Below are 46896 nucleotides of genomic sequence, written 5' to 3' on the forward strand. Positions count from 1 at the left end.
ACGCTTTTGCCTTCGTGCCAAGATTTTTAAAGTATCCCTGGTTTGGAACAAGAGTATTTCCATTCCTAAATTAAGAAAATTACGGAATTATTGAAGGGGTATTGACCGCCTCGTTCATATCAGCTTAATAAATGGTGGCAATTGCGGGGACATCACGGACACAGCCCTACTCAATAAAGAGCAGGGCTGTGTATAGGTTAGCGCAGAGTCTATTTTACAGCCATCTTCCACTTCAACCATAGCTGCAAGCTGGGCGTGGGATGTGATATTGTAAAGCCCTCTGATATCAATTTGTTCATCACCTATCATCATGTATCCCATGGTTGAAACCGTCAGCTTTTCTGTACCACTGCCCTGTGGATAGCTCGAAAAGTGTTCGGTGCTTATTTTTCTTTCTATTTCCCATTTTGTAAGGGGGATATGTTCACGGCCGCTACCTCCAATAACAAGAACGGAAGATACGCCAACAGCCTCATGAAGCTCCCTGACACGTTCCGTAAAAGGTGTAATGGGTTCACGCTTGATTAATGAATGCATTTTGACATCTTGAATCATAAAATTCGTCGCACTTCTGTCTTCATCAATAAGAAGAAGCCGTTTAAGTGTGTCTTTATAACTTTTGTTAAATGCAAACTTTTAGCGCGCCAATAAAAAAGCCGCGATATTTACGCGGCAAACAATATTTTCAACTTCTTATGTTCTTCATGTTTTTAGCTAGCAGGAACCATCATTGTCCTGAGTATCACAACCACCACCTTGAGATTGCGACCGGTTGTTATTCTTACCTCTTACATTTTGTTTGTTAGCCTGTCCCTGATTAGTTTTAGTGCTATGCGCTTGTACGTGTTGCTCCTTCATTCCATTCACCCCTTCGCGATTAATGGTCACTTTTTGCAACCATTATAGTTTGTCACTTCCATTCGTTTTTACTTAACCAGTTTATACATAAACAAGGGTATCTCGTCAGCCCCTCCATTCTACTTTAAGAACCAGCGAATAAGATACGAAACAAGAGACAGAACGACGCTAATCACAATGCATGTCACAATCGGAAAGTAAAATTTAAAGTTTCCTTTCGTAACAGCAATATCGCCTGGTAGCCGCCCAAGATTGATAAACCGGCCAAGGACAGCCCAGATCAACCCAATACCAATTAAGATAACACCGAGTCCAATCAACATTTTGGGAATTGGATTCATGTTGGAGTTCTCCTAACCATTCAAATAATATCCACCGTTTACGCGAATTGTCTGACCCGACGTTGGCTGTTGTTGTTTTAGATAGACATTTCTCCATATTCGATTTCAGTGTATGCCATTACTCAATTGGTGAAAGCTTTCTTATCTTCTTCTTATCTACTGGTCCTATTTCGCCACCTGACAAACCATCGTATGACGAAATACAGAATGATTCCCCAAAAAAGCAATCCAAAGAACGACATGCCTATGCCTGGTGCAGTGTAATATCCTCCCCCGCCAAACCAGCCATATGGATTAAACAAGCTACCCAACAAACTTCCAGCCGCCAAGCCGCCGAGGAAGCTGCCGAAACCGTTTCGAGTAGGGTATCCCGTTCTGTAGCCGGGCTGTGTCGTCACTGGGGTTTTGGGAACAGTATTGTAGGTGCCACCCGTACGTGTTCCTGGTGAATAACCAGCCCGTCCACCAGTGTAAGAGCCGCGACCGGAGCGATAGGCCGACTCACGAAGGGTGGCATCGTCGCTTTGCTGCTGAATTTCCGGAGTTGGGGAATCTAATGGAAGTAGCTCCGCATGAACCGAGCCTCCGAAGATAAGCCAAATTAAGAAAAAAACTGCAAACAAAATACGTTTCACGGAAAACCTCCGTTAACTCATAGAATTCAAACCCTAGTTATATTATGGTTCGAACTCCCGTAATTATCCTACGCTATATCTCTGTTACGTGGCATTGGGAAGCGTTGATCAGTAACCTTCCAATTTAGTTTTTTGATACCCTAGTCGAAAATGGGGTATCTATCATAGCCAACAAAAAAATCCTACTTCTCGCAGGATTTTGAGGAGGTTACTTTGATTTTGATATGGGGTCAGTAGGCTGTGGGTTGATCCCCTGCTCTTTTTTAGTTTTATGGCCTTACTTTCTCAATTCCCAATCGTACATACTGCTCTTCCGGTGCGTCATTCTCTCTCATCAAGCGCGCGATATGCTTCAGCATCCGTTCCTCCACGACCGCGTCTTGAATGGGATTCGTCTGTTGCGGGTCCTGCTGCAGGTCAAATAACATCGTATCCAGCAGACGGGTGCCATGCGCCCCTGTACCTTCAACCTTCAACGTTTTTAACCCTTTGGTAAAGTCAAAAGGCTCAGCAAGCTCCACCTGCAGCAGTTCACTTGGGCTGAATCTGCTCCGCATATGGGTCGGCATCAAGGTGTAATTGTAAAGCGGTCGGTTCTCCTTGCTTGCCGGCCCTCTCATATAAACGTATCGTCCATCCGTGCAATTGATATGCCCCCCATGGATGCCGAAGATCGCCGCTTCCCGCACCGGATGATCCGAGGCGATCGTTTCCTTAAGAGGACTTCCCTTCATATCCTTGGGAACCGGCACCCCGAAAAACTCCAGCAGGGTGGGAGCTATATCGATGGTCTGAACGAGGCTAGCCCGACGCTCACCTTTTTTCCCGCTTCTTGGGTCCCAGATAAATAGAGGGGTGTGAGCAACCTCGTTATAAAAAGGCTGTACGCATTTGGCCCACCAATCATGCTCCCCGAGCAGGAAGCCATGGTCCGTATTGACGATCAGCATCGTATCCTTCCATAAATCGAGCTCGTCCATAAGATCAAGCACTTGACCCAAATATTCATCGCACATGCTCAGTAAGGCAGCGTATTCCAGGCGGAGATGTTTTACCTCTTCCGGCGTCTGCTCCACCTTCGTATAAGGAGGCCAGTCAAAATGCTTGCCCTCGTAGCTATGCGGATACAAATCTTTATATTTCTGCGGCGTATGGAAAGGCTCGTGCGGATCAAACGTCTCTATCTGTAGAAACCAATGGTCCTCCGAATAGTTCCTTTTTATAAATTCAATGCCTCGTGAAAAGGTCTGCGCTTGCGGAAAATCTTCCTCCGATTTCAGCACGCTCCGGTTGATCCAATCTTGGCGGACAAGCCTCCCGCGGCTGTGACCACCTACAGACGGGGGAGCGCTCGGCTCTCTCACTTGGCCGATCCAAGGGTCTCCTTCCTGACCGCGAATCAGCTCAAACGTGTTGAATCGCGTATGATAGGTCGCCCCTCCGTCTTCCCAATAATGCTGATGATCGGTGACCAAATGGGTATAGACCTCATGCTCTTTCAGCAGCTCCGGCATCGCGTCATCGAATGGCTCTAGGGGCCCCCAGCTGCGATGCAGAAAATTGTAGCGTCCGGTCATCAGCTCTCTTCGAGCTGGCATACACGGCATGCTTCCCACATAGCTGTTATCAAAAACAACGGTCTTTTCGGCGAGCCGCGCAAAATTCGGAGCATGGGTCCAATCACAGCCGTAAGGCGGCAGCATGTGCCGGTTTAAAGTATCAAACATGACCATAATCGCCTTCATCTCATTTTCTCCCTTCGATTACCCTGTTTACCCTTTCACGCTGCTGGAAATCAGGCTTTTAATAAATTGCTTCTGAAAAACAAAGAACATGATCGCCAGTGGCAGGGAGACGACTACCGTCGCTGCCATCAGCAGGTTGTACTGAATGTGGTATTGCCCGTTAAAGACCTGCAGGCCAAGCTGTATGGTACGCATCGATTCGCTATTGGTATAGATGAGCGGGTGAAAGAAATCATTCCATATATAGACGGTCTTGAAAATGCCCAGCGTTGCGAGCAAGGGACCGCTCTGAGGCAAATAAATCCGCAGAAAACTGCGAAATGCACCAGCACCGTCAATGGATGCCGCGTCATCCAGCGCTTTGGGAAACTGTAGATAAAATTGCCTGGCAAGAAAGATCCCGAAGGACCCGGACAGCTCCGGAATGATCAGTGCGTAATACGAGTCCAGCCAGCCATTACCGCCATTGCCAAACAGATCGTTGCCGCCGAACAGCGGGATGGATTTTAAAATGAGAAATTGTGGAATGATCGTCACTTGCGACGGTACCATGAGTCCTACCAGCAACAGAATAAAAATGATATCCCTTCCGCGGAACGTCATCCGGGCAAAGGTGTACCCCGCCATCATATTAAAAAATAAGCTTCCCGCAACGGTAACGACGGTGACAATGATCGAATTTTTGAAATAGATGCCCCATTCGGTGACCTGCAGAGCACGAACATAATTTTCCGGATGCCACACCAGCGGCAGCAATGCATTGGTGCCTAAGTTGAATTCCTCGTCGCCCTTGAACGAAGTTAGAAGCATGACAACAAACGGTAACAGCATGATGACGGACGTTATGGCCAGAATCAAATGAACCGGGATATGCCGGTTAATCAAATTCACTTTCATGTCGCCCCTCCTTTCAGTCGATATCGCTCGCTTTGGAGCCTACCGTATAATTGACTACGGTCACGATGAGCGTAATAAGCAGCAAAATAATGGCAATCGCTGAAGCATAGCCCATGCGATAATCCTGAAAGCTCGATTTAACAATTTCGTTTACAATCGTTGTACTGGTGTTGGCAGGTCCGCCATTGGTCAGGATGAAGACAAAATCGAAGACCTGGAAGGAACGGATCGTCATGGTGATAAACAGGAAAAACGTAATCGGACGCAAGAGCGGGATCGTGATGTGCACAAACTGCCTTAAGGTCGAAGCTCCATCGATCATCGCCGCCTCGTACAGATGCTCTGGAATCCCCTGCAGCCCGGCAAGAAAAATAATCATGGCATAGCCGACTCCTGTCCAGATCCCGATGATCATAACCGAGTACAGCGCCGTCTGAGGCTCATGCAGCCAATCACGCCCATGAAGCTTAAGGGATTCCAGCAGCATATTGATCGGTCCACGGCGCGGATCCAACAGCCAGAGCCAGGTCATGCATACCGCCACAGAGGAAATGACTCCCGGCAAATATATAAACGACCGATATGCGGCGAGCCCGCTAATTTTCGTGTTCAAAAAGGAGGCCAATACAAGCCCGATCGCCATCGTAGGAATGACGGTAAACAGCCAGTAAAGCAGAGTGTTTTTAAGTGCCATGTGAAACGTATCGTCACCCAGCAGCACCTTGTAGTTGCTAAGTCCGATCCAGCGCCCTGGATTCAAAATGGTGAAATTTGTGAAGCTCAGATAAAATACCCAGATCACAGGCACCAAAATAAACAAGGTATAAATAAATACATTTGGAAATATAAGCGCATAAGGCAATAACCGGTTCCAGCGGAATCGTATTTGCATGATTTCCTCCTGCCCTTCTTGTAGAAGCTCTTCCCGAAAGCGATGCGCTCTCGGAAAGAGCTTGGCCATCTGTAATCCAATATCACATTACTTGGTTTTCAGCTCTTCTCTCGCTTTCTGGGCATTTTCCTTCAACGCTTGATCCACCGGCTTTAATCCATTGTAGGCTTGCTCCAAAGCAAGGCGCAGGTACTTGACGTTGACGTCCCAATACTGGGATGGTCCGTATCCGCGTGCATCATCCATCGCCTGAAATATAACCGCATTCTCCGGCGCCGCCTTAACATACTGATCCTTAACCGATTTGAGCGGCGGCACAAAGCCTGTTTTTAAAGTGAAATCGTACAGGTTGTTCTTGTCGAACCAGAATTTAATAAATTTCCAAGCCTCATCCGGGCTTTTTGTCGTTTTTGCCATGGTCAAAAAGGTTCCCAGCATCAGCGCCGTTTGCTTGCCCGTCGGCCCTTTCGGAGGCAGCGCCCACCCTACCTTCTCCGCACCGACAGCCTTCTGCAGCACCGCGAGCGAAGGAGAGCTGCTGAAGCTAAGTGCCGCCAAGCTATTTTGGAACGGAGTGCCGTTCGGGTCCTGCTGATTGGCGGCGATAATAGCGCCGTTCTTGAACAGCTTCACCATTTTCTCCACCAGTTGAATCGATTCTGATGAGTCGAACGTCGGGTTGCCCTTGTCATCATATATGTCTTTGCCAAGTAGGAGCAGCAAAGAGAGATACGATTGCTCCCCGTTGCCGGTCTGCAGATCGATACCGGCTCTCACCGTTTTTCCGTCTTTGACCACCTTCAATTTCTCAGCATAGTCGAAAATTTCGTCCAAAGTAGTCGGTGGCTTCTCCGGGTCAAGTCCCGCTTCCTTAAAGAAATCCTTGCGCCATTCCATAGGCCTGATTTCAGGCATGAGGAGTCCATACTGTCCGCCGTTCCATTGACCTGCTTTTAAAATGCTGGGGAACATGTCGTCCTTGCCTTGCCATTTATCAGCTTGAATAAATTTATTCAGGTCCATGTACTTGTTTTGATCTACTGTAGAGATCAGCTGGCCGAATCCTAGACCGTGAATATCAGGAGCAATGCCGCCGGAATAAGCAACGGAGAGCTTTTGAAAATAATCTTTAAACGGAATGGTCGTTAGCTCGACCTTGATATTCGGATTCTCTTGTTCAAATTTGGCAACCACGTTTTTCACTTGGGTGATGACGAGCTCGTCGCTTGCCGGATACCAGAATTTAAGCGTGGTCTGCTTACCGCTGTCCGACTTGGCCGCCGGGGCAGAGCTGGACGGACTGCTTGAGCTAGGCGTACTGCCTGAAGAGCATCCGATCAGAACGGTTGTTAGAAAAACAATCATACTAAGCGCAAAAGTAAACGTACTTGACCATTTAAACGCTTTCAAATGTATTCTCCTCCTTCTCGGTTTTGACTACACCGTAAGTGTATTAACAACATACACCAAAAGAAACAGCCCATTATTGACTTTATTAACCGTTTCTGATGCCATTTACGATTAATCAGGCACAAGGGCTGCCAAAAATCCGAGCTTTATCCTGTTTTGACATGTTGTGCATCTTTTGCTTGAGTGTACGAAGCCTCCAAGCTTCAATAAATTTCATTGACGTCGAGCTGTTTCGGCTGATGAAGCGCTCTGAATTGGCCTGGAGACAAATTTTCTTCCTTCTTGAATGCGCGGCTGAAACTGGCCACATTATAATAGCCGACCATCGTTCCGATCGTCTGGATGCTGTGTTCGGTGGTGAGCAGCAGCATCTTGGCTCTTTTGATCCGCATCGAAACGAGGTAATCAATAAAGTTCATACCAACCGCTTGCTTGAACAACCGGCTTAAGTAAGAGGCATCCAGACGCAATTGCTCTGCAATTCCGTTCAATGAAATCTCCTTATCATGGTTAACCTGAATGTAGTCAAGGACATGATCTATGGTTGACCAGCTGGCAGGATCGGTGTCACCTTGGCGCCGGGACATCCATTTTTCAGAAATGGACTCCATCCAGAACATCATTTCCTCCAGCGTCTCAAAACGCTGAAGCTCATCCTGATATTGCTCGAGCTGGGGCAGTCTCTCTTGCCCCGAGGCTTCCTTGTGATAGAGCATGATGAGAATAAGCTCCCACAACGTATGGTGAATCAAGGAAAGCGGGCAGCCGTCCAGACTCTTGAAGGCTTGATCCAATTTTTTTAAACAGTTGGTCATCAAGGAACGGTTATTGTTCTTAATCGCCGTAATCCACTCTTGCTCGACCTCTCTTCGTTCGTTATACAGTAAGATGAGCATTTGATGATGAATTTTCTTCACATGCCAGACGGGAATAATGGCTTTGGCGCCTTTATAAATTCGGAACTCCAGGGCCTGCAATGCCTGCTGGTACGACTCGGATATTAATCCGATATCCGTATGAATGTCGCCAACCCCCACACTGACAGTCAGCTGCAAATAGTTATGGATTTGCTGGCAAACGGCGTTGACATCCTGCAGCGTCAAACTGCGGGCAGAAGCGACAGGCAGCTTTTGGAGAAGATTGGCAATGATGATTACTTCTCGTTCCATGACATCTGCGTGGATGGCCTGGAAGTGGTTGCACAATTGTTCCTCCGCCATTTTGGCTATAAAATACCGGAACAGCTTCTGATCCGCTTTGCTGTATTGGCTGACGAACTGCAAATAATCGTCTATTCTGAACACGATGACGAGATATCCATAGGCGGTGATCGTAATGCCGTATTCCTGAAGCTGAGTTAGCCGCTCTTCCGTATAAACGGATGCTTCGCTTAACAGATCACGGATAAAGATCTGCTTTTTCTGTAATTCGCTTTGCTTCAGCAGGACTGACAACTGCTCCGTTCGTTGAAGCAATCCGTTGACCTCGCCGATCAAATAGGAGAATTCGTCATCCCGCTCCGACGGCTCGTCCCGCTTAGCAAGAATCCCACGGAGTGTAGATAAAGACCTGTAAATTTGTCTGGAGATTAGCATCACCTTAACGGAAGAGCCGGCGGCGGCCAAGAGCACCATGAGTATCAACAGGGTTTGCTCCAAAGTTAATGATCGGGCAGCGGGAGAGGCGTAGACGTATTTCCAACCGGTCATGGACGAATCAATGACTCGAATGCTGAAGTGCGACTCTTCGAGGTCTGCCTGAAACGATGCTGTCCCCTTCCGAATCATGCGTTGAACTTGGTCCAAATCTTTCTTGGCAATCCGTGTTCCGTACCGCGAATCATACGCATACTGGCCCCCAGGCAGGAGGATCCATAGCAGCTGCTCCTCATGATGAGCGAATGGGCTTTGAAACAATGCCTCCGGATCAAGGACAACGACTAAGGCTCCTTCAACGGAGGTTCCGACCAAAGGAATTGGGCGAACGAGCTCCAAGAGTGTTCCCCCTGCTCTGATCTCTTCATCCCCGGTGCCATCGCCCCGTCTCCTTACGAACCAATGATCCTCTTTATTTTCACCCTGTAAAAGCGTTTGCAATTCGGCGGTATCCAACTTATAGTTTAGGGGATTATTGGTATACGGAACGAGGGGAACCTGGATCGTTCCCCCCTGCAAGCTGTATATGAAAAGCCCTCGTAAAGCATAGGATGAGGGAAAGCTCTGGCTTTGCTGTAGGCTGCTTCCAAAATCAACCGCTGCTTCATACAGCTTAGAGGCATTTTTCTCGGCCAGTCCGGCGCCGAAAGAAGACTGGTTGGCCAGCCGTACGGTCATCGTATCGATATTCCGCAGCAAAGCATCGGTAAAAAGTCGAGTGGCCTCACTACTCTCATAGCTTGTCCGGTCAATCTCGGCTTCCGCTTGCGAACGGTTGTACCGAATTTGAAAATAAAGCATGCTGAGCGAGGCAACCGTGATAAGCAGTATGATAACGTAGAAGATTAGCTTTAGAAACAAACTGCGGACTTGAAAGCTCCGTAATGCCCGCTTAAAGGACAGCATTCGTTACCCCTCCCATTGCTGCTCATTCCAAATCGCCCAGAGACGCATGTAAATTCAATATACAATAGGGATCACGTCGAATGCAGTCGATTCGTGCAGCCTCTTGCGGGAACGAGATAACTGATTAGAAAAAGGAGGTTACCCATAAAGGGCAGCCTCCTTCCAATTATAACGTAATCTCAAACTGCCCCTTTTGCTTCCGATCCAGACTAGAGATATAGGAACGCATCATCTTCATTGAAAATTGAAAGATCGGGCTTTGAATAAACGTATATACTAACGTCATAATAAACACCGGACCGCCAAGGATGAAGCCGATAATCAAGACGATACTCTCGACAACGATTCTTGCCCGGCTGACCGATAACCCGGTTTTTTCCGAAATGGAAAGCATGAAACCATCCCGAGGACCGGCCCCGATTCCCGCAGCCACATAGATGCCTCCGCCAATGCCAGTTATAATGATACCCGTCAACAAGATGAGCAGATTCAACCACCAATGAACCGTTTCATGGGGAAGAATGTTGAGATGCAAAAAGAAATCCATGATCGGGCCGATTGACAAGGCATTTAAAAACGTACCAATGTTAATATACTTCCTATCAACGACGAAGGCGATCAGCACAAGCACTAAGCCGCATATGACACTCCACGTCCCAATCGTGAACCCGAACCGATGGAACAGGGCAACGTTTAATACCTCCCATGGATGCAGCCCCAAAGATTGAACCTTCACCGCAATCGCATTCCCTAATCCAAAGAAAGTTAAACCAAGAAAAAAAATAAAATACCTTAATAGCCGGTATGCCATCTCTTCACCTCTAGATCATATATCAACTCTACTTTAGACGAAGAAGAATAAAAGTACAAGATTTATGAAATTAAAAGGTTGTGACCCGGTATTTCAAAAGCAATTTGTACTACTGTGCTAAATAGCTTTAACTCATCCCCCTCAATTTCGGGAATGCGTTAACTGGGCAGCAAACGGCGCTCGGCACAACCCGGGTCACGATCAATAAACTTTTTCAAAAAATGGAAGTTCCTCGGTGTCATCGGATTTTCGCGGCGCGGAATCGTTCATATACTGGGTATAGGTAGGTTGAAAGCGATAAGTAATGACATCGTGCAAGACTGATCATACAGGTTCGACAACTCATAATATGAGACATTCGAAATTGCCCGTGATGTAGTCGCATAAGCTCGTGGAAGGAGTTGCTTTTTGACCATGATTGATATTTCCCGCCGTTTGGAAAATGGGGTTCCGACTTGGCCCGGCGACACGGCTTTCTCGTATGAAGTCAGCTGGTCCAAAGAACAAAGCGGTTCAGTAAACGTAGGGAAGTTGACGATGAGCATTCATACAGGCACTCATATTGATTCGCCATTTCATTTTGACAATAACGGCCGCAAAGTGATGGACCTCGATTTGCAGCTGTATATCGGACCGGCACGCGTGATTGATGTATCCGGAAAATCGAGTGTCGGTGCAGAAGATTTAGCGGAGTATGATTTAGAGGGTGTCACCCGCCTGCTGCTGCGCACAAGCTCTTGGTCCAAACCCGATGAATTTCCTTCGGAGATTACTTATTTGAGGGCGGATCTAGCGCCATTTTTAGAGGAAAAGGGTATACGATTGATTGGTGTGGATGTCCCCTCTGTTGATCCATTGGACAGTAAGGAGCTTGTGGCTCACCATGGCCTGCATGCTTGTGACATTCACATCTTGGAAGGGCTCTCCTTAGATCACGCCCAGCCGGGTGATTATGAACTGATCGCTCTTCCTCTCCCTTTGGCAGAGGCGGACGGTAGTCCAGTTAGAGCAGTACTTCGACCATATACACCATGGAAAAGGAGCTAAGATTATGGCCGACTTGCCGAATAATGAAAAGATCGTTTCAGATTTTTCCAAAACAATGTCTTACGGCGACTACCTTCACCTGGATCAAATATTGTCCAGCCAGATTAGATTGTCTGACCACCACGATGAAATGTTATTCATCATTATCCACCAAGCCAGTGAGCTTTGGATGAAGTTGATCCTGCACGAGCTCAGTGCCGCGCGGAGCTGTATACAGCAAAACAATCTGGAGCCGGCCTTCAAAATGCTGGCACGAGTCTCCAGAATTCAACAGCAGTTGATCCAGTCTTGGGACGTATTATCCACGCTAACTCCTGCGGAGTACATGCAATTTCGCCATAAACTGGGCAGCTCTTCAGGCTTCCAATCGTATCAGAACCGTTTGATCGAATTTACGCTAGGATTGAAAAAGCCGAGTGCTCTTGCCGTTTATGCGCACCAGCCTGAGCTTCATCAACAATTAACTGTTGCACTGAACGAGCCGAGCATCTACGATGCTGCTATCAACGCGCTTTCCATGCGTGGCCTGAAGATCGACCCTGCTTATTTGCAACGCGACTGGTCGCAAGAGTATAAGGAAAACGACAGCGTTAGAGAAGCTTGGCTAATCGTGTATCGGGACGTTGAGCAATATTGGGATCTATATGAGCTCGCAGAAAAGCTCGTCGATATCGACAGTCGTCAGCAACAATGGCGTTTCAATCATATGGGTACAGTAGAGCGCGTTATTGGATTCAAACGTGGTACCGGAGGATCCTCCGGTGTCGATTACTTGAAACGTATAGTCAGCCAACGCTATTTCCCTGAATTATGGAGCCTTAGAACTGTACTGTAATAGTTATGAACTCCCACGTTAATTAGATGTAAACTATCAAAATGATCATGCCGGTTGTAAAATAAGGGGAAGAAGCACTGTACAAGGAGGAGCCGATACGTTTGAGCACACATGCCGCATTAATCCACAAGCAAACCACCTACTTCCGGTCGCGGGAGACGCTGCCTCTTGCCTTTCGCAAACAGGCTCTGAAACGGCTCGCCGACGCAATCCGCGCCTACGAGAGCGATATTATCCAGGCGTTGAAGCAAGATTTAAATAAATCAGAGTTTGAAGCGTACTCCTCCGAAGTAGGTATCGTGCTGAAGGAAATCCGCTTCATGCTCCAGCATTTGTCCAAATGGGCGCGACCCCGCAAGGTGAGAACACCGATGACACACATCGGTTCCAGCGGCAAGCTGTTGTATGAGCCATATGGGGTTGCGCTCATCATCGCCCCCTGGAATTTCCCTTTCCAGCTGGCCGTACTGCCGCTCATCGGCGCCATCGCAGCGGGCAACTGTGCGATCGTCAAGCCGTCGGAGCTTACTCCGAACACGGCCGAGGTGCTCGCCTGGCTGATTGGAGAGACGTTCCTCGAAGAATACATCACCGTGGTGCTGGGTGGAGTGGAGACGAGCCAATCGCTGTTGGCGGAGAAAGTAGACAAGATCTTCTACACCGGCGGTACGGAGGTCGGCAAAGTCGTTATGAAAGCTGCGGCGATGCACCTGACGCCGGTTACGCTCGAGCTGGGGGGCAAAAGCCCTTGCATCGTGCACAAGGATGCGCGCCTGAAGCTTGCGGCCAAGCGCATCGCTTGGGGCAAGTTCATGAATGCGGGCCAAACATGCGTAGCGCCGGACTATGTCTACGTGCATGAGGACGTGAAAGAGGAGTTTCTGACTGAGCTAATGCAAGCGACCGCGCTGCTATACGGGGCCGATCCATTAGCGGACGACACCTATACACGGGTCATAAGCGCTAAGCATTTTGACCGGTTGCAGCGGCTCATGCCGGGTGGAGAAGTCGTCTTCGGCGGGAAGAGCGACCGCGACAGCTTGCGAATGGAGCCTACGGTGCTCGTCCATGCCGATATGGGCCATTCCTTAATGCAGGAAGAGATTTTCGGCCCGCTGCTGCCCGTACTGACTTACACGGACATCGAGCAGGTGCTGCAATTCGTAAACAGCCGTCCGAAGCCGCTAGCCCTCTACCTCTTCTCCGAATCGGAGCGGTTGCAGCGGCATGTGCTGGAGCACGCATCGTTCGGCGGGGGTTGTGTGAACGACACCGTCTATCACTACACATCTCCTTATTTGCCGTTTGGTGGAGTAGGCAGCAGCGGTATGGGCGCCTACCACGGCGAGAGCAGCTTCCAATGCTTCTCCCACCGGAAGAGCGTGCTAAAGCAGACGACCCTACTCGATATTCCGTTCCGTTATCCGCATTTGAAGAATGGGTTGAAGCGGATCAAGATGTTTTTGAAATAACTCGGCGGTGGCTCCAGTTGGACCGCGTCGAATAAATAGCGTTATGGCATCATCTTATTTGCTTCAAATTCGAAAAAGGAGGCGCCGCCGCCATGAAACGATACGGATTGCCCGCGCTCATCACGCTGCTCGGCCTGCTATACATCTTCGCCATCCCTACGGATCCCGAGTGGCTCAAGCTGCTGTTCAAGCTGCTCCCGATGTGGCTCATCATAGCTTACGCCTACATGCAAATCCCGTCCGGCAGTCGGACGCGCACGCACACGATGGTGCTCGTCGGCCTGTTCTTCTGCATGCTTGGCGACGGGCTGTTGAGGTGGTTCGTGATCGGCTTGTCCGCTTTCCTGATCGGGCACCTGTTCTACACGGTCGGCTTCTGGAGCCGGCGGCAACTCACAACAGGACGACTCCTAACGCTGCTCCCGATTGTCATCTATGGCTCCTACATGGGCAGCCAGCTCGTGCAATCGCTTGTACAGCACGGCGAACAGGGGCTGATTGCCCCGGTGCTCGGGTACATCGTTGTCATCTCTCTGATGGTCTGGTCGGCGATCTTGACCGGCCGTCCGCTCGCGATCGTGGGCAGCCTGCTGTTCCTAACGTCGGACTCGATTTTGTCCTGGAACATGTTCGTATCCAATGTCGCTTACTCCGGACCGCTGATCATGCTGACATATTACGCTGCTCAGTTCTGTATCGCAGCCAGTCTACACACCCTAGGCCATGAGATCGCATCAGGCGTATGATACTGTCTCTTCTATGTACACAATTGAGACCATTCCCATTCCCCGTAAATCATCCAAGCTACTGGACTCTGTGCAGTCTAAACTCAGGGTATTGAGATTTAGTAAAAGAAAATGATTTAATATTGAACATTGACTAGTACATATCCAGATAAATTCTCGGTCACTGACTAGTTCAAAAAGTTAGCCATTGCAAGACAATTCCGTCAGCCCACAGCCTGCCGGGATTGTCTTGCGGCTAAGAAATCAGTGTTTAATCTCCCTCACTAAATTTTTTTCAAGCATAATATCGTACACTTGCTCAAAATAATTGAGGGCCCACTCACTCTCACCATCACCTTGTGGAAGCAGCGTAAACATGTACTCGACTTCGTTCCTGATCTCATCCGCTTTGAGCTTGCGGATATCAACCGGCGGCGTAGTGAAGGCGTTGTACAGATACGTCACATCATTGATTACGTTGTCCCAGGTTTTGCTCCATTCCGCAAGGTAATCGTCAGGATCCTCGTGATTTGTTCCTCCCAATTCATTACTTACTCTTTTATGAGACCATAAGGTAGCGGAGGAAACGCCAAGCTCACGTTTAAACAGTAGATAGGCGAGAAGCCATACGTAGCGATTGTATGATTCAGTAAATCTGGCGGACGCTTCTGGTGATCCGTCATTTCTGACTTGGCATAGCTCGATGTGCAGGAATCGGGGGTTCGCTTTGGGACCAGCCCCGTAAGCCTTGTAATCCGTGCTGGCTGTTTGTAGGATCATGTTCCAGTCTACGAAGAAATGGACGAAGGCATCTTCATAATTCTGCGCCATCCAAGCTCGCTCGTTCGGAGCGCCTACGGGCTGATAATTGGATGTGGCGTGCGCGACCACACCCTCGTAGGCGCCGACTCCGTTTCGAAACGGGATCTGCGGCAGACCCGGGACTAAATCGACCGTTATGTCATACATGAGAGTTATCACTCCTTTCATTTTGGATGAAATAGTATATTCATAGATTTAGCAGAATGCTTGGACAACATAGTGCGGAACCTTTTGTGGAATGTTGAAAATCTTGAATAACACAAAAAACATCGCCAGCGCTATGGCGATGTTAGTAACAAGTTAATCTTATCACTCTATTAAATGTAATTCAACCCACCCGTATATGGAAAAGGCAGCGGGAATAGCTTTTTCAAATCAGCAATGAGTACAGGATCGACATCGTGCAGCTTCGGTGTTTCATCAAATAGAAGCGATACCAGCTCACTGTCCGTTACCATGACCCGACGCTCTTTGAAGGTGACAATTGTATGTTTATGGTCGTCAGTCCGATTTATGCGGAGGCTTTCGAAATCTGCTTCACTCTTGCTCCGTAAGTAAGGTGAGGCTTGCTCAAGCAGTCGCTTGGCATCGACAATGCGTATGGTACCGCTATTGCCCATCTCACTCCATTTCGCTCCGCTCCTTTCCAACCCCGCACCGAGCTTCCTTTCTATTTGCACAGGCAACACTACCTTCAAAGTGACAAGACTGTGTTCCTCGATCACATGGGCGAACAGCTGTGCACAGCCTTCCGGGGAACCGCCATACTCGACGACGAACGGCTCGTGCTCAGTATCCAGACTTTTGAGCGCAACAACCGCGAATGCATCAACCTTCCCCTGTTGCTCAGTCACATATACACAATGCGAGTAACCGCGAGCGGTGGCAACTGGCACGGTCAGCGACAGAAATGCGGTATCCCATACACTGCTTACGAACCGGACAACTCGCTCCTCGAATAATCGATGCACAGCGAACAAGTCCGTTTCATTCATCAGACGAATTCGCGTATCGTTCCCTCGCTCTACTGCAATTGCTGCAGCAGATTCACTGTCGATCCTGTACTGAGCGAATACACCGAATGGGTAGCAGCCGGCGCGAGTATATATCTGCCGATTGCCGGAAACGAGAATAAGCGAGGCGCCTGCTTGCTCGGCATGATAAATGGCACTTTGCAGAACTTTGGAGGCGAAGCCTTGCCCAACGTAATCCGGGTGCGTGCAAACGGAACCGACCGAATATATGTTCAGACGCGCATCTCCTATTGCAACGATGGTCGGAACGAAGCCGACAAACGATACTAGCCTATCATCAATAAACAGTCCGTATGAATGACTCGTCACATCGGAATAAATGTGCGGAAATGCTGCCTCCATCGGCAGTCGGCCTTCCCTTTTAAACATCAAATTAGCCAGACTCATTGCTTCTTTGAACTCAAGGCCTTTCAGCAAACGAACGGTCATTGCTACACTCCTTCTTCATTTAGATTTTCTAATGCTGTATGAACAGTCGCTACTCCCTCATTTTACCACACGAACTTAACCGTTACTTTAACGAAAAAGGGAACAGCTGCCGTCGCGACAAGCTGCTCCCTAGATCTTTGTACTATCTCGTACCCGTTAGCGGAACACCTTGTACGGCTATTTCTCCAACTCATAGCGGGCCGCGATAATGCCCGACTTGAGCGTTCGGCTGGACAGCAGCTTGAGCCTGATTTTCTCGCCGTCGCCGTCGAATACCGATTTTCCGCCACCCAGAACGACCGGACAAATTGTAAGCAGAAATTCGTCGATCAGGCCGAGCTTAAGCAGCGTCTTCGCCGCTCCCGGGCTACCGAAGATAACGAGATTTTTGCCGGGCTGCTCCTTGAGTACCTTGATTTCCTCTGCGATATTGTCCTTGATCAGCATCGTATTGTTCCATTCCACCTTGTCCATCGTGCCGGAAATGACGATCTTCTTAACATCCTGCAGCCATTTGGCATGCTCCATATCATGCCTCGACGCATTTGGGTCGTCCAGCACCGTGGGCCAGTAGCTCTCCATCATGCGATACGTCGTGCGTCCGTAAACGGGAACTCCGACTTCGGCGACGATCTCCTCGGCGTATTTCTCAAATTCCTCATTGTACGGAATCCAACCGAGTCCTCCGTTCGAATCCGACGCATACCCGTCCAGCGACACATGCATGAACAATACGAGTTTTCTCATGTTCGTTTCTCCTCCGATTTCGAATTTATTTTATTCGATTTTTTTGGCCGTTTGCCCGCGTTTCATCCTGCTGCTACGTTCATTATAAATCATTACGTTACGTAAGGCACAAGTGGAAATCTGAATTTTTTTGATGACGACAAAGTTTCTCAAAACTGCCGGTTAGCTTAACTTAGCAAGATTGTGCCTACCTCCTCCCTGCCATCTGTCAGGAATGAGATCGAGTTGCTAGTTAATCGCCATACGTAGCACACTGCAAATAACCGACTGCTATCCCTGGATTTAATTAAGGTTGAGTGAAGCATAAAAGCCATTACCAAAGCACCAAATAACATCGGGATCGTTGAGAATATCCATATCTGCAGCGTATTGACTATGGACTTCCAGAAGTTTTCATCCTGCAGCAGCAAATAGCTGAACTGGTTTAATCCAACAAACTCCATCTCGCCGATTCCATCCCATTGATGAAAGGAGAGATAGAGCGTATGGGAAAACGTTTTCCAATGGATACGCTACCTATAATAACTTACCTTTTTTTCAGTACTTACGTGCAGTAGACAAGGCGTCTATACTAAAGGAGTATCTCCATATTTTTCGAGTTCAGGAAGGGATGTGTAGTCCAGATGCAGTACCGTAAATTAGGCAATACGGGAATAAAGGTGCCGGAGGTCAGCTTAGGCTGCATGGCGTTCGGCAGGTGGATAGACAAGCAGCAATCGTACCGGGTCATGGATGCTGCTTTAGATGCTGGGATGGTGTTATTCGATACGGCGGACGTTTACGGACGCGGTATGGATAGCGGTGACCCGACGCAGTCCGGTGAATCCGAGGCGGTTATGGGCGAATGGCTCCGCGGAAAGCGGGATCGCATCATCCTGGCAACCAAAGTTCACGGCAAAGTCGGCACAGCGATTAACGATGCGGGGCAGAGCCGTTACCACATCATGCGCGCAGTGGAGAGCAGCCTGCAGCGGCTAAAAACTGACTATATTGACTTGTATCAGGTACATAGATTCGATGAGAATACACCCCTAGAGGAAACGCTTGGCGCATTAACCGATCTCATCCGTGAAGGTAAGGTGCGCTATATCGGTTGCTCCAATTATGCTGCATGGCAAATCAGCAAAGCGCACGGGCTCAGTGCGTTGCGCGGGCTGCACCGGTTCGAGAGCGTACAACCGCAGTACAGCATCATTGCCCGCGAGATTGAAGCGGAGCTGCTCCCGATGTGCGCCAGCGAGAAGGTCGGTGTGATCGTATACAGCCCGCTGGGCAGAGGGTTACTTACCGGCAAATACCGCGTCGGAGAAAAGCCGCCCGAAGGAACGCGCGGTGCGATTGGGGAGAGGCGGTTGCAGCAAATGATGAGCGAAGAGCGCAACTTCGCCATCGTGGAGCAACTCAAGCCACTTGCCTCAGAGCGGGGTTGGACGTTGGCGCAGTTCGCACTTGCCTGGGTACTTTCCAATCAAACGATCACGTCGGCCATTCTTGGCGTATCCAGACCGGAGCAAATAGCCGATGCGATTCAGCATTTACCGGAGCGGCTAACACCGGAGGAACTGCAGGCCGTAGACATCATTTGCGGACTTGGAACGAAGGGTTGAGCTTGGGATGTTTTAGTCGTGAGTTGAGTCTTAAAAAGCAGCAAGTCCTCTTAAATCTTACTGAATTAACCTGCACCTTTCGTATTATGAGGTCACCAGATCTTTCTGGTCGACCTCATTTTTGTCTTACATTAGTTAAATAAATATAGGGCACTCCATATAGTGGAATGCCCTATCGATCAGGTTTTTATCTAGTGAAAATAAAAGCTGTAGACTGGATTTATTGATCCATTGAACTCTTAAAACATTTGTATCCATCAACCAGCTTTTGTTAGAGCTTCTTGATGTTAAACAACATAATGCGCCGGTACATTGTTTTATCTTTTAAAAGAAGAAAGGGAAATATATTAGGCTTTAAATTGGCTTCGATAATCCATATTCTCCCTTTGTTATCTAGACCGATGTCAAGACCTTCGAAACGTTGGATAATAAAGACCTATTTGTTTTGCTGTTCTCAACGAAATGTTATCAATTTTATTCATAGTTGAATCTGCAAGACTGTTTTTTATTTTGGATAATCGGATCGCCTTTTTCACAGGGAGTACCCTTTTGGTAACATTAGTGACAATGTATCCTGCTTTAGCACGTTTCGCTAACTTTCCGGTGATTTTCCATCGTGAACTTTTTCGTCGTTGTACCATGACTCGTATACCTATCGGAAACCATTAATTTTTTTAAATAAGCATATGCTACCTTCTTACCCTTAAGAGTAATGATTCTTTTTTGGGCATGTAATTCAAATCTATTCTTCGGAATTGAAGTTACTTGTATAACATCTTTGCCCAAGCTTCCGCTAGAAGGCTTGAGCATTACCTTGCCGTACATTTGCAGTAACTTCCACAAAGCCTGTTTGGTCAAACGTTGAGTGTCTGGCAGAAAAGAAACCAGTTTTTTAGACCCTCTCATGATTTTAAACTTAGGGCTAGAGCAGCATCGCCTTTTCCTGGGCTGCTATGATACGATCCATGAGGTCATTCCAGGCCGCGTCGATCGTACATTTGTCCGGATGTGCCTCAAACCATCGGATGGTACGTTGAATGCCCTGCTCGAAAGGCGTTGCGGCGACATAGCTCGGCACGAACCGCTTGATCTTACTGTTATCGAATATGCAGCTGACCACCTTGTCGCCCAGCAGGCCCCCGACGGCATCCGGATCGAAGCCGCAGATAAACTCGGAAGACGCATGGACGAGGTTAGGCTCAACACCGGCAGCGGCCCCGATCGCGCGGTATATGGCGTTCCAGTCCAGCACCTCGTCCGACGTGATGTGAAACGCATGTCCAACCGTTTGGCTGTTGCCGAGCAGGCCGACGAAGCCTTTGGCGAAATCGGTATTGTGCGTCATCGTCCATAGCGATGTGCCGTCCCCATGTACCAATATAGGCTTCCCTTTCCGCATGCGGTCCACCAGCGACCAAGGATGCCGCCAGCTGTTTAAGGAAGCCGGTATCATCGTAACACCGTAGGTAAAAGACGGGCGCACAATCGTCAATGGAAAACCGTCGTTCCTGTAGGCCTCCAACAGCAGCTGCTCGCAGGCAATTTTATCCCTCGAATACTGCCAATAAGGGTTGGACAGAGGCGTCGATTCCGTAACCCAATAATGCGTGGATGGCTTCTGGTAGACTGAGGCGGAGCTGATGAAGATAAATTGCTTCGTCCGCCCCTGGAACAGCTTCCGGCTCGTCTCCGCCTGCTCTGGGGTGAACGAAATCCAGTCGACGACGACGTCGAACCGCTCAGTGCCGAGCGCTTCCGCCGCTGCAGCCGGGTCGCGGATATCCGCCATAATGGTCCGGGCCCCCTTCGGAACAAATTCCGTCCGGTTGCCTCGGTTCAGTAAAACAAGCTCCATTCCCAATTGAACAGCGAGCTCCGACACCGCTTCGCTGATTAACCCCGTCCCCCCGATAAACAATACCTTCATTGAATCACCCTTTTCTCATATTTTGCCGAAGTATCAGTCCATCAACTGCCCGCCGTTCACCTCAATAATTTCTCCTGTAATGTAATCCGCATATTCGGAGGCAAGGAATAAGGCCGCGCCGACCGCCTCCTCCGGAGTGCCTTCCCGCCCCATCGGGATGGTGGACAACGTCTTCTCCCGGATCGGCGGAGGTGTAAACCGGTCGTGGAACGGGGTTGCGATTACCCCCGGCGAAATAGCGTTTACGGTAATTCCGTATTCGATCAGATCCTTGGCCATTCCGCGCGTCATCGTGCTGACGCCCCCCTTGGCCGCTCCGTAGGCGATGGAGCCGAAGCCTCCGCCGTTGCGTGCCGCAATCGAGGTGACGTTGATGATACGTGCCTTGCCTGCTCTTTTCAGAAGAGGCAGTGCCGCTTTCGTGACCAGATAAACCGATTTCAAGTTTACGTTCATCACGCGGTCCCACAGCTCTTCTTCAAGATCCTCCAGCCTTGTACGCTGAATGAGTGCACCTGCATTATTGACAAGTACGTCCAGTTGGCCGTATGCCTCTTGGATCTGCGCGACCATTCGCTCCACCTGGGCGCGATCACCCACGTCTCCGCGGACCACGAGGCAAGAGCTTCCCTGCTCCAGCAGCTCGTCGCGCAAACGTTCTAACTCGTCGATACTGGAGTTGCCGTGAATGACGACGGTCGCCCCATGCCGTGCAAAAGAGACTGCCGCCGCTCTGCCGATCCCGGTGCTGCTGCCGGTTACCCATACGACCTTATTTTCGAATGAATACATCCTTCTTCCTCCCCTATACTTCATGTAATCGTCCTCACCCTAAGTATACCTAGTCCAAGTTCCCGGTTAAAGGAGTTACCTCAGGTATACCTAGTTACCTGCACTCGTCGTGACAACAAAAAACCATCGTCCTTTTGCAGACGATGGTTAGATTAACAGCAGATGGACGACAATTGAATTAGTTCGACTAAGACCTTTTCAAATAAAATCCCTGCATTTGTCATAATGTAGGGCTACACACCCAGGTTGCCAATGACGATTTCAAACACCAACAAAAAATGTAGTAAAGTATACTACGTTATTAGATGCTCTCTCACGAATAGCAATTTCGGTAGGAGTTCCACTAACAGAGACTAAATGGCCATTCCGGAAAAATGGAGCAATGAACCTCCGTAGTTGCACATTATTTCTTGCTCGTGCAGCTATCACTAAACTTTCAGCGAAATTACGATCACGCGATATTTTCAAAAAGAGCGGAAGAATTCTTCTTGATGTACTTCTTAAACCTAGTGAAGTTAACCGAGCGCCCCCAAAATTAGTGTCATACCGCATTTTATTCGCCAATCGGACGACGGTTATCGAATTGTGATACACTGATTAAGAAACCAAATTTCTATCCGGAGGGACCGCGTAATGGACAGCCTAAGTATTCGCCACATGGTCATATTCAATTTAAAATATCCGAAGGGCTCGAAGGAAGCGGATAAGTTTCTTCAAGACGGGAAAAGCATTCTCACCTCTATACCGGTCGTGCAAAACTTTGAGGTGTTCCGGCAGGTCAGCGTTAAGAACGACTACGAATATGGCTTTTCGATGGATTTTGCCGGCGAGGCGGACTATGAGGCGTACAATGAGCATCCGCTGCATGTGCAATTCGTGCAAGAGCGCTGGAATACAGAGGTTGAACGATTTTTAGAGATTGATTTTAAATTATAGTGCTTCTTTTGGGAGCAGCCTGCGGGGCTGCTTTTTTTGTTGTGGGCTAAACAGCACTTGGCAACTTAGAACACCCCCGTTTGCTTGTATTGCTGCTTAACAAATATTGCTGTTCTTACACCGACCAGCTGAGCGCCGTCTCCAGCATCGACTTCAAAGATTCGGCCCTGTGCAGCTCCGGTTTTTCCTTGAGCTTGGTGAACTCCTCACCGATATATCGGATAAAATCATCGCGAAGATGCTCGAGTTGCTCCACCGTCAACAAATATAAATAAGCTTGAACATAGTCGTAATCCGGGTACCATTCCCTGTTTTCCAGAAAAGCTAAGGATGAACGCTGGTACCAGGCCCGGGTACTCGCCTTCAAAGCCTCTGTTATCTCCGAATCCTTCCCGGACATAGCATAGAGCCGGTCTTCGGATAGCAGACCTCTGTACTTCACGGTATCGCTACCCGGAAAGGTGTTCGGAAGCTCATGAAAACGAAGCAGCTTGTCCTGCATCTCAACATAGGCATTCGCCCCGGCGTAACGCGGGTTGAGCTGCCGTCTCACCGCGGCATGAGCGATATCTTTCAGCAGGGCAAGCGCTTCTGCAGCTTCTTGCTTACCGGGGGAACCCGCGAAGAACAACCCTTGCTTGCCGGCGCGAATTTCCGCCCGGTCGATGGCGTCGTGAAGCGCGTCCGCCAATTGCTCCTTGCTGTGTGCAGCCCACCTAGCGAATCGGTCGGTTAAATTTTTGCTTATGCTAAACTCCCTGCGCAATATATTGACAATGTCGACCCCGCCGCTGCCTTGAACTGTGTTTAGTATTTCAAGCAATAATCTTTCCAGGTTTTTAGCCTTTTTGATGCTGACTATAACCTCGTCCGGAACCGTGTAGACAATTGCCTGCTCTTTCCGCTTTATTTCGTCAATAAGCTGCTCCAGTTCTTCAAGTAATGGCTGCTGCATTCCTGGTTCACCCTTTCTTGGAATCATTATTCCATCTTTTCCCGAATTGTAACGAAAAATAGCGTGTGCGAAAAATTTCAACACAAACGCCCATTGAGTCCCATACTGCCTTAAATTCAGATACACTTGAATACCTAAATTCCCTAACTTCGTTCATTGCCTTTAGTGCAACCTCATAAAGCTCGACATACGCTCACAAAAAAACTGCCCCCCAATTGTTAGGTATGTCTAACAATTGGGGAGCAGTTCACCCACATTACTCAAACAAATCGTATTCTCCTTCGGCTTGGGCCTTTTCATAGGCATCCCGCGGAATTTGCGTAGCCAGCTTACCGCCGCTGATGTCGATTATCGTCCCAGTAATGTATCCGGCGAGATCGGAGGCTAGGAAGCAAATGACGTTGGCAACTTCCTTCTTGCTGCCCCACCGACGCAGCGTCAGTGTATCCAGCAGCTGTTGCTGCTTCTCGGGAGGCTGCTCGGCGAAGTGGTTCATCTCCGTCGGAATCATGCCTGGCGCATAACAGTTTACCGTTACGTTCCAGGGCCCCAGCTCCCCTGCCAGCACACGTGTGAGCTGCTCGACACCCGCCTTGGACGAAGCATAGGCAGCAGTCCCGATGGAAGGCACAATTGCAGCGAACGATGCGGCATTAATGATTCGTCCCGAACGCTGCTTTTTCATAATAGGTGTAATCGCCTTACACATGAGAAAAGTACCCTTCAGATTGACATCCAGATTCAAATCCCAAATCTGCTCGGGCAAAGTATCGACCGACCCGCCGCCGAGCACACCGGCATTGTTGACCAAAATGTCGATCCGACCGTGTTCCTGAGCAATGCTCTGTACCATCGCTTCAATTTGGCCATAATCGCGAACATCGCACAGGTATTGGCTCCCTTCATACCCCAGCTCCGCAAAATCACGACGAATCTCATCCAGATAAGACTGGTTGATGTCCGTAATAACTGTGGTCACTCCTTCGCTTGCCAACGTATATGCGATCTCTTTACCAATTCCGCGTCCTGCACCGGTCACGACAGCCACCTTGCCTTGCAGATCGATTAGCAAGCGATATCATCTCCATCAATTAGTTTATTTCTAGCAAACGATCGTCACTCCATTGCACATTTGCACCTTGGATTGGTCGGTACGGGGCAGTCAGCCCGCGGGGAAGGCCTCATCTAAAAGCTTTTGATGTTCCTCAGACATCTTCCAGCCGACTGCACCGACATTATCATCCAGATGTTCGGTGCGGCTGACACCCATGATGGCGGAGGAGACGGCCGGACGATGGATAATCCAGTTTAAGCTGACCTGTGCAGGCGTTTTTCCAAGCTCCTCGGCAATGCTATTTAGAATCTTGACACCGCTCCTCAGCCTTCTTGCCCGTTCGACAACCTCCGGTTCGTCTGCCCCGCGGCTGCCCTCCGGAATGCTCTCCGCGTATTTGCCTGTAAGAACGCCACCGCCAATCGGACTGTAGAGCACCATGCCAATGCCTTGATCCACGCACAGCGGTTGCAACTCCTTCTCGATGGCGCGATTAGCCAAGCTGTAGTTCGGCTGAACCGAAACAAAGCTAGAGAGCTTATTGACATCGCTAATCCACAATGCTTTCGTTAATACCCAGGCTGGGAAGTTGGAACAGCCGATATATTTCACTTTCCCCTGACGAATAAGATCGTCGTACGCGCGAAGCGATTCCTCCATCGGTGTATTCCAATCCACCCCGTGGGCTTGATACAAGTCAATGCAGTCGACTTTCAGTCGTCGCAAGCTGCCTTCAACTTCGCGCATGATGTGATACCGGGATTGGCCGCTTTCATTCGGTCCCGGACCCAATTGGCCATGTACCTTTGTTGCGATCACGAGCTTGTCTCGATGACCCTTGATTGCCCTGCCGAGAATCTCCTCCGCTTCCCCTCCAGTGTAGCGGTTCGCCGTGTCAAAAAAGTTAATTCCTTTATCGATTGCCTGTTGAATTAACCGAACCGCATCGTTGGCTTCCACCTTCCCCGGCTTACCCCACCGTGGATTGCTGCTTCCGAAATTCCAGCACCCAAGTCCAATCCGGGAAATCTTCAGTCCGGTTTTGCCCAGTCTCACATATTCCATGCCCAGTCACCCCTTACCGTTTTCTATAATCAAGTATAAATGAGCTTGCCAAGACTGGAAATAACTGAAAATTTAGAAACCTACTTACCTATACTTTACTAAGGGTGGCTAAACTGCCCTTGCTCCATCTGCACGACGGCGCGTAACGCTCGCTCTATCCGCCGGCAGCAGAAAGATCAAGACCGCAACCAGTGAAGCTGTAAGGAAAATGACCGAACCCCAGATCGAGACGGAGATCGCATGTGCAAAAGGCGTACCGGAAGTAACCTCCGGTCGGTTCGCCGACTCGAAGACGGCAATCAGAACCGCGAGCCCGAGCGACGCTCCGGTCTGATGAGCGACGTTGACAAGCCCTGATGCCGCTCCCGCATCATTAGCCTCGACACCGGACAACCCTAACGTCGTGAACGGTTGGAAGATCATCCCGGCACCGCCCCCCATGACAATCAACGGGAAAAACAATTGGGGGAAAAAGCTGGAATCCGCCGAAATGAAACTCAGCCAGCTTGTCCCGGCGATCGCGATTACCAACCCTATAATCAATACTTTAACGTTCCCAAATCGGGTTACGAGCGAAGGCATGACATACATCATTCCGAACTGAACGGCCGTGAATGGCATAATCGCAAGTCCGGCCTCCAATGAATCAAAGTGAAGGACGTTCTGCAGAAATTGCGGAACGAAGAAAAAGATCGGATAATTTCCGCACACGAGCAACAGCCTTCCCAAGTAAGCTCCGGATCGCGCTCGGCTCGCGAACAAGCGAAGAGGTGTAATCGGCTCTTTCGCCCGTGCTTCGGTCTGTACGAAAGCCGCTAGCGAAATTCCTCCAAGAGCGAGCGAGCCCCATACTTCCGGTGACCCCCATCCAACAGACGCGACTTGAACAAAACCGAATGCCAGCGCCGTCATTCCGATTACCGATGTCAAAGCTCCCATGATATCCAGATGCCCCTTTTTCGTATCTGTCTCCCGCATATATCGGGGCACCATAAGGAGCAGAGCGATGCCGATCGGCACGTTGAGGAACATCCCGGCCCGCCAAGAAATCACGTCCGTAAGCAATCCGCCAACGATCAGGCCGACGCTTCCTCCGGCTCCCGATACAGCGCTGTAAACAGCGATCGCCTTTGACCGCTCTCGGGCTTCCGAGAAGGTAACAGACAATAAGGCGAGCGCCGACGGCGTCGCCATCGCTGCCGCCAATCCTTGCAAAGTGCGGGCGGCAAGTAGAAGCGAAGCAGACGGAGCCAAGCCTGCCAGCATCGATGCTAGCGAGAATAAGGCGATCCCCGCGCTGAAGGTTCTTCTCCTTCCAAAGATGTCCCCTGCTCGAGCGCCTAATAACAAGAAGCCGCCGAACGCCAAAACATAAGTGTTCTGCACCCAAGTCAATACAGCCGTTGAAAGATGGAGTGTACGGCCGATTTCAGGAATCGCGGTAATCAAGATGGAAGCGTCGAGCACCATCATCAGCTGACTAGCGACGATCATCATCAGAATGATCCGTTTCGAATGTTCATTCAAGAGGTTAACCTCCCTTTCCTGTTCTAACGACATTATGGCACCAATCGCTTTCGCGAAATAGCTCGTTCCTGCCTAAAAATTGATCAATAATGCAAAAGTATAATTCTTATAATTCGATAAATGGGTTGGCTCTCTTCGGGGGAGGATGTATAATAGAAGGAAAAAAAGAACGGGGGGACGCTCCCATGCAGACAAATTTGGATCAATTGTTGGAGCTGGTGGACTTTCTTAATCTTCCTGAGGGGCGAACAGAGGCGGTTGTCCCCTTTGTTACGTTGGTCCGGCGCAACCGTCCGACGGCGATGATGCCCGGCGTTATCACACCATCATTTTGCCTGATTCTACAAGGTGCCAAGAAACTCCATCTCGGTCAAGACACAATCTATTATGGTCCGGGCGACTATTTGGTCTCGTTGTTTGACATTCCGGCCTCCGGGCAAGTCGTCGGCGCTACGCCGCAATCGCCGTATATCGGCTTACGCATTGATTTAACTGCGGAAGAAATTGCCTTTGTCATGAGTGAAGCTAAAATCAATGTGAAACCGCTCAACAGAAAGACGGGCCCCGGAGCCTATGTAGGCAAATCCGATGAGCACTTGCAGCTCTTATTAATCCGCCTGATGGAGTTGCAGGGCAAACCCGAGCCGGAAACTCGCTTTCTGTCTTCGCTGATCAAACGCGAGATGATTTTCCGCTTGCTTACGGGAGATTACGGGCACTTGTTTGTCCAACGAGTCTTCATGGACCAGCAGAACGAGGGAATCAGCAGAGCCATTGAATGGATCAAGGATAACTACAATAGAACCTTTACGATTGAAGAGGTTGCGAAATCATCCAACATGAGCGTATCTGGACTTCATCACAAATTCAAAGCGGTCACGACGATGGCTCCTCTGCAATATCAGAAGCAGCTCCGTCTCCAGGAAGCGAGACGCCTCATGCTGAACGGCTCCGCGAACGCGACGGCCGCCGCTCTGGAAGTCGGATATGAGAGCCCAGCTCAATTCAGCCGGGAATACCGTCGGCACTTCGGGCTACCACCGCTACAAGATATTAAAGCTTTACACAGATTACCCGTACCGGAAGCATTCGAGACCAGCTAAAAACCTTCAATTCCGCGAAAGACTCATCCCATCAGCACCACTATTCTCCAAATCCTCCCACGATGGTAAGATAGAAGAATGGTTTGATACACACATGGGAGGTCCATCATGTTTGCCTTTATCCGTCTGCTTTGTTCGTCATTCCTGCAGTACAAGCTGCAAACCGTCCTTTTGCTAGCGGCTCTCCTCGTTGAACTGGCCTTCGAAACATTCATGCCCCTGAGCTACAAATTCATTATTGATTATGCCATTGTTCCGCAGCAGTATCGATTGCTTTTATTGATTTTGTCGCTGATGGTAGTTGGAGCCGTTGCTTGCGTTGTAACCGGCATCTACCGTGACCGTATGTTCGCAGGACTCGGATCCCGCATCGTAACGAATTACTATAAGCAGCTTTACGAGAAGCTGCAGAGCCTCTCTACGGATTTCTACCACCGCGTCAACGGCGGGGATATCGTCTCCCGCTTTAATAACGATCTGATTTCGATCGATACCTTCATCAAGCTGATCCCTTACGCGCTTCTGTCATTGTTTGGGCTTGTCTTGAATGTTGTCGTGCTATTCGCTTTGCAGTGGCAGCTTGCGCTGCTCGCCGTGATCGGTTTACCGCTGTGTTTGATCGGACCCAAACTGTTTGGTGCGAAAGCGTACGATGCTAGTTACCAGCTTAAAGAAGATCAGGCGGGCATCGCGACTGTCGTCCAGGAGAATGTGAGCGCGCAGCCTGTCATCAAAGCCTTCGGGCTGCAGCCGTTAATGATCCGGCGGTTCGCCGACCGTATGTTTATATACGAACGGTTATTGACCCGATCCAGCTTCTTGAATTTCCTGATCGACCGTACGACCAATATGGGCACGATGATTTTGAACCTAATGACGATTTGTGTTGGATCGCTGCTCGCTTACTTCGGAATTCTCACGATCGGCTCGCTGCTCGCCTTCAGTGCCATTCTGATCAGCTTAAGTTATCTCGTTGCCGCGATCACCTGGCTCGCGCCCCAGTTTATCGAGGCAACGTCGGGGATGCAGCGGTTCCGGGAGCTGATTGAGGAACAGCCGAGTGTACCCGGCAACGAGCTGGCCGCCCTACTGCCTCCATTCGAACGGCACATTGAATTTCGCAATGTTACCTTCGCGTATAGCCCGGAACAACGGAGCCTGAACAGTGTCCGGTTTACCATTCACAAAGGCACCTATGTCGCCTTTGTTGGGGCCAGCGGCTCGGGGAAAAGCACGATCATAAACCTACTGATGCGTTTCTATGATCCTCAGACGGGCTCCGTTCTTTATGATGGGACCGACATCCGTCATATCGAACTGCAATCGCTCCGATCGCAAATCGGCATCGTGTTTCAGGAAAGCTTTCTTTTCCGGGCTTCCATCCGTGAAAATATTCGTCTCGGGAAGCCGGAGGCATCCGATGAGGAAGTGATAGAAGCCGCGCGCTTGGCCGAGATCCACGATTTCATCCTGACCCTTCCGGACGGATATGATACGGATGTAGGCGAACGAGGAGGTCGTCTGTCCGGCGGGCAGCGGCAGCGTGTGGCGATTGCCCGGGCCATCCTGCGAAACCCGGCTATCCTGATTCTCGATGAAGCGACATCGGCGCTCGATCCGGCCACCGAGGCGGCGATCAACCAGACGTTGCAGCGGATTACCGCCACAAGAACCGTCATCTCAGTAACACACCGTCTCGCTTCGGCTGAACATGCCGATTGTATTTATGTACTGTATCAAGGGGAAATTGCGGAGCATGGCCGCCACCAGGAATTGCTCCAACTGCCTGAAGGACGCTATAGGCAGTCGTGGAGGAAGCAGGCAGGCTTCGAGATTAGCGAGGATGGCTATCACGTGGAGGTGAGTGTGGAGCGGCTGAAGCTGTTTCCGATATTCTCGGAAATGGAAGAGTCGGTGTTACAAGATGCCGCTCACTTTTTTGTAACGGAATCGTATGCCAAGGACAGAACGATCATCCATGAGGGTGATCCGGGGGATAAGTTCTACGTCATTGTGCGAGGCAAAGTTGAGGTGTTGAAGAAGGACAGCGAAGGAAACAATGAGCGCGTGGCCGTGTTGTCTGACGGCGATTTCTTCGGGGAAGTGGCTTTACTACGCAACATTCCCCGAACGGCGACGATTCGCACATTATCGCCAATCGTCTTTATCACGCTGCAACGTGAATTTTTTCAGGACTTATTAAAAAGGGCTCCTCACTTAACTTCATTCCTGGAGTTACGGTCAAAATAAATCAATCGAATGGAATCGACCAATCGATGCTCTTTGGCGGCGATTTGTACCTTCTCTTGAAACTCCGGACGGATGAGATGCGCCAGCGGCTGCTCAACCTCGTCATAGTGGTGGAAAGCATCCAGCGCTTGTGCATCCCATACGTCCGCATATTGCATTAAATCGCCTGGCATCACTCGTGTTCGTTCGGTCCCTTCTTCCGGAAAACATTCAAACGGTTCATCCACATTCAATGAGCCGTAGTCATCGGTCAGCTGCTCCCCGGGATGGATGTCTCTGACCGCAATCTCGATCTCATAGGCGGTACCGATGCAGTTGGCATGGAAGCTGTGGTTCACATAGCGGCCGTTATCCCAGCAAAGGATATACTTTCCGTCCTGGTTGCGGTACGAATATTTCAAAACGGGCTTTTTCCGGTCTTCCTCGAGAGCCTCCACCACTTCCGGATCCAAAATTTGATCCAAATCATCGAGCGCCCAGGTAATTGTACCTTTAGGGATGAGTCGGGTAGCAAAAACACCGAACCCTATTTTATCATCGATGTAACGCAGTTCCGTATGCGGATGCATCATGTCGTCCATTCACTCCTTGTCGGATTATGAGGATAATTATCAATCCATTCCTAACTATAATTATCGATAAACCTGTCGATTCCTGCTTTTTATTGGCGAATTGTCAAAACGTGAACGAAAAAAAAGAACCTTCGCAGGCCCTCTTTTCCATGTACTTAATATTTAATTGTTTTCGTCGTATTGAAGAAAGACATTACACTTTCATGGAATCCATAGTGGTCCGTCGTATCCTACTCCATGTTGCCGAAAATCGGTTTTCCCGCAGCCTCGTAGCGCAATAGAACCGAGCCGCTCTGAAACGTTCTGGATTCAAGCAATTGCAGGGCCGTCGGTATTGTTCCGGAATCGAAGAACCGTTTTCCCTTTCCGAGCAATACCGGAAACTGCCAGATATTCATGCGGTCAATCAGCTCGTGACGCAGCAAGGTCTGGATCAGGTCGCTGCTGCCGGCGACGTGCACCTCTGAATACCTCTTCTTTAGCAATGGCACACTTGTGGTCACATCCGTATCGAGCAGCTTTGAGTTGTTCCAATCGACGCTCGTTAATGTTCGGGACGCGACATATTTCGGCTTCTCGTTCAACAGTTTGGTGAACGGGTTGCTCGCCGGAGCCTGCTGCCAGTAAGGTGCGAAGATTTCGTACGTTTTGCGACCGAGCAATAGCGCATCGAGCCTCGCATAATCAGCCGCGATCAGTTGTCCGGACTCCGCATCGACATACGGTGCCTGCCACCCGCCATAGCCGAAACCGCCCTCGCGATCTTCATCGAGCCCTCCCGGAGCTTGAATAACGCCATCCAACGTCATGAACATATGCACAACCAGTTTTCCCATGTTCCTTTTTCATCCTTCCAAAAAATTTTTACATGGATTCCCCTTGTTGGGCAACAGTTTGGTCAATGATCTCTTCGGAGAAGAGCCCCTCAAAATATCTTTAATAACGTTGATAACTAAAAGATATCATATTTTAAAGCGCTTTAGTGCTATGATAAGGAAGAAACTGGTGGTTGGGAGTGATTGGGAAATGCTCTTCTCATGGAAGACAAATCTGTATGTAATGTGGATTGGATCTTTCTTTATCAGTGTATCCTATTCGGTTTCCATTCCTTTTCTGCCGATTTTTTTACACGAGGATTTAGGAATAACGGAGCACTTGGATATTTGGTCTGGCGCGGTGTTTGCCATCAGCTTTTTGGCTAGCGCTTGTATTGGCCCCTACTGGGGAGCGCTCGCGGACAAATATGGCCGGAAGGCTATGATGATACGCTCCGGGGTCAGCTTTACGATTCTTTACTTTCTCACATACTTCGTACACAACCCATACGAGCTGTTGGCCTTAAGATTTCTGAACGGCTTGTTTGCCGGATACATCCCTTCCGCCGTGGCTTTAACGGCCACCAACACGCCTGAGAAGCATATTGGATATGCGCTTGGCGTCATGTCCACCGCTACCGCCGCGGGAGGGATCGTCGGCCCGTTAATCGGAGGGTTCCTAAGTCACTTGTTCGGAAGCCGCAACACGTTTTTAATTGCAAGCGGTTTAACTTTGGTTTCTTTGCTGATAGCCGTAATTTGGGTAAAAGAAACGAAGTTCAATAAAGCTGCCGAGCGGTCTAAAGTTTGGGATAACATTAAAGAAGCCCTCTCAAACCGTCAGCTTTTTATCGTGCTTCTGCTTACGATGGCTACGACGATCTCCGTAATGGTGCTTGAACCACTGCTAACCATTTATGTATTGCAGCTAGGTATGGACAAAAATTCAGCCTCGCTAAGTTCAGGAATTATCTTCTCTGCCGTAGGGATCGCCACGCTCATCGCCGCTCCCCAATGGGGAAAAGCCGGCAATCGTGTGGGTTATGGCAAGATATTATTTGTCGGCCTTCTCGGCGGAGGGATCGGAAATTTGCTTCAGCTCCTCTTCTCTAATATTTATTTGTTCGGATCGCTAAGATTTGTTTATGGCTTGTTTTTTGCCGCAGTTTATCCTGCTTTAAATTCTTTAATCGTAAAATCAACCGATCCAGGCTTCCGAGGGCGCGCATTCAGCTTAAACCAGTCAGCCATGCAAATCGGCACCCTGATCGGCCCCACTCTGGGCGGGTTCCTGTCCAGCATGCTTTCCATACCTGCCGTATTTTTGATTAATGGCGTGGGGATGCTTTTGATCGCTTTTGTTATCCGTGTCCACGATTTTGGAAACCAGCCCGTCGCACACAGAAAACCACCTATGCACGATTTCTAATGTAATGAGAGATACGTCGGTAAAAAAGAATCGTCATACTTAAAGTAAGCCAATAAATTGGGAATGAAAAAAGCATAGAGTATCCATTCTTATATGTAATCATTTTAAATACAACTGACATCCTTTCGAATCCGATCGCAATTACAGACCAAACGATGACATAGATTACGACGCTTTTGGCTTTACTCTTAAACACGTCATAAAAATAAATAAAAAAATAGGCAAACGGAGCATATAAAAAATAAGAGACGAGGTCAAACACATCATAATGAGGCGAATCGTTCACATCATAAAAGTCAAACAATCCTCCTCCAACCGTAAAATCCCAAAACTTCGCCACTGTGAAACCCCACAAAAAAAGCAGAAAGGTCACTTCTGCGTTAAATTTTCTCGGTAGAAAGTACGAGAGTGTATATGTACAAATTATCCCGATGGTAATAAACCACTCATTGATATCAAAATTTTCATATGGTGTCAGACTCATTGAGAACCCCACACTTTATCCTGTTCAAACGTATGACGATACCAAGCTCGCGACATGATTGCCAAAACCATTAAGATCAGGTAACAAATCGACGAGTAGACCAAATACCAATTTACATATGTAATAATTTTAAAATGAACAAGTAACGCTTCAAGCAAAAGGAGAAATAGGACATGTCCCGAGCTAACGTATACTATACTAAATGGCGATCTGCAGATATTCAGCATGCGGAGAACAAATAAGATTTCAAAGGGAATGGTCACACTACGATATAATAAAAAGGCCAGATATTCGGGAAGCTTTTGAGAGATTACGATTAGCTTCATATCCTCTGCCACGATCCATGTAGCATCAATGATGATGTTGAGGAGGACCAAAAACAAGAAAACGTCCTCTATCTTTCGGGGTTTTGCGGGAATCGTCAAATACAATGTCAAAACAAGCACAGTTATGACTGAAACCATCGTTAGTCCAACCAACTTTAGCGAGCCTCGTTTCTTTATGAAGGTTCTGTCCCATACACTTCACATTCTCACCGTTATCCCGGGTTTTATTCACCTACAGAACCGTTCTCCGTTAGCCGTCAGGAATGTAATGCCTATATTTTTGCAACATATTGGTCATGAAGCCGCAGTCCACGATCATCCTGCCGCCCCTTTTCTTTCCGCAATAGTTCCTTTCTCGCTTCAATCCACTGATCTCTAGAACAGACTGTGTGTTTTTCCTTAATAATACCTCCCTGACCACATTTTACTATTATCAGTTCATTCTACCCGATATTGGAATGCACTATGCTGCCCGTTAGAAGCGATGGTCGTTGAACGCTGATCAATAACAAATACCCGCTCCTAATGAGCGGGTATTTGTTATTGTAGAGGCCTGCCCAATTGCAGTGAGAAGAAAGTAGCTTTCATCGGTGAAAATGTCGCACGACGCTTCAAATTTTGAATTTTTCCATCGCTTCTTGCAAATATTCAGCCATTCTGGATAGTGCGGTAGCTGAAGCCAAAATTTCTTCCATAGACGCTAATTGTTCTTCAGCTGCTGCAGATACATTTTGCGTCTCCGCTGACGAACTAACCGCAATTTCAGACATCCCATTTACGGAAACTACAATCTTATCCGTTCCATGTGAAAGGTGTTTGGTTGCATCCGTAACCTCATTAACCATATTGGAGACGTATTTTACGGACAGTAAAATCTCCCCAAACATGATTCCTGCCTGATGAATGGCAGACACCCCTTCCCTTACTTCACTTGTTACACTTGTCATGGAAAGATATGCGTTATAAGAGTCCTTTTGAATCGTTTCAATAATGCCAGTTATTTTTTTGGCCGATAGTGCCGATTGTTCAGCTAGCTTCTTTATTTCGCCCGCCACCACCGCAAAGCCTCTTCCATGCTCGCCTGCCCTGGCAGCCTCGATGCTCGCATTAAGTGAGAGGAGATTGGTTTGTCCTGCGATTTCTGTGATGACTTGCACAATTTGCCCTATAGTCTCGGAATGTTTATTTAAGCCGTTAATGACTTGCTCTAGTGTCCCCATAGTTTGGAAGATTTGCTCCATTTGCTGTATGGATCCCTCAATCGCATGATTTCCTTCCGTCGCCTTGTCTGAAACATCTTTCGCCTTCAAGGAGACTTCACCTGAGGTAACGGCAATTTCATTTAATTTCTCAGACATTTCTTTGATGACGACCGAGGTATCCTGCACACTGGCAAGGAATTGTTCAGACCCTTCGGCCACCTGCTGCGAGGAAGCAGCGATATGTTCGGTCGCTTGTGAGGTTTGCTCCGCGCCTGCCGTTAATTGCTCAGAAGATGAAGCAACCTGTAAAGTACTTTCCGACACCTGGATAATCATGTTTCTAACGTTTGAGGCCATTTGATTAAAGCTTTCGGCCAGAAGTCCAAATTCAGCCTTATCACGGATATGAACTTGAACAGTTAGATCGCCCTCCGCCATACGGTTTGACGCTTCTACAAGCTTGGTGATCGGTTCTGTCCCATAAATCGAGAAAATAAATCCACAAACAGCCGAAACCATAACTGTAATAGCCAAAATCAGGATTCCACGGTCAGCGACACTTTTAATTGGCGCCATCACATGATCATAAGAAATTGCATATCCGATGATCCAGCCGGTTGTACTATTATGTAAAGTTGTCACGATATCCTTGCGTCCGTTAAAGGTTATAATTTCGGTTCCCTCTTTACCGGAAAGCGATTTCATTATGAAATCCTCACTGCTTATATCCTTCATGTTCATAGACTGATCGGGATGTGCGATGATTTTACCGGTGTGATCGACAATGAATGCATAGGCATTGTCATCCGATAAATTTTTTACATAGTCACTCAATTTGCTCAAGTCTACGCTTCCAGCAACAATCGCATTCCATGCTTGCGTTTTAGGATCCACTACTGGTGCAGCGATTGCAATAATCGGTTTATTCGTAGATTTTGCAATCAATACGTCGGAATAGGAGATTTTCATCGTTTTGCGAAGAACTTGATAATAGTCCCTGTCCGCAAAAGAAATTAGACCACTAGAATCGCTTTTTACCAACTGCTGTCCAGACACATCTGCAATAAAGGGACTTAATTCCGGATGATCCTCTGCAATTTTCGTCAACATCGGCTTGATTTCACTCTGCAAATTATGGCTTTTATAATTCGCAATAGCGGGCTCGACGGCTAATGTTTCTAAAATGGTGATGTCTCTGGTAATTAGTTTATCCACTTCCGAGTTGATATTCTTCGCTAAATTTTCATTTTGTCTGAATTCTTGGTCCAATGAATTGCTTTGCGAGGTTGTTAAAAAATAAATGGAGAATACCAGCAAGGGGACTGCACTAAATAAAACCATGATAATAATAAGCTTGTTTCGGATAGAGAATAAAGTGTTTTTGAGCCGATGCGAGTTCTTGAAGCGCAGTGTTGGAATCCGTGACGTTAACATTTTGAAATTTCCTCCTGATGTTCTAGGTATAATGAACTATTATGACGAGACTATTGTACCACATACGTATTGTGCGTAATAAATAAAAATCTCTTAATCTAACCAAAGACCTTCCTGGAAACCTCTAGAGCCGATAGAAATTTAAAAGCCACCGCCCTCACGGTAATCGTGAAGGTGGCGGCTTCTTTTTACTACTTAGATGATTTCTTTTCTCTTATATAAATACACGTATAAAATAAGTCCGGTTATTGCGCATAATGCTGCACATAATCCAATGAAGCCGTAGCCGGCTTGAAGTCCACGTAGCAGGCTTGTGGGCGAATTTACACCAACCAGGTGTTTGACAAGCTCAATGACTCCTCCGATGAGATAATTGCCGATCACACTGCCTAATCCCATCAACGTTACAGTGAATGTGATAGCCATATCAGTGCCCTTCGGGTATCTCTTCGCGATAAATGCCATCACTGTCGGATAAATCATCGCAATGCCTATACCAGATGCAGCAAACAGGAACGCGACACGTTCACCACCTAATATTGCAGCAAATGTACATAATGCCGAAAAACCTGAGAAGATAATGAGAGATAATACAAAGCCTATCCGGTCTGTTATCGGTCCAAGCAATAGCCGGGCCAACGCGAAGCATAAGAAGAAGATGGATAACATCTCGGAAGCATTAACGGTATTCCAGCTATAAGCTTTCTCCAGAAAGTTAACGAGCCAGCCGCCAACTGCCAATTCAGATACAACACCAAATGTAAGCACCAGCACCATTAGGCATAATACACGGTCTTTCAGCAAAGCCTTTAATGGAATACGGTCTTTGTGTGAGGTGACATCTCCCGGAAACGTACTGAACAAAGCCATCACAATCGGGATGACGGACAACAGCAGCATCACCAGATACATGCCGCGCCAATCCAGCGTGTGGCCAGCAATCGTCAACTTCATCAGACCAGTTGCAATTAGCGGAGCGGCTGTTGAGCTTAAGCCGTAGAAGCCATGCGTCATATTCATCATCATTCCCGTGTTTTTCACGAAAATCCGAGCGCTTAGAATGGCCAGGCCAATCTCCAGCATCCCGTTACCGATATACATCAAGAAATACGAAGTCGAGAACATTGGGTAATAATGGGAGAAGAACATTAGGATGCCGGATACAGCCATTGAGGCAAATGCCGCTATGGTTACCCATTTGATCCCCCATACTTTGGCCAAATAAGCTGTAAAGGAACAGGCTATCAAGTAACCCAGAGCGTTTAAGGATAACAAAGTACCAAGTTGGGATTCACTCAGCATAAAATCGAATTGAATGCGTGGTATTGCCGGTCCTTTAATATTTTCCGAGAACCCGAAGATGACGAATCCAATAAATATAGTTGCCAGCTGCTTGGTGTAAATTTTGTTGAACTTGCCTATACTTTTTTCCACTCTTTGTGTACTCCTAGCTTACGTTAGTGAAATGGGTTAGCTATTTTATGTATAAGATGCTGTGAAGCATAAATGATCTCCTATTATAATGACCAACAACAGTGATCCCCTAATATTTCCAGTATATATGTAAACCCCTTGTTTTAATATCGGAAATTATGTAGAGCATCGTTTATAGCTCTGGCTCTTCAAGTACTCAATCACAAAACTAATAACCAAAAGTAATACGCCAACCTCAATGGCATGGTCCGCCATATTAAGTACGCCTTTACCGGAACGCGAAACTAAAAAGTCCGTGACCCGTCCAAAAAACAACCGATCAATCCCATTCCCAACGGCTCCACCTACTAAGAAAGCGAAGCCACTTTCTCTCATCTTCCCCTTTAACTTATCTGTTTTACGATAGTAAATTATACCCGCCACAAACAAAAAGGCCACGATTCCAAAAAGTCGGCCATAGCCTTGCAATAAGCCGCCAGCCATACCACTATTCTCAATATGAGTGAGTTGCATTCCCCACAAGGTGAAGGTTTCATCGATCATTACGTTTTTGCGGATTAAAATTTTACATAGTTGATCGACAAATACGACTAGAACCGCAATCACATAAAACATCATGACCTCACTCCCTTTCTCATGCTGATCTCGAAAGACCCTTTATTGATTCATTCAAGACAGTTACTAAAGAAGCCGCGGACTGCGACTCCTGTAAATGTAGAGCGTTAGGAACTTTGATTCCCCTTAATCATAGTCCATATGACGTTGAACTGATCATCCAACAAAACAAGATCCGCATCCAAGCCTGCGGCGATTCTGCCTCTAGCCTCTAAGCCAAGTATATGCGCGGGGGTTGTTGAAGCCATTTGAACGGCATCTGCTAAAGAAATCCCGTATTCGATCGTTAGACGGAGTGCTTCATTCATTGTAACCGTACTGGATGCTAACGTACCATCCTCTAATCTTGCCACGCCATCGGTCACTTTCACATGATGTCCGCCGAACATATAGCTTCCGTCACCTAAACCCATAGCCTGCAGGGCATCAGTGATCAATACGATCCCATCCGGCCCTTTCAAACGATGCATCAGTCGAATGATCGCAGGATGCAAATGAATGCCATCTACAATCGCTTGCAGGCTCACATGGGCTTCTTCAAAAGCAGCTACCACAAGTCCAGGATCCCGATGATGAATCGGACGCATCCCATTGAAGCAATGTGTCACATGGCTTGCTCCGGCTGCGAAAGCCTGCTTAGCCTCGTCGTAGGTCGCATCTGAGTGAGCTACGGAGACGATCACTCCCTGTTTTTTCAGAAAAGAGATCAACTCCATAGCACCAGGTAATTCAGGGGCAATGGTAACCATTCGAATAAGTCCATTTGCCTCTTCGAAAATTTCTTGGATTTCCTTTACGTCCGGATGACGTAAAAACTTTTCATTTTGCATTCCTTTCCGCGCTTTATTAAGATAAGGACCCTCTAGATGAATCCCAGCAATTCGCGCTCCCGCCTCATGTCCAATAACACGCTTAACACTACGAATCATGGCCAAAAGATCTTCTATGGTAGAGCTGACTGAGGTTACCAAAAATGAAGTGCAGCCCGTAGCAGCACAAGCTTGTGAAACCTGCTGGATGCTTTCTTCTGTACCGTCCATCATATCGAACCCGTTCGCTCCATGGATATGTACATCAATCATGCCTGGAATTAACAAGTGTCCGTTCCCGTTCACAAGTTCATCATTGCCTGCCGGCAAGGAAGATGGGCCCGTTTCGACTTTTTCAATCTTGCCCTTACTTATCCATACCGTCGCTGGCAGCACCTGGTTGTCCCAATTAACAATCTTAACGTTGTGCACAATTTTCATAAAAAGGTCCCTCTCTTGACAGAAATTAGTTCTGCCTTAAACTAAAAAATGTTAAACGACGGATTACTCCATCTCATAGGGGCTCCTCCGTATTTATGCAAAAATTGAATTATATCTTGCATTTTAATAATAAACGGCATTGCCTGTGCCTCCGGTGACAGAAATGACATCCCCAGTAATAGGTAGGGACAAAGGTGACGCCAGGAAGGCAACTACATTCGCGATATCTTCCGCTTTCACTAAGCGGCCAATAGCATTCATTTTTGCTGCTTTATGTAAATCTTCTTCACTTGGGAAACGGAATCTGGTTGTTTCTGTTTCCGTTATACTTGGATAAACGGCATTTACGGTAATTCCATGCTTTCCCAACTCCATGGATGCTGACTTTGTTAAGTGAACCACGGATACGTTACGTGCTCCCGCACTAATACTGCCTGCATTTCTGGCGGCCATCCCGCTTACATTTATAATACGCCCCCATTGTTTGTTGATCATATAGGGGGAAACCGCGCGTATACATCTAAAATAGCCCATAAACTTTTCTTCAAAATCGTTTAAAATCAGTTCATCTTTCACATGAAAAAAGTCCTCGGGATCTCCCCCACTGACCCGTGCCCCATTATTTACCAGGATATCTATCCCCCCCATTGCATTTGCTGCTTTTTCTACAAGATGCAAAATAGATGCAGGATCACCCAGGTCGGCCGTTATCGGGTAAATATTTCTCCCAGTCTCCTTACTTAATTCCATCGCTGCTTCTTTTAAAGTCACTTCATTTCTCGAACATATTGTACAGTCGACACCTTCTAATGCCAATTGCCGGGCAATGGCCTTACCAATCCCCCGGCTTCCTCCAGTAATAAGGGCTTTTTTTCCAGACAACTGTAAGTCCAAACAATAAACCTCCCTTTTTTATAAAACAACATATTTCAATCTATACCTAAAAATATCTTCAACAAAGAAAGGTGTTTTTCCTTTAACTTTCAAACACTTCAAACTAAGTTCTACTAACCATCTCTGAGTCGCACAATGCACAATTGGGAACTAGTTTCCCTCCTTTTGATACTGATACTAAAATATATGCAAAAAACGACCCCATAATCTCTGGGATCGTTTGAGTGAAATCTCCGGCCGAAAGCGACCCCAAGTTGCTCTTATCTTAAATAGGCGGCGCTTCATTGCTCTGCCTATTTCGTGTTAAAGAACTCCTGGAAACATTCTCGACTCTTCATTGCTTTCTTCGTTACTTACATTTGACGATCTATTCTCATTATCTGAGGATAATTGTTCTGCCTGCGTTTGTTCATCGTCTTTTGCTGCAGTAGCTTTTGCAGTATCTAGTTTAATTTTCTTCGGATCATGGTCGTCAGTTTTTTCACTTTCATCTAACATCCCAGTAGCATTCATAGCCGATATAGCTTCAAAGCTCACGAAGTCTTCGACTTCATCAAATTGATTGTTTTGAGTCATTGCAAGCCTCCTTGATTGTGGGATTCATCACCAAGGAATTATTTGCCTGTTATCTGCTTTTTATTCCTATGTTCAACATTGTGGGCCGCAAATCTTATATGTGCAGAACATGGCGGGTCGCTATTACAGCATGCAGTCCGCAATGCGAACTTTTGCTGATCAAGCAGGATTCTCCCACCAACCGAAGGATACTCTTGACCGGATCGTCCCCCGCTCCTGCGAGCGGAGAAATGCAATCATTGAGCTGCCTGGAGGCAGGATAAGCAAGCCTTGTAAATCGTGGGTAACGGTTGATTTTGGCTCAGCGATTTGAACAAATGAAAACAGCCCGTTTTTAGGAGCTTCGCTCAGCCGGTCCGCATCCCGCAGCTCCGCCTTGGGTATCGGAGTAGGACGGACCGCCTGGTTGACAGAGGCGACATTCCGGGAAACAATTCCGCTCCCAAGGGAGCTATTCATTAACCAAAATTCGACTATAAACGGATCGGGGGAATAATTCGTAGCCGTAATGGTATCACATAAGATATGAATTTCGGAATCACCCGGATTGAATAACCCTCCCCAAGCATGCATACCATCCCCGAAGGTTAACAAGCCTGTCTGACCGAGAAAATAATTCCCAAGCCTAGTCTGATACACCGTTTCGGACATATGAATCACTTCAACGGGCTGCTCTGCTCTTTTTCTGCGATGAAAGCTCATTGCGGACCTCCATCTGAATGATTTTCCTCCCGCCACCTGAATGCAATTCTAGATTCGTATTTAAATGGGCCCGGAGATTTCAAGAAAACGGCAATAGCTCCCCCGGGTGGCAGAATGATTCCACCTTTGCCTGGATCACTCATAAACGTTGAATTGGGGGGAACGATACGGTTCATCACATTCACTCCCCCTAAAGGAACATCATTGATTTGGCAATCATACTGCAGCTTTACTTTGGGCTCAGCCTGTGGGTTTAACGCGAGATTTGCAGGATGGACTAATGAAGACGTATTGCCCTTACGGGCAAGTTTGGGGTTAAGCCATATTTCCGCGCTGAAGAATTGACTTGAATAGTTAGAGATGGTGAAAATGTCCAAAAATAAGGCGACTCCTGATGCTGCGGGATTGAATAGTCCTCCCCAAGCGTTTTGCTGTTGGCCTTCCATGATGAGCATTTCGGTCTGACCGATAAAATATTTACCTTGAAATGAGTTTAACCTACGGCTCGTTACATCCACCACTTCAACAGGCTGTTGCCTTTTTTTGATCAAGCCGAACACGGGATCCCTCCTTCATGCCAGCATTCATCAATTAACTCCTCATTGCCGCACTCAAAGTTCACTTGGAAAGAAATACTTTACTTAAGAATCTTAAGAAATTTACGTCGTTAAATGAATTCATTAGCTTGCTCAGATAGTGAAGCTCCCATTGATTGCCTGCAAGTCGTTTGTTAATTTCAACGATCTCTGTATCGAATTGACTGAGTGCGTCGTTAAAGTTGCATCTGGCGGTAGCTTCTTCCCTTTTTAGGAGATCATACTCCGGAGTGTAGGTTTGACTTATGTTATTTATCATGTGCTGTGCCCTAGTTTTATAAGCCTGTTCTTCGTTAGTTAATATGGATTTCCTTTCGAAAAATTTGGATTGAATGGTTGTGATTTGGCTTAGTGGAATGGATTGGGGAATTTTCGATCTATAACTGCGCTCTATCTTTTTTTTCCACTCTGTCAGTGCTTTCGCTTGGGCCGGGCTTATTCCTGCGTAAACCGAGCCTCCATTTTTTAAAATCAAATACGACTTTTCTATTTTTTTGCGGCCATAGGATTGATATATGTTAATGTCCGAGAAATCAGCCAGTGTATGAATTCCAATCGTTCTTAAATGCCGTTTAATTTCATCATCTATTTCCGGTATTTTTTCTTTACTTATCCTATGCTTTTTTAATTGCTCTACCAACCATGTGTTTTGAAAAGAACCCAATGCTTCGGCAAGTTCCGTTTGTTCCTCCTGATCTACATTGTGTCTTTCATCCACGAGTTCGCTCACATGACGCTGGAGCTCCTTCTCCACTTTTTCCGTTTCATTTTTTTCTTTTTCGGATACTTTCAATTGCCTACGTAATATATCGTTGATCCTATCCTCTTCGACTTGCTTGAATTTTTGCCTGTTATCGTTAATTTTGTTTAATTCGCTTGTCAGATCGGAGACTGTACATTGAAGTTCCTTTATTTTTTTAGACACGGTTCTTTTTTCCTTAGCAGAAGGCTGCTTCAAATAACGCCAGCTCAAAAAAGCTGCTTCAACACTTATACTCAAAATACCGAAGAAAACTAAGGCAATTACAGGAGTAGTCCCGTACATGATAGTTACAGCCCATGCTGTAGAAATGATCACGAATAATGAAACGATTCTTTCTAGCAAGAACCTAGATTTGGGCAAAAATTTGTAATGTATTGCTTCCGTTGTTAGATAATCCAGTACCCAAGACGAACCGACGGAATACGTTAATTCGGATTGCGATCGGACAACAGCTAAACGCCGCTTCTTATTAGCTAACCAACCGGAAAAGGCTTTTAAATAAGGCACTACTTTGGTTGTGAAGGCGGCGGAAACGTAGGTGGCCGATGGTTGTACGGGATCAGCCCGTAATTCGGGATTAGGTGGCAGCGGCACCATAGGCACAGCGATTGATGTGAGTTCTCGAAAGGAGCTTACCAAGGAACGTAACAATTCGTCATCAACAAGCTCTAGAAATTCAAAAGCACGAGATGTGCCAGGGGAGACAAAATCTTGCTGTCGAAAGAGAAGGCTTTCTTCCCCCTCTCCCACATTAAGCGAATTCAATACTGAAGCATCCGAACTCAATGCTAATATGGAAATCCAAATGACCCACGCTGAAAAGTTATCGACATACGCCCCAAAATGGTCTTCGTCTCTTCCAGGGTGTTGATAATTCCTATGGCCGAGCTCGTTGCTCTTCAGGCCGGTTAAGCCCGGTACATACATACCGTCATAATCGATCAGAATGATTTCATCATTCTGAATCAAGATGTTGCCATGCTGCAGGTCCCCATGTGCCATATTAGCCATGTGCAGTTCATGGATCATTTTTATCCATTTATTTGCGAGATTTTTTAAAATCACAACATTATCTAGATTTCTTTCGATATAATGAAGCAGCGATTCCCCTTCAACCCACTGCATTTTTACGATGGGGAACCAATCGCCGTTTATTTTTATGCCTTCAGAGAGGTACTCAAAAGGGACGAAATAAGGGAGATGCACGGAGCTTAAATGTGAGCTTATAGCATCATAACGGACCTTTTGATCCTTCACGTTACTGGTAAAACATCTGACCGCCCATTCCGTTTTTCCGCACTTTATTTTATAAACACTAGCAAAGCTGCCGGAAATGGGACGAGGCAGTCCAAATTTGTCCAATTCCGGGAGTCCAGATTGTAGCTCCGGGTCCTGGAAACATATTCGCGGATGTTGTATCGCTTCCCTATAATCTTGTGGAGTGGGCCATAGCATCGCCTCACATCCCCTTAAAGAAGATTCACGCGAACTAATGTAACATCATCGTTTCTTAAATAAATGCTTCCGTCTCGGCGGATGGACTGCCTTTCCACCTCCACTAAATTTATGAAGTCCTGTTCACATGCTAACCCGTGTATTTTCTTGATTACGCTTGTATCTTCCTCGTAACGGGTCAAAACCCAGCATGCCAGAGCATCGGTCATTAGCAAAAAGGAATCTCCCGCTTGGGCAGTACCAGTCCATTTTTTAACGAACGATGTAAGATGAAGATTATTTACGGCATTACTCGATATGAGTACAGGTCTATTATGAAAATCATCGATGGACCCCAAAGGAAAAAAAGCGATAATTTTATCTGATCGTATGTGCGCTATACAACTGTCACCGATTGCTACAGCATCAAATGCTACGGATGGAGCGTCCGTCAAACGAAATGTGATTCCGGCTAACGTAGAGAACGCCCCGCTATGGAGCTTCTCCTGAGCGTACCAGGGAAGTGCCTTGCCATTTAGTTGTCTCTTCCAGGCCTTTGATAGTTTGGAAATCGATTTTTGGATCTGTGTACTGTCAAACTTGCCATTGCAATAACCGCTTGCAAGCAAATCCGCCCATATGTCGGCAAACGATGATTCGCTGGCACCGTCCGCTATGGCGAATCGGTAATAGGCCGTTCCCTTATTAACTAGAGTGCCGCGGTTAAAGGCATCTTCATATTCATCCTTGTGGTTTCCTGATTTTGGCAAGGAAAAGAATTCGCTTTCGATTTGCACGACAGCCACTCCTACCTAAGATTGGCGGGACGCGTACCGATATCAAGCGACTGGACCACAAGGGTCAGATCGGCATTCAATACAAATCCCCTTGCTCCATCGGAAAGGTTCAATTGATGCTCCTGATTGGCCACCCAGAGCATAAATGGTGTCAGGTGGCTTGAGCCTTCATAAAGCATCCTCGAATATTGGTCGGGTAGTCCGTCTGCCGTTTCCGGAAAAATCAATTCATCAGCATTCGGTTTGCCTGATATATGCAGGTTAAAAAGTAATACATTTCCATCGTCCGTAGCCAGTGATCTGATTTGCTCCATTGCATGGGTCGGATCGCCGTCGGTGGATTCTCCATCCGTAATATGAATGACCACTGGTGGAAAGCAATGAGAGTATTCGCTGATCCATTGGCTCAGGATGGTATGGGCTGTATTCATCACCTGGCACATCGGAGTTCCGCCGTTCGAGACAGGCTCAAACCAGACAGGAAACTTTACAAGCTGTTCAACAAGACCGCCAGCCCCATCCGGAACTTTCTTCAGGCGCTTTTCCAGTCTTGTCGGGTTATCTGCTATTTCACTGATCGGCACCAATTCTTTTCCGGCTAAAGCACCTCCAAATGCCGGCCCTACGCTGGCTCCATAGCCGATTACGCCAACATGATAATAGTCACGTATCCCTTCCGACTTCGCACACTTGATAATAAGATTTTGCAATAGTCGATTGATTGCATCCGAAACACTTACGGCCTTCGTGCTAGCCCCAAACGGGTCGGACATCGATCCCGACTGGTCGATAATAAATAAAAAACAAGACGGATTGGAACGGCTGATCTCAGCTGAATACATGCTCTCACCTCTCAAGAATGGACATATTCCAAACATATTCTGCTGGGAACTAAGATTTGTACTTTTGAAGAAAAAAAACATATGTTTTTCTTGGCGATTGCGACCGACTTAAAAAAAGTCCCCCTTACGATCAATGTCATTTAGTTAAGCTCAAAGACTAGACTGGGTATAAAAATGTAATCCGAAACGGCATGGGACAAAGTCCTGTGCCGTTAGTTTTTTGGGTTTAGTCAAGCAAAATGTGCACAGCAAAC

At 47.5% G+C, this 46896-nt stretch carries 43 protein-coding genes; 9 read left to right on the top strand and 34 right to left on the bottom strand.

Going from position 1 to position 46896, the window contains the following annotated elements; genetic code table 11:
- Positions 1 to 114: 114 nt before the first annotated feature.
- The 9 genes from FPZ49_RS37340 to FPZ49_RS30325 all read right to left on the bottom strand — a co-directional run bounded on the left by FPZ49_RS37340 (position 115) and on the right by FPZ49_RS30325 (position 10150).
- Complete coding sequence (locus tag FPZ49_RS37340; protein ID WP_315899215.1) at positions 115 to 585, bottom strand: P-loop domain-containing protein; 471 nt, start codon at positions 583 to 585, stop codon at positions 115 to 117.
- A gap of 392 nt (positions 586 to 977) precedes the next feature.
- Positions 978 to 1199: a DUF2905 domain-containing protein gene (locus tag FPZ49_RS30290; protein ID WP_144854103.1), complete on the bottom strand. Its 222-nt coding sequence runs from the start codon at positions 1197 to 1199 to the stop codon at positions 978 to 980.
- Positions 1200 to 1351: 152 nt separating this feature from the next.
- On the bottom strand, positions 1352 to 1834 hold the full coding sequence (locus FPZ49_RS30295; RefSeq protein WP_144854104.1) for a hypothetical protein: 483 nt from the start codon (positions 1832 to 1834) through the stop codon (positions 1352 to 1354).
- Between the two features lie 269 nt (positions 1835 to 2103).
- Complete coding sequence (locus FPZ49_RS30300; RefSeq protein ID WP_144854105.1) at positions 2104 to 3579, bottom strand: sulfatase; 1476 nt, start codon at positions 3577 to 3579, stop codon at positions 2104 to 2106.
- 27 nt (positions 3580 to 3606) lie between these two features.
- Positions 3607 to 4476: a carbohydrate ABC transporter permease gene (locus FPZ49_RS30305; RefSeq protein WP_144854106.1), complete on the bottom strand. Its 870-nt coding sequence runs from the start codon at positions 4474 to 4476 to the stop codon at positions 3607 to 3609.
- A 13-nt stretch (positions 4477 to 4489) separates the two neighbouring features.
- On the bottom strand, positions 4490 to 5368 hold the full coding sequence (locus tag FPZ49_RS30310) for a carbohydrate ABC transporter permease (protein ID WP_186446191.1): 879 nt from the start codon (positions 5366 to 5368) through the stop codon (positions 4490 to 4492).
- A gap of 87 nt (positions 5369 to 5455) precedes the next feature.
- Positions 5456 to 6778: an extracellular solute-binding protein gene (locus FPZ49_RS30315; RefSeq protein WP_144854108.1), complete on the bottom strand. Its 1323-nt coding sequence runs from the start codon at positions 6776 to 6778 to the stop codon at positions 5456 to 5458.
- Positions 6779 to 6981: 203 nt separating this feature from the next.
- Complete coding sequence (locus FPZ49_RS30320) at positions 6982 to 9339, bottom strand: helix-turn-helix domain-containing protein (RefSeq protein ID WP_144854109.1); 2358 nt, start codon at positions 9337 to 9339, stop codon at positions 6982 to 6984.
- A 166-nt stretch (positions 9340 to 9505) separates the two neighbouring features.
- Positions 9506 to 10150: a YczE/YyaS/YitT family protein gene (locus FPZ49_RS30325; protein WP_144854110.1), complete on the bottom strand. Its 645-nt coding sequence runs from the start codon at positions 10148 to 10150 to the stop codon at positions 9506 to 9508.
- 414 nt (positions 10151 to 10564) lie between these two features.
- Between FPZ49_RS30325 and kynB the strand changes: the two genes are divergently transcribed.
- The 4 genes from kynB to FPZ49_RS30345 all read left to right on the top strand — a co-directional run bounded on the left by kynB (position 10565) and on the right by FPZ49_RS30345 (position 14250).
- Positions 10565 to 11197, top strand: coding sequence for an arylformamidase (gene kynB, locus FPZ49_RS30330; protein ID WP_144854140.1), 633 nt, complete (start codon positions 10565 to 10567; stop codon positions 11195 to 11197).
- Positions 11198 to 11201: 4 nt separating this feature from the next.
- Positions 11202 to 12032: a tryptophan 2,3-dioxygenase gene (gene kynA / locus FPZ49_RS30335; protein ID WP_144854111.1), complete on the top strand. Its 831-nt coding sequence runs from the start codon at positions 11202 to 11204 to the stop codon at positions 12030 to 12032.
- A 101-nt stretch (positions 12033 to 12133) separates the two neighbouring features.
- Complete coding sequence (locus FPZ49_RS30340) at positions 12134 to 13504, top strand: aldehyde dehydrogenase (protein ID WP_144854112.1); 1371 nt, start codon at positions 12134 to 12136, stop codon at positions 13502 to 13504.
- A gap of 92 nt (positions 13505 to 13596) precedes the next feature.
- Entirely contained in the window at positions 13597 to 14250 is a 654-nt protein-coding gene (locus FPZ49_RS30345) for a lysoplasmalogenase (RefSeq protein ID WP_144854113.1), read from the top strand.
- A gap of 243 nt (positions 14251 to 14493) precedes the next feature.
- On the opposite strand, the gene FPZ49_RS30350 is transcribed toward FPZ49_RS30345, so the two are convergent.
- From FPZ49_RS30350 to FPZ49_RS30360, 3 genes are all read right to left on the bottom strand, one after another.
- Entirely contained in the window at positions 14494 to 15198 is a 705-nt protein-coding gene (locus FPZ49_RS30350) for a peptidoglycan recognition protein family protein (protein WP_144854114.1), read from the bottom strand.
- A 170-nt stretch (positions 15199 to 15368) separates the two neighbouring features.
- Positions 15369 to 16514, bottom strand: coding sequence for a GNAT family N-acetyltransferase (locus FPZ49_RS30355; protein WP_144854115.1), 1146 nt, complete (start codon positions 16512 to 16514; stop codon positions 15369 to 15371).
- Positions 16515 to 16691: 177 nt separating this feature from the next.
- On the bottom strand, positions 16692 to 17261 hold the full coding sequence (locus FPZ49_RS30360; RefSeq protein ID WP_144854116.1) for a dihydrofolate reductase family protein: 570 nt from the start codon (positions 17259 to 17261) through the stop codon (positions 16692 to 16694).
- Positions 17262 to 17884: 623 nt separating this feature from the next.
- Between FPZ49_RS30360 and FPZ49_RS30365 the strand changes: the two genes are divergently transcribed.
- Positions 17885 to 18868, top strand: a complete 984-nt coding sequence (locus FPZ49_RS30365; protein ID WP_144854117.1) for an aldo/keto reductase — start codon at positions 17885 to 17887, stop codon at positions 18866 to 18868.
- Between the two features lie 271 nt (positions 18869 to 19139).
- On the opposite strand, the gene FPZ49_RS37710 is transcribed toward FPZ49_RS30365, so the two are convergent.
- The 5 genes from FPZ49_RS37710 to FPZ49_RS30375 are packed head-to-tail and all read right to left on the bottom strand — an operon-like array spanning position 19140 to position 21587.
- Positions 19140 to 19298: a YheC/YheD family protein gene (locus FPZ49_RS37710; RefSeq protein WP_391563884.1), complete on the bottom strand. Its 159-nt coding sequence runs from the start codon at positions 19296 to 19298 to the stop codon at positions 19140 to 19142.
- Complete coding sequence (locus tag FPZ49_RS37715; RefSeq protein ID WP_391563885.1) at positions 19273 to 19524, bottom strand: YheC/YheD family protein; 252 nt, start codon at positions 19522 to 19524, stop codon at positions 19273 to 19275. Before FPZ49_RS37715 ends, FPZ49_RS37710 begins: the two co-directional genes overlap by 26 nt.
- Entirely contained in the window at positions 19448 to 19774 is a 327-nt protein-coding gene (locus FPZ49_RS37720; RefSeq protein ID WP_186446192.1) for a YheC/YheD family protein, read from the bottom strand. Before FPZ49_RS37720 ends, FPZ49_RS37715 begins: the two co-directional genes overlap by 77 nt.
- A 16-nt stretch (positions 19775 to 19790) precedes the next feature.
- Complete coding sequence (locus FPZ49_RS30370; protein ID WP_144854118.1) at positions 19791 to 20795, bottom strand: SDR family oxidoreductase; 1005 nt, start codon at positions 20793 to 20795, stop codon at positions 19791 to 19793.
- A 33-nt stretch (positions 20796 to 20828) separates the two neighbouring features.
- Positions 20829 to 21587 (bottom strand): SDR family NAD(P)-dependent oxidoreductase, encoded by a 759-nt coding sequence (locus FPZ49_RS30375; protein WP_144854119.1) that lies wholly within the window; start codon positions 21585 to 21587, stop codon positions 20829 to 20831.
- 633 nt (positions 21588 to 22220) lie between these two features.
- Between FPZ49_RS30375 and FPZ49_RS30380 the strand changes: the two genes are divergently transcribed.
- A complete protein-coding gene (locus FPZ49_RS30380) occupies positions 22221 to 22523 on the top strand; it encodes a Dabb family protein (protein ID WP_144854120.1) in 303 nt (100 codons plus the stop codon).
- A gap of 115 nt (positions 22524 to 22638) precedes the next feature.
- On the opposite strand, the gene FPZ49_RS30385 is transcribed toward FPZ49_RS30380, so the two are convergent.
- From FPZ49_RS30385 to FPZ49_RS30400, 4 genes are all read right to left on the bottom strand, one after another.
- Positions 22639 to 23478 carry a hypothetical protein gene (locus FPZ49_RS30385; RefSeq protein WP_144854121.1) on the bottom strand — a complete coding sequence of 280 codons (840 nt, stop codon included), beginning with the start codon at positions 23476 to 23478 and terminating at the stop codon, positions 22639 to 22641.
- 256 nt (positions 23479 to 23734) lie between these two features.
- Entirely contained in the window at positions 23735 to 24550 is an 816-nt protein-coding gene (locus FPZ49_RS30390) for an SDR family NAD(P)-dependent oxidoreductase (RefSeq protein ID WP_144854122.1), read from the bottom strand.
- Positions 24551 to 24640: 90 nt separating this feature from the next.
- Positions 24641 to 25597, bottom strand: coding sequence for an aldo/keto reductase (locus FPZ49_RS30395; protein WP_261381692.1), 957 nt, complete (start codon positions 25595 to 25597; stop codon positions 24641 to 24643).
- 108 nt (positions 25598 to 25705) lie between these two features.
- Positions 25706 to 27124, bottom strand: coding sequence for an MFS transporter (locus tag FPZ49_RS30400; RefSeq protein ID WP_261381693.1), 1419 nt, complete (start codon positions 27122 to 27124; stop codon positions 25706 to 25708).
- A gap of 185 nt (positions 27125 to 27309) precedes the next feature.
- On the opposite strand from FPZ49_RS30400, the gene FPZ49_RS30405 reads away from it, so the two are divergent.
- Both FPZ49_RS30405 and FPZ49_RS30410 read left to right on the top strand, forming a co-directional pair.
- Complete coding sequence (locus FPZ49_RS30405) at positions 27310 to 28227, top strand: AraC family transcriptional regulator (protein ID WP_144854125.1); 918 nt, start codon at positions 27310 to 27312, stop codon at positions 28225 to 28227.
- Positions 28228 to 28335: 108 nt separating this feature from the next.
- Positions 28336 to 30477 carry an ATP-binding cassette domain-containing protein gene (locus tag FPZ49_RS30410; RefSeq protein ID WP_144854126.1) on the top strand — a complete coding sequence of 714 codons (2142 nt, stop codon included), beginning with the start codon at positions 28336 to 28338 and terminating at the stop codon, positions 30475 to 30477.
- On the opposite strand, the gene FPZ49_RS30415 is transcribed toward FPZ49_RS30410, so the two are convergent.
- Together FPZ49_RS30415 and FPZ49_RS30420 are read right to left on the bottom strand one after the other, a co-directional pair.
- On the bottom strand, positions 30441 to 31049 hold the full coding sequence (locus tag FPZ49_RS30415; RefSeq protein ID WP_144854127.1) for an SET domain-containing protein: 609 nt from the start codon (positions 31047 to 31049) through the stop codon (positions 30441 to 30443). The genes FPZ49_RS30410 and FPZ49_RS30415 overlap by 37 nt on opposite strands.
- A gap of 230 nt (positions 31050 to 31279) precedes the next feature.
- Entirely contained in the window at positions 31280 to 31885 is a 606-nt protein-coding gene (locus FPZ49_RS30420) for a dihydrofolate reductase family protein (RefSeq protein ID WP_144854128.1), read from the bottom strand.
- A 190-nt stretch (positions 31886 to 32075) separates the two neighbouring features.
- On the opposite strand from FPZ49_RS30420, the gene FPZ49_RS30425 reads away from it, so the two are divergent.
- Positions 32076 to 33293, top strand: coding sequence for an MFS transporter (locus FPZ49_RS30425; RefSeq protein ID WP_144854141.1), 1218 nt, complete (start codon positions 32076 to 32078; stop codon positions 33291 to 33293).
- Between the two features lie 1421 nt (positions 33294 to 34714).
- Here the strand turns inward: FPZ49_RS30425 and FPZ49_RS30430 are convergent.
- The 11 genes from FPZ49_RS30430 to FPZ49_RS30480 all read right to left on the bottom strand — a co-directional run bounded on the left by FPZ49_RS30430 (position 34715) and on the right by FPZ49_RS30480 (position 46642).
- The gene (locus tag FPZ49_RS30430; protein ID WP_144854129.1) at positions 34715 to 36739 is read right to left on the bottom strand and encodes a methyl-accepting chemotaxis protein; all 2025 of its coding nucleotides are present in this window, start codon (positions 36737 to 36739) and stop codon (positions 34715 to 34717) included.
- 195 nt (positions 36740 to 36934) lie between these two features.
- Positions 36935 to 38173 (bottom strand): MFS transporter, encoded by a 1239-nt coding sequence (locus FPZ49_RS30435; protein WP_144854130.1) that lies wholly within the window; start codon positions 38171 to 38173, stop codon positions 36935 to 36937.
- A gap of 156 nt (positions 38174 to 38329) precedes the next feature.
- Positions 38330 to 38791 (bottom strand): signal peptidase II, encoded by a 462-nt coding sequence (lspA, locus tag FPZ49_RS30440; protein ID WP_144854131.1) that lies wholly within the window; start codon positions 38789 to 38791, stop codon positions 38330 to 38332.
- A 104-nt stretch (positions 38792 to 38895) separates the two neighbouring features.
- Positions 38896 to 40038 (bottom strand): N-acetylglucosamine-6-phosphate deacetylase, encoded by a 1143-nt coding sequence (gene nagA / locus FPZ49_RS30445; RefSeq protein ID WP_144854132.1) that lies wholly within the window; start codon positions 40036 to 40038, stop codon positions 38896 to 38898.
- A gap of 123 nt (positions 40039 to 40161) precedes the next feature.
- Positions 40162 to 40932 (bottom strand): SDR family NAD(P)-dependent oxidoreductase, encoded by a 771-nt coding sequence (locus FPZ49_RS30450; protein WP_144854133.1) that lies wholly within the window; start codon positions 40930 to 40932, stop codon positions 40162 to 40164.
- Between the two features lie 303 nt (positions 40933 to 41235).
- Positions 41236 to 41508: a hypothetical protein gene (locus FPZ49_RS30455; RefSeq protein WP_144854134.1), complete on the bottom strand. Its 273-nt coding sequence runs from the start codon at positions 41506 to 41508 to the stop codon at positions 41236 to 41238.
- A 159-nt stretch (positions 41509 to 41667) separates the two neighbouring features.
- Complete coding sequence (locus FPZ49_RS30460; RefSeq protein ID WP_144854135.1) at positions 41668 to 42210, bottom strand: DUF6143 family protein; 543 nt, start codon at positions 42208 to 42210, stop codon at positions 41668 to 41670.
- On the bottom strand, positions 42207 to 42770 hold the full coding sequence (locus FPZ49_RS30465) for a DUF6143 family protein (RefSeq protein WP_144854136.1): 564 nt from the start codon (positions 42768 to 42770) through the stop codon (positions 42207 to 42209). The genes FPZ49_RS30460 and FPZ49_RS30465 overlap by 4 nt, the downstream gene beginning before the upstream one ends.
- 58 nt (positions 42771 to 42828) lie before the next feature.
- Complete coding sequence (locus FPZ49_RS30470; protein WP_222429990.1) at positions 42829 to 44931, bottom strand: lipopolysaccharide core heptose(II) kinase RfaY; 2103 nt, start codon at positions 44929 to 44931, stop codon at positions 42829 to 42831.
- 107 nt (positions 44932 to 45038) lie between these two features.
- Positions 45039 to 45800: a hypothetical protein gene (locus tag FPZ49_RS30475; protein ID WP_144854138.1), complete on the bottom strand. Its 762-nt coding sequence runs from the start codon at positions 45798 to 45800 to the stop codon at positions 45039 to 45041.
- 11 nt (positions 45801 to 45811) lie between these two features.
- Complete coding sequence (locus tag FPZ49_RS30480; protein WP_144854139.1) at positions 45812 to 46642, bottom strand: vWA domain-containing protein; 831 nt, start codon at positions 46640 to 46642, stop codon at positions 45812 to 45814.
- Positions 46643 to 46896: the final 254 nt, after the last annotated feature.

This window comes from Paenibacillus cremeus (genome assembly GCF_007786445.1).
GTDB lineage: Bacteria > Bacillota > Bacilli > Paenibacillales > NBRC-103111 > Paenibacillus_G > Paenibacillus_G cremeus.

What these genes read in the sequence shown, in the direction of transcription:
- FPZ49_RS30480 (WP_144854139.1), bottom strand. Translation starts at nt 46,642, where the DNA reads ATGTATTCAGCTGAGATCAGCCGTTCCAATCCGTCTTGTTTTTTATTT.
- FPZ49_RS30375 (WP_144854119.1), bottom strand. Translation starts at nt 21,587, where the DNA reads ATGTATTCATTCGAAAATAAGGTCGTATGGGTAACCGGCAGCAGCACC.
- FPZ49_RS30320 (WP_144854109.1), bottom strand. Translation starts at nt 9,339, where the DNA reads ATGCTGTCCTTTAAGCGGGCATTACGGAGCTTTCAAGTCCGCAGTTTG.
- FPZ49_RS30310 (WP_186446191.1), bottom strand. Translation starts at nt 5,368, where the DNA reads ATGCAAATACGATTCCGCTGGAACCGGTTATTGCCTTATGCGCTTATA.
- FPZ49_RS30350 (WP_144854114.1), bottom strand. Translation starts at nt 15,198, where the DNA reads ATGTATGACATAACGGTCGATTTAGTCCCGGGTCTGCCGCAGATCCCG.
- FPZ49_RS30305 (WP_144854106.1), bottom strand. Translation starts at nt 4,476, where the DNA reads ATGAAAGTGAATTTGATTAACCGGCATATCCCGGTTCATTTGATTCTG.
- FPZ49_RS30300 (WP_144854105.1), bottom strand. Translation starts at nt 3,579, where the DNA reads ATGAAGGCGATTATGGTCATGTTTGATACTTTAAACCGGCACATGCTG.
- FPZ49_RS30345 (WP_144854113.1), top strand. Translation starts at nt 13,597, where the DNA reads ATGAAACGATACGGATTGCCCGCGCTCATCACGCTGCTCGGCCTGCTA.
- FPZ49_RS30370 (WP_144854118.1), bottom strand. Translation starts at nt 20,795, where the DNA reads ATGAAGGTATTGTTTATCGGGGGGACGGGGTTAATCAGCGAAGCGGTG.
- FPZ49_RS30455 (WP_144854134.1), bottom strand. Translation starts at nt 41,508, where the DNA reads ATGACTCAAAACAATCAATTTGATGAAGTCGAAGACTTCGTGAGCTTT.
- FPZ49_RS30405 (WP_144854125.1), top strand. Translation starts at nt 27,310, where the DNA reads ATGCAGACAAATTTGGATCAATTGTTGGAGCTGGTGGACTTTCTTAAT.
- FPZ49_RS30430 (WP_144854129.1), bottom strand. Translation starts at nt 36,739, where the DNA reads ATGTTAACGTCACGGATTCCAACACTGCGCTTCAAGAACTCGCATCGG.
- FPZ49_RS30420 (WP_144854128.1), bottom strand. Translation starts at nt 31,885, where the DNA reads ATGGGAAAACTGGTTGTGCATATGTTCATGACGTTGGATGGCGTTATT.
- FPZ49_RS30410 (WP_144854126.1), top strand. Translation starts at nt 28,336, where the DNA reads ATGTTTGCCTTTATCCGTCTGCTTTGTTCGTCATTCCTGCAGTACAAG.
- lspA (WP_144854131.1), bottom strand. Translation starts at nt 38,791, where the DNA reads ATGATGTTTTATGTGATTGCGGTTCTAGTCGTATTTGTCGATCAACTA.
- nagA (WP_144854132.1), bottom strand. Translation starts at nt 40,038, where the DNA reads ATGAAAATTGTGCACAACGTTAAGATTGTTAATTGGGACAACCAGGTG.
- FPZ49_RS30325 (WP_144854110.1), bottom strand. Translation starts at nt 10,150, where the DNA reads ATGGCATACCGGCTATTAAGGTATTTTATTTTTTTTCTTGGTTTAACT.
- FPZ49_RS30395 (WP_261381692.1), bottom strand. Translation starts at nt 25,597, where the DNA reads ATGGAATATGTGAGACTGGGCAAAACCGGACTGAAGATTTCCCGGATT.
- FPZ49_RS30415 (WP_144854127.1), bottom strand. Translation starts at nt 31,049, where the DNA reads ATGATGCATCCGCATACGGAACTGCGTTACATCGATGATAAAATAGGG.
- kynA (WP_144854111.1), top strand. Translation starts at nt 11,202, where the DNA reads ATGGCCGACTTGCCGAATAATGAAAAGATCGTTTCAGATTTTTCCAAA.
- FPZ49_RS30365 (WP_144854117.1), top strand. Translation starts at nt 17,885, where the DNA reads ATGCAGTACCGTAAATTAGGCAATACGGGAATAAAGGTGCCGGAGGTC.
- FPZ49_RS30460 (WP_144854135.1), bottom strand. Translation starts at nt 42,210, where the DNA reads ATGAGCTTTCATCGCAGAAAAAGAGCAGAGCAGCCCGTTGAAGTGATT.
- FPZ49_RS37720 (WP_186446192.1), bottom strand. Translation starts at nt 19,774, where the DNA reads ATGAGAGGGTCTAAAAAACTGGTTTCTTTTCTGCCAGACACTCAACGT.
- FPZ49_RS30425 (WP_144854141.1), top strand. Translation starts at nt 32,076, where the DNA reads ATGCTCTTCTCATGGAAGACAAATCTGTATGTAATGTGGATTGGATCT.
- FPZ49_RS30360 (WP_144854116.1), bottom strand. Translation starts at nt 17,261, where the DNA reads ATGAGAAAACTCGTATTGTTCATGCATGTGTCGCTGGACGGGTATGCG.
- FPZ49_RS30385 (WP_144854121.1), bottom strand. Translation starts at nt 23,478, where the DNA reads ATGCAGCAGCCATTACTTGAAGAACTGGAGCAGCTTATTGACGAAATA.
- FPZ49_RS30355 (WP_144854115.1), bottom strand. Translation starts at nt 16,514, where the DNA reads ATGACCGTTCGTTTGCTGAAAGGCCTTGAGTTCAAAGAAGCAATGAGT.
- FPZ49_RS30380 (WP_144854120.1), top strand. Translation starts at nt 22,221, where the DNA reads ATGGACAGCCTAAGTATTCGCCACATGGTCATATTCAATTTAAAATAT.
- kynB (WP_144854140.1), top strand. Translation starts at nt 10,565, where the DNA reads ATGATTGATATTTCCCGCCGTTTGGAAAATGGGGTTCCGACTTGGCCC.
- FPZ49_RS30290 (WP_144854103.1), bottom strand. Translation starts at nt 1,199, where the DNA reads ATGAATCCAATTCCCAAAATGTTGATTGGACTCGGTGTTATCTTAATT.